This window comes from Nannocystis sp. RBIL2 (genome assembly GCF_026626745.1).
Lineage (GTDB): Bacteria > Myxococcota_A > Polyangia > Nannocystales > Nannocystaceae > Nannocystis.
Genome location: NZ_JAPNJW010000001.1, coordinates 4456936 through 4514606, shown reverse-complemented (window position 1 = coordinate 4514606; position 57671 = coordinate 4456936). Strand labels below are relative to the sequence as shown.

General features: G+C 71.1%; 50 protein-coding genes and 1 tRNA gene (2 of these 51 only partly in view). 25 read left to right on the top strand and 26 right to left on the bottom strand.

The features are described 5' to 3' along the window. Positions 1-348, bottom strand: the 5' portion of a protein-coding gene (locus tag OV090_RS17750) for a GTP cyclohydrolase I (protein ID WP_267704884.1). The gene continues 240 nt to the left of window position 1, outside the view; the window shows 348 of its 588 coding nt (coding positions 1-348); the start codon lies at positions 346-348; the stop codon falls past the left edge of the window. 47 nt (positions 349-395) lie between these two features. Then, a complete protein-coding gene (locus tag OV090_RS17745) occupies positions 396-845 on the bottom strand; it encodes a MerR family transcriptional regulator (RefSeq protein WP_267704883.1) in 450 nt (149 codons plus the stop codon). Positions 846-975: 130 nt separating this feature from the next. Here OV090_RS17745 and OV090_RS17740 point away from each other — a divergent pair, with 130 nt between their 5' ends. The 7 genes from OV090_RS17740 (at position 976) to OV090_RS17710 (ending at position 10570) form a co-directional block, all read left to right on the top strand. Beyond that, on the top strand, positions 976-1749 hold the full coding sequence (locus OV090_RS17740; RefSeq protein ID WP_267704882.1) for an SDR family oxidoreductase: 774 nt from the start codon (positions 976-978) through the stop codon (positions 1747-1749). 173 nt (positions 1750-1922) lie between these two features. After that, positions 1923-2129 carry a 30S ribosomal protein S21 gene (gene rpsU, locus OV090_RS17735; RefSeq protein ID WP_346660392.1) on the top strand — a complete coding sequence of 69 codons (207 nt, stop codon included), beginning with the start codon at positions 1923-1925 and terminating at the stop codon, positions 2127-2129. Between the two features lie 72 nt (positions 2130-2201). Further along, positions 2202-2708 carry a hypothetical protein gene (locus OV090_RS17730; protein WP_267704880.1) on the top strand — a complete coding sequence of 169 codons (507 nt, stop codon included), beginning with the start codon at positions 2202-2204 and terminating at the stop codon, positions 2706-2708. Positions 2709-2711: 3 nt separating this feature from the next. Beyond that, the gene (locus OV090_RS17725; protein WP_267704879.1) at positions 2712-3677 is read left to right on the top strand and encodes an endonuclease/exonuclease/phosphatase family protein; all 966 of its coding nucleotides are present in this window, start codon (positions 2712-2714) and stop codon (positions 3675-3677) included. A 399-nt stretch (positions 3678-4076) separates the two neighbouring features. Then, positions 4077-5342, top strand: coding sequence for a hypothetical protein (locus tag OV090_RS17720; RefSeq protein WP_267704878.1), 1266 nt, complete (start codon positions 4077-4079; stop codon positions 5340-5342). A gap of 101 nt (positions 5343-5443) precedes the next feature. Next, the gene (locus OV090_RS17715; protein WP_267704877.1) at positions 5444-6742 is read left to right on the top strand and encodes a cellulase family glycosylhydrolase; all 1299 of its coding nucleotides are present in this window, start codon (positions 5444-5446) and stop codon (positions 6740-6742) included. Between the two features lie 153 nt (positions 6743-6895). Beyond that, positions 6896-10570, top strand: coding sequence for an AgmX/PglI C-terminal domain-containing protein (locus OV090_RS17710; protein WP_267704876.1), 3675 nt, complete (start codon positions 6896-6898; stop codon positions 10568-10570). Positions 10571-10647: 77 nt separating this feature from the next. Here the strand turns inward: OV090_RS17710 and OV090_RS17705 are convergent, their stop codons facing one another. The 4 genes from OV090_RS17705 to lexA all read right to left on the bottom strand — a co-directional run bounded on the left by OV090_RS17705 (position 10648) and on the right by lexA (position 15689). Continuing rightward, positions 10648-12150, bottom strand: coding sequence for an AMP-binding protein (locus OV090_RS17705; RefSeq protein ID WP_267704875.1), 1503 nt, complete (start codon positions 12148-12150; stop codon positions 10648-10650). Continuing rightward, complete coding sequence (locus OV090_RS17700) at positions 12054-12482, bottom strand: AMP-binding protein (RefSeq protein ID WP_267704874.1); 429 nt, start codon at positions 12480-12482, stop codon at positions 12054-12056. Before OV090_RS17700 ends, OV090_RS17705 begins: the two co-directional genes overlap by 97 nt. 293 nt (positions 12483-12775) lie before the next feature. Further along, the gene (locus OV090_RS50730; RefSeq protein ID WP_267704873.1) at positions 12776-14836 is read right to left on the bottom strand and encodes a TonB family protein; all 2061 of its coding nucleotides are present in this window, start codon (positions 14834-14836) and stop codon (positions 12776-12778) included. 214 nt (positions 14837-15050) lie between these two features. Then, positions 15051-15689 carry a transcriptional repressor LexA gene (gene lexA / locus OV090_RS17690; protein ID WP_267704872.1) on the bottom strand — a complete coding sequence of 213 codons (639 nt, stop codon included), beginning with the start codon at positions 15687-15689 and terminating at the stop codon, positions 15051-15053. A 356-nt stretch (positions 15690-16045) separates the two neighbouring features. Between lexA and OV090_RS17685 the strand changes: the two genes are divergently transcribed. The 3 genes from OV090_RS17685 to OV090_RS17675 all read left to right on the top strand — a co-directional run bounded on the left by OV090_RS17685 (position 16046) and on the right by OV090_RS17675 (position 17625). Beyond that, entirely contained in the window at positions 16046-16366 is a 321-nt protein-coding gene (locus OV090_RS17685; protein ID WP_267704871.1) for a hypothetical protein, read from the top strand. 73 nt (positions 16367-16439) lie between these two features. Continuing rightward, positions 16440-17390 carry a ribulose phosphate epimerase gene (locus OV090_RS17680; protein ID WP_267704870.1) on the top strand — a complete coding sequence of 317 codons (951 nt, stop codon included), beginning with the start codon at positions 16440-16442 and terminating at the stop codon, positions 17388-17390. Positions 17391-17478: 88 nt separating this feature from the next. After that, positions 17479-17625 carry a hypothetical protein gene (locus OV090_RS17675; protein WP_170135709.1) on the top strand — a complete coding sequence of 49 codons (147 nt, stop codon included), beginning with the start codon at positions 17479-17481 and terminating at the stop codon, positions 17623-17625. A 9-nt stretch (positions 17626-17634) separates the two neighbouring features. Here the strand turns inward: OV090_RS17675 and OV090_RS17670 are convergent, their stop codons facing one another. Continuing rightward, complete coding sequence (locus OV090_RS17670; RefSeq protein WP_267704869.1) at positions 17635-18120, bottom strand: hypothetical protein; 486 nt, start codon at positions 18118-18120, stop codon at positions 17635-17637. Positions 18121-18636: 516 nt separating this feature from the next. Between OV090_RS17670 and OV090_RS17665 the strand changes: the two genes are divergently transcribed. Together OV090_RS17665 and OV090_RS17660 are read left to right on the top strand one after the other, a co-directional pair. Further along, complete coding sequence (locus tag OV090_RS17665; RefSeq protein WP_267704868.1) at positions 18637-19725, top strand: TIGR04552 family protein; 1089 nt, start codon at positions 18637-18639, stop codon at positions 19723-19725. A gap of 86 nt (positions 19726-19811) precedes the next feature. Further along, positions 19812-20717, top strand: coding sequence for an endonuclease/exonuclease/phosphatase family protein (locus OV090_RS17660; protein WP_267704867.1), 906 nt, complete (start codon positions 19812-19814; stop codon positions 20715-20717). Positions 20718-20787: 70 nt separating this feature from the next. Here the strand turns inward: OV090_RS17660 and OV090_RS17655 are convergent, their stop codons facing one another. The 6 genes from OV090_RS17655 to OV090_RS17630 all read right to left on the bottom strand — a co-directional run bounded on the left by OV090_RS17655 (position 20788) and on the right by OV090_RS17630 (position 25611). Then, positions 20788-21204 (bottom strand): hypothetical protein, encoded by a 417-nt coding sequence (locus OV090_RS17655; protein WP_267704866.1) that lies wholly within the window; start codon positions 21202-21204, stop codon positions 20788-20790. Positions 21205-21251: 47 nt separating this feature from the next. Continuing rightward, a complete protein-coding gene (locus OV090_RS17650) occupies positions 21252-23402 on the bottom strand; it encodes a diguanylate cyclase (protein WP_267704865.1) in 2151 nt (716 codons plus the stop codon). After that, a complete protein-coding gene (locus OV090_RS17645) occupies positions 23399-23740 on the bottom strand; it encodes a septum formation initiator family protein (protein WP_267704864.1) in 342 nt (113 codons plus the stop codon). Before OV090_RS17645 ends, OV090_RS17650 begins: the two co-directional genes overlap by 4 nt. Positions 23741-23813: 73 nt before the next feature. Continuing rightward, on the bottom strand, positions 23814-24449 hold the full coding sequence (locus OV090_RS17640; RefSeq protein WP_267704863.1) for a hypothetical protein: 636 nt from the start codon (positions 24447-24449) through the stop codon (positions 23814-23816). A gap of 53 nt (positions 24450-24502) precedes the next feature. Continuing rightward, complete coding sequence (locus OV090_RS17635; protein WP_267704862.1) at positions 24503-24919, bottom strand: biopolymer transporter ExbD; 417 nt, start codon at positions 24917-24919, stop codon at positions 24503-24505. Beyond that, the gene (locus tag OV090_RS17630) at positions 24916-25611 is read right to left on the bottom strand and encodes a MotA/TolQ/ExbB proton channel family protein (RefSeq protein ID WP_267704861.1); all 696 of its coding nucleotides are present in this window, start codon (positions 25609-25611) and stop codon (positions 24916-24918) included. Before OV090_RS17630 ends, OV090_RS17635 begins: the two co-directional genes overlap by 4 nt. A gap of 254 nt (positions 25612-25865) precedes the next feature. On the opposite strand from OV090_RS17630, the gene OV090_RS17625 reads away from it, so the two are divergent. From OV090_RS17625 to OV090_RS17595, 7 genes are all read left to right on the top strand, one after another. Further along, a tRNA-Ala gene (locus OV090_RS17625) sits at positions 25866-25938 on the top strand. Positions 25939-26240: 302 nt separating this feature from the next. Next, complete coding sequence (locus OV090_RS17620) at positions 26241-27242, top strand: beta-ketoacyl-ACP synthase III (protein ID WP_267704860.1); 1002 nt, start codon at positions 26241-26243, stop codon at positions 27240-27242. Positions 27243-27263: 21 nt separating this feature from the next. Continuing rightward, positions 27264-27695: a GNAT family N-acetyltransferase gene (locus OV090_RS17615; RefSeq protein WP_267704859.1), complete on the top strand. Its 432-nt coding sequence runs from the start codon at positions 27264-27266 to the stop codon at positions 27693-27695. Between the two features lie 198 nt (positions 27696-27893). Next, positions 27894-29105 (top strand): DUF4388 domain-containing protein, encoded by a 1212-nt coding sequence (locus OV090_RS17610; RefSeq protein ID WP_267704858.1) that lies wholly within the window; start codon positions 27894-27896, stop codon positions 29103-29105. Between the two features lie 2 nt (positions 29106-29107). Then, positions 29108-30457 carry an APC family permease gene (locus OV090_RS17605; protein ID WP_267704857.1) on the top strand — a complete coding sequence of 450 codons (1350 nt, stop codon included), beginning with the start codon at positions 29108-29110 and terminating at the stop codon, positions 30455-30457. A gap of 31 nt (positions 30458-30488) precedes the next feature. After that, positions 30489-31922, top strand: a complete 1434-nt coding sequence (locus tag OV090_RS17600) for a rhodanese-like domain-containing protein (protein WP_267704856.1) — start codon at positions 30489-30491, stop codon at positions 31920-31922. Between the two features lie 57 nt (positions 31923-31979). Further along, positions 31980-33281, top strand: coding sequence for a hypothetical protein (locus OV090_RS17595; RefSeq protein WP_267704855.1), 1302 nt, complete (start codon positions 31980-31982; stop codon positions 33279-33281). Positions 33282-33559: 278 nt separating this feature from the next. Here the strand turns inward: OV090_RS17595 and OV090_RS17590 are convergent, their stop codons facing one another. After that, positions 33560-34750, bottom strand: coding sequence for a hypothetical protein (locus OV090_RS17590; RefSeq protein ID WP_267704854.1), 1191 nt, complete (start codon positions 34748-34750; stop codon positions 33560-33562). A 152-nt stretch (positions 34751-34902) separates the two neighbouring features. On the opposite strand from OV090_RS17590, the gene OV090_RS17585 reads away from it, so the two are divergent. The 3 genes from OV090_RS17585 (at position 34903) to OV090_RS17575 (ending at position 39617) form a co-directional block, all read left to right on the top strand. Beyond that, positions 34903-35220, top strand: coding sequence for a DUF2325 domain-containing protein (locus OV090_RS17585; RefSeq protein ID WP_224195288.1), 318 nt, complete (start codon positions 34903-34905; stop codon positions 35218-35220). A gap of 273 nt (positions 35221-35493) precedes the next feature. Next, a complete protein-coding gene (locus OV090_RS17580; RefSeq protein WP_267704853.1) occupies positions 35494-37710 on the top strand; it encodes an MYXO-CTERM sorting domain-containing protein in 2217 nt (738 codons plus the stop codon). 512 nt (positions 37711-38222) lie between these two features. Further along, entirely contained in the window at positions 38223-39617 is a 1395-nt protein-coding gene (locus tag OV090_RS17575) for an alkaline phosphatase family protein (RefSeq protein WP_267704852.1), read from the top strand. Between the two features lie 53 nt (positions 39618-39670). Here OV090_RS17575 and OV090_RS17570 read toward each other — a convergent pair whose 3' ends face one another. The 3 genes from OV090_RS17570 to OV090_RS17560 all read right to left on the bottom strand — a co-directional run bounded on the left by OV090_RS17570 (position 39671) and on the right by OV090_RS17560 (position 44479). Beyond that, positions 39671-40690 (bottom strand): hypothetical protein, encoded by a 1020-nt coding sequence (locus OV090_RS17570; RefSeq protein WP_267704851.1) that lies wholly within the window; start codon positions 40688-40690, stop codon positions 39671-39673. Positions 40691-40893: 203 nt separating this feature from the next. Next, the gene (locus tag OV090_RS17565) at positions 40894-41913 is read right to left on the bottom strand and encodes a hypothetical protein (protein ID WP_267704850.1); all 1020 of its coding nucleotides are present in this window, start codon (positions 41911-41913) and stop codon (positions 40894-40896) included. A gap of 85 nt (positions 41914-41998) precedes the next feature. Next, the gene (locus OV090_RS17560) at positions 41999-44479 is read right to left on the bottom strand and encodes a VCBS repeat-containing protein (RefSeq protein ID WP_267704849.1); all 2481 of its coding nucleotides are present in this window, start codon (positions 44477-44479) and stop codon (positions 41999-42001) included. Between the two features lie 190 nt (positions 44480-44669). Between OV090_RS17560 and OV090_RS17555 the strand changes: the two genes are divergently transcribed. After that, positions 44670-45884 (top strand): MFS transporter, encoded by a 1215-nt coding sequence (locus tag OV090_RS17555; RefSeq protein ID WP_267704848.1) that lies wholly within the window; start codon positions 44670-44672, stop codon positions 45882-45884. A gap of 125 nt (positions 45885-46009) precedes the next feature. Here the strand turns inward: OV090_RS17555 and OV090_RS17550 are convergent, their stop codons facing one another. Next, on the bottom strand, positions 46010-46888 hold the full coding sequence (locus OV090_RS17550; protein ID WP_267704847.1) for a fasciclin domain-containing protein: 879 nt from the start codon (positions 46886-46888) through the stop codon (positions 46010-46012). A 74-nt stretch (positions 46889-46962) separates the two neighbouring features. Next, a complete protein-coding gene (locus OV090_RS17545) occupies positions 46963-47877 on the bottom strand; it encodes a MerR family transcriptional regulator (RefSeq protein ID WP_267704846.1) in 915 nt (304 codons plus the stop codon). 132 nt (positions 47878-48009) lie between these two features. Between OV090_RS17545 and OV090_RS17540 the strand changes: the two genes are divergently transcribed. Further along, positions 48010-48465 (top strand): DUF2141 domain-containing protein, encoded by a 456-nt coding sequence (locus tag OV090_RS17540; protein WP_267704845.1) that lies wholly within the window; start codon positions 48010-48012, stop codon positions 48463-48465. 128 nt (positions 48466-48593) lie between these two features. On the opposite strand, the gene OV090_RS17535 is transcribed toward OV090_RS17540, so the two are convergent. Together OV090_RS17535 and OV090_RS17530 are read right to left on the bottom strand one after the other, a co-directional pair. Continuing rightward, positions 48594-49787: a hypothetical protein gene (locus tag OV090_RS17535; protein ID WP_267704844.1), complete on the bottom strand. Its 1194-nt coding sequence runs from the start codon at positions 49785-49787 to the stop codon at positions 48594-48596. Then, positions 49784-50692: a serine/threonine-protein kinase gene (locus OV090_RS17530; protein ID WP_267704843.1), complete on the bottom strand. Its 909-nt coding sequence runs from the start codon at positions 50690-50692 to the stop codon at positions 49784-49786. Before OV090_RS17530 ends, OV090_RS17535 begins: the two co-directional genes overlap by 4 nt. A 279-nt stretch (positions 50693-50971) precedes the next feature. Between OV090_RS17530 and OV090_RS17525 the strand changes: the two genes are divergently transcribed. After that, a complete protein-coding gene (locus OV090_RS17525) occupies positions 50972-51358 on the top strand; it encodes a hypothetical protein (RefSeq protein ID WP_267704842.1) in 387 nt (128 codons plus the stop codon). A gap of 126 nt (positions 51359-51484) precedes the next feature. Here the strand turns inward: OV090_RS17525 and OV090_RS17520 are convergent, their stop codons facing one another. The 5 genes from OV090_RS17520 to OV090_RS17500 form a co-directional block, all read right to left on the bottom strand. Further along, positions 51485-52033: a cupin domain-containing protein gene (locus OV090_RS17520; protein ID WP_267704841.1), complete on the bottom strand. Its 549-nt coding sequence runs from the start codon at positions 52031-52033 to the stop codon at positions 51485-51487. 92 nt (positions 52034-52125) lie between these two features. Next, the gene (locus OV090_RS17515) at positions 52126-52728 is read right to left on the bottom strand and encodes a sigma-70 family RNA polymerase sigma factor (RefSeq protein ID WP_267704840.1); all 603 of its coding nucleotides are present in this window, start codon (positions 52726-52728) and stop codon (positions 52126-52128) included. A gap of 71 nt (positions 52729-52799) precedes the next feature. Continuing rightward, positions 52800-54641, bottom strand: coding sequence for a Mur ligase family protein (locus OV090_RS17510; protein ID WP_267704839.1), 1842 nt, complete (start codon positions 54639-54641; stop codon positions 52800-52802). A gap of 21 nt (positions 54642-54662) precedes the next feature. Further along, a complete protein-coding gene (cphA, locus tag OV090_RS17505) occupies positions 54663-57524 on the bottom strand; it encodes a cyanophycin synthetase (RefSeq protein WP_267704838.1) in 2862 nt (953 codons plus the stop codon). 67 nt (positions 57525-57591) lie between these two features. Then, positions 57592-57671: the final stretch of a cyanophycinase gene (locus tag OV090_RS17500; protein WP_276600643.1), read on the bottom strand. The gene runs 793 nt beyond the window's last position; only the last 80 of its 873 coding nucleotides appear in the window; the start codon falls outside the window, past its right edge; it ends in the stop codon at positions 57592-57594.

Genomic DNA, 57671 nt, shown 5'->3' with positions numbered 1-57671 from the left:
GCCGAAGCCCGCGAGCTTGGTGGCGGGGAGATAGGCGACGGTCGCCGTGCCGGTGTAGGGCAGCAAGTGGTGCGGGCAGAGGCCGTGGAAGGGGAGGCCGCGCACCACGACGAGCGCTGATTCACCCTCGCCCACGACCGGGTCGCCGAGGATCTTGGCCGGATCCATGTCGAAGCCGGACAGGAACTCCTGCGACCAGACGCGAGCGACGCGGCTCGGCGTGCTCGTGAAGTCCTTGTGCTGGCGGTCGAGCCCGCAGGCGTCGAGGAGCGATCCGATCGCCTGCTCGAGCGCCATCTGGCGGTCGCTCACGGCGGGCTGTGGTTCAGCGCGCTTGGGAGAGGACATGTCGCCTCGATATACCCCGGTCCGCGCGGCCCGGGCAGGTGCGCTAGCTAGCCTTCGCCGCGCCAGGTCAGTCGGAACCCGCGCGGCAGCTCGGTCGGCTCCGGCAGCCGGGTGCAGCCGAGGCAGCAGGCGCGGTCCGAGGCCGCCTGGGTGCAGTCGCGGCACACCGCGAGCGCCTGGCGAGTCCCCTCGAGGTCGCTGCGCAGTCGCGTGAGCACATCGAGCTTGCGCTCGAGCTCGTCGAGGCGCGCGCCCAGGGTCCGCTCGAGCTGCTGGCATGCGTCGCGGTCGTTGGCGGCGGCGCTCCGGACCGCCAGCAGCTCGGCGATCTCCTCCAGCGACCACCCGGCCTCCCGCAGGGCGACGATGAAGTTGAGACGGTCGAGCTCGGTGGGCGAAAACGCGCGGTGGCCCCCGCGCGTCCGCGTGGCTCGCAGCAACCCCTCACGCTCATAAAACCGCACCGTTCGCGGTGTGCAGCCGCTTCCGGCCAGCATGTCCTTCAAACTGAGCGTCCGTTCCGTCCCCGACATGCGGAAAACGTACGCGTGACCTATCGTAACAGTCAATATTACGAGAGGGTTTGTCGGTGGCGCCGGCGCGTGAGATCGGTAGTCTCTGCTCGCCATGGAGCACTCCGAGCAGGCGGCGCCGATTGCGCTGGTCACGGGCGGGGCCGTGCGGGTCGGGCGGGCCATCATCACCCGGCTCGCCGACGCGGGCTATCGCGTTTGGTTGCACTATCACCGCAGCGAGGCCGCGGCGACCGAGCTGGCCGCGGCGCTGGGGGAGCGGTGCGTCGGCCCGATCCAGGCCGATCTCGCAACGGAGCCGGCGCGAGCGGCCCTGGCCGCGCGGGTGCTCGACCCACAGGGACCGGCCGGTGGCCGGCTGGACCTGCTGGTCAACAGCGCGGCGAGCTTCGAGCGGGGCGAGTTCACGGGGCGCAGCGACGACGATCTCCGGCGCGTGCTCGAGGTGAACCTGGTGGCGCCGCTGTCGCTGGTGCGGGCGCTGACGCCGGCGCTCGTCACGGCGCGGGGGGCGGTGGTCAACATCCTCGACGTCGCGGGGCTGCAGCCCTGGCGGGGCTACCTCGACCACTGCACCGCCAAGGCCGGGCTGCTGATGGCCACCAAGGCGCTGGCGGTCGAGCTGGCGCCGGCGGTGCGGGTCAACGGCGTCGCCCCCGGCACCGTCGCCTGGCCTGAAGAAGATCCGCGGTTCGCCGAGGGGTCGGAGATCCGCGCGCGGATCGTGCGCGCGATTCCGCTCCGGCGGATCGGCACCCCGGAAGACGTGGCCGAGACGGTGCTTTTCCTGGCCCGCAGCGCCTTTGTCAGCGGGCAGGTCATCGCCGTCGACGGCGGGCGGTCGGCCGCTGGCGGGGTCGCCGGGTGAACCCGCGGCCAGGCGGGCCGCTTGACCGCCGCCGCGGGATCTCCTATCCATTGCGGCCTTCAACCATGGCCCGCCAAACCGACGAAGAGTTCTCCGACTACAACCAGCGCCGCGAGCCGCTCCCGAACCCCGCCACCACCGTGAACGATCATCGGCCGGTGACGGGCCGCCCGCTGGAGGTCAAGGTCGACGAGCGCGGCGTCGAGAGGGCGATCCGCAAGCTCCGCCGCCTGATGGCCAGCGAGGGCGTGCTCCGCGAGATCAAGCGCCGCCGCCACTACGAGAAGCCGAGCGTCAAGATGAAGCGCAAGCTCCGTGAGGCCGAGCGCCGCCGGAAGCGTCGCCAGCGCAAGCGGCCGATGATGCGCGGCGAGGGCTAGCAGTCCTTTCGGACAGGTCCCATGCGGCTGCGTCTGGTCGCCGCCCGGCGCGATGACGGTGTCCCCAGGGACATGTCCGAACATGCATGTACCGCCCCCGGTCTGATCGCTCTGCGCTGCGTGTTCGGCGTCGGCGATCCGCACGGGGGCGCGGTGTTCTGCCCGGTCTACACCGTGGCGCTGCCGGTCGGTCAGCCCGGGGCGCTCGACGATGACGACATCCACGAGTTCGCGGCCGCCGACCTGCTCGCCGATCTCCAGCGCCGGGCCACGCGCCGCGGCTGGTCGATGCGCGTCGAGGTCGAGGTCGAGCAGACCGCCGCCGACGCGGCCGGCTGCGACCTCTACGCCCAGGGCCCGGAGGAGGCGACGGCGCTGCAGCTGCTGGCGCAGGCGGACACGCCGGGCGGCGGCAGGCGCCTGACCTTTGGGACAGGTCTCGCCCACGCGCCCGAGGCGGTGGTGCGGCTGGCCGGTCGCTACGTCGTGCAGCACGCCGCCAGCCCGCCGACCGCGCTCATGCCGGCGCTGGCCTGTGCCTTCGAGCTCGGCTTCACCGAGTACGAGTTCGAGGCCTGAGGCGTGGCGCGGCGACGGAGAGGGCCGCCGCGCTGGTTCGGCCTCGTGCTGGTGCTCGCGCTGGTGCTGGCGTGGTCGCTCGCGGGCGAGACCTTGCGACGCTGGTGGGGGCTGCCCGGGGAGGGCGCCGCGCCGGGTAAGTCCGCGGGTCGGCTGCGGGTCGCCACCTGGAACCTGCGCAACTTCCCCGACGAGGGGCATGACCTCGCGCGCCTGGCCGCTCGTTTGCCGGAGCTCGCCGCGGACGTGATCGCGGTGCAGGAGATCCACGACGCCGCCCGGCTGAAGCAGGCGATGCCGGGCTGGGAGCTGGTGCTGTCGACGACCGGCGGGCGCAACGATCAGCGGCTCGGCTTCCTCTACGACCCGGCGGTGTTCGAGATGATCGGCGCGCCGCGAGAGCACGAGCGGCTGACGATGGGCGGTCAGGTGCGACCCGGTCTTTCGGGCTACTTGCGCGCCCGCGGCGGGGGACCCGACTTCCACGTGCTGGTGGTGCATCTCAAGGCGCGCGACGAGGGCTACGCGCTGCGCCGCTCGCAGTGGGAGCTGCTGGCAGAGATCGTCGAGGAGATCGCGCGTGATGACGACGATGTCATGGTCCTCGGCGATTTCAACGCCACCGGACCGACCCGGGGCCGACCCGACGAAGAGCTGACGGCCCTCGATGCGCGGCTCGGCGCGGTGGGTCTGCAGCGAGTGGTCAACGGCTCAGGCTGCTCGGCCTACTGGGATGGGGGCCGGCGCGACGCCTGGCAGGTTCCCTCGCTCCTCGATCTGGTGTGGGTCCGCGGGTTCCTCGCCGCCGAGGTCGAGAAGGTACACGCCGAACCACTCCTACACTGCGCGCGTCATGCCTGCCGGCCGTTTCGCTCGACCCCGACCTATCCGGAGCGCGACTACGCCGACGTGAGCGACCACTGCCCGGTCATCGTCGACTTCGAGCGTGCCTCCGACGACGACCCCTGACATAAGAAGTTGGGTCTGCGTCGGTTTCGCGCGCGGTCGTTGCTGGCGCATGGCGAGGAGCATGGTAAACCCCGCCCGCCCGGCTGAAGATTTGCGCGGTCGCGCTGTCCAAGGGCACCATCGGCTTCCATGTCTGGTCCTGTCTTCGCGATCGAACCTTGCAAAGCTAACCTCCCTCCCCCGGGTGGTTCGTTTGCGGTTCGTGACGAGCCCGGCGCAGTGCCTTCGTTGCTGCGCCCGGGCTCGTTCCCTTTTAAAAGGGCTTTGCAGGGTCATTCGGTCATGGGACCATCTCGACCGTCTGACGCGGCTGTGTCTGCATCCGCGCCCATGCGGCGAGAATTCCGTGGGAACCACCGACGAGTTCATCGCAGAGCTTGGTAAGGAGCAATGAAGATCATGATCACGAATCGAATGGGATCCTTTGGGTTGATCGCCGGCGGCCTCATCGCCGGTCTGTCGCTCACCGCCACGCAGGGCTGCGACGAGGTCGGTAACCTCGCAGAGCAGTGCGGGCTCACCTGCGACAGCGAGGCGTTCATCAACGGTAAGTTCAACGTCTCCGGCATCGCCGAGATCGACGCGTTCTTCAGCGCGACGCTCGATGTCTCCGGGGCGATCAACGCCACTGCCGCCGACATTCAGGCCGAGGTTGCCGCGCTCTACGGGCTCGTCGGCGCCGAGGTCGGCGGTGACTTCAAGGCTGCGCTCCAGGCCAAGCTTCAGGCGTACATCGACGTCGAGGCCGGTCTGCAGATCAAGGCCGAGCCGGCGCGCTGCGAGGCGAAGCTCGACATCGCCGCCAAGGCGGCCGCCGAGTGCGACGTCAACGCGAAGCCGGGCTCGATCGAGGCCAAGTGCGAGGGTAGCTGCGCGATCGATGCCAGCGCCCAGGCCGACTGCCACGCGGCCGGCGGCCTGACCTGCGAGGGTCAGGCGCCCAACCTGAACTGCGAAGGCACCTGCAAGGGCGCTTGCGAGTTCACCGCTGCGGCGACCTGCGACGGCACCTGCAGCGGCCGTTGCGACGGCCAGGACTTCGAGGGTCGCTGCGAGGGCGATTGCGAGGGCACCTGCGATCTCGGCGCTGGCGGCAAGTGCGAGGGCAAGTGCACCGGCTCGTGCGAGTACACCCCGCCGAGCGGCTCGTGCGATGCGTCGGCCGAGGCCCGGTGCTCCGCGTCGGCCGAGGCGAACGTCGAGTGCAAGGGCAGCTGCACCGGCAAGGCGACCCCGCCCGAGGTGTCGGCCGAGTGCAAGGCGACCGTCGAGGCCAAGGCCGAGGCGAGCGTCCAGTGCTACCCGCCGTCGTTGACCATCGACTACGTGTTCAACGCCGAGGCCGGCGGCAGCGCCGACCTGCGCGCCGAGTTCAAGGGCTTCCTCAACAACTTCAAGATCCGCTACGCGGCCCTCCTGGCCGCCGTGGCGCGCGCCGAGGGCCTGATCGAGGTCAGCGGCACGCTCGGCGACGCCGGCGTCGCCGCGATCAACTCGGCCGCGGGCACGCTCAAGGCCTCGGGCGACCTCAAGGCGTCGATCGGCGCTGCTTGTGCGATCGGCCTGCTGCCGGACGCCGCCAAGCTGCTCACCGACGCGGCGGGCAAGCTCGGCGGGCAGCTCCAGGCTGCCGGCTCGATCAGCGCCGCGGTCGCGACGAACTGATCACACGCTGCATTCGCAGCACGCGAGGGCTGTCCGGCGTCGCCGGGCGGCCCTCGGCCATTTTCGGGCTCGGTGCGTCGCGCGACGTTATTGTGGTTGGGATGCATCGCCAGGTCCTGGTCCTCGGATTGCTCGGGCTCGCGTGTCAGCTGGACGACGGGTTCGAGACCACGATCGACAGCTTCGTGGACACGACCTCGTCGATGACGACGACGACCACGTGGAGCACGACGACCACGTGGGACACGACGATCACGCCGACGACCGGCGTGGGGACGAGCACCAGCAGCACCGGCACGACGAGTTCGACGGGCACCACGAACGACCCCTCGACCAGCTCGAGCAGCGGGACCACCGGTGGGCAGGACGTGCCGCCCGGCAGCACGATCCCCGTCGGCGGCGGTGACTACTTCCTGCTCGGCGCCAACTATCCGTGGCTCAACTACGGCGGGGACTTCGGCGCCAACAGCTGGGGCACCTACGGCGTGCACACCAAGCAGGCCGAGGTCGGGGCGCACTTCGACGCGATGCAGGGGGACGGGCTCCGCGTCGCGCGATGGTTCGTGTTCACCGACGGCCGCGCGGGCATCTCGTTCGCCGGCGATGGCACGCCGACCGGTCTCGGAGAACATGTCCTGGGGGACATGCAGGAGGCCGTGGCGATCGCACGGGCGCGCGGCATCTACCTCGTTCCGGTGCTGCTCGACTTCCACTGGATGTTCTGGTCGCAGCAGAACAACGGAGTGCAGACGGGCGGGCGCAGCGGTACTTTGAAAGATCCGGCCAAGCGGGCGGCGCTGGTCGACGCGGTAATCGTGCCGCTGTTGCAGGCGTTCGCCGACGAGCCGGCGATCCTGGCGTGGGAGATCATGAACGAGCCGGAGTGGTCGATCTCCGACCTGCCGGCCGCGTCACCCGACGGCGGCGCCGATGCCGTCCCGCTGGCGGACTTCTACGCGTTCGCGGCCGAGGTCGCCGACGCGGTGCACGCCCACACGTCCGCGTACGTGACGCTGGGGTCGGCGTCGCTCAAGTGGTATCGCGTGTGGACGCCCGAGTTCGCGGCGGCGCACGGGCTGCCGCCGCTGGGGCTCGATTTTTATCAGACGCACTACTACCCGTGGATGGACGGGCAGATGTGGAACGGAGACCCGGAGCTGGGGACGGTGCAGTTCTCGCCGACGGTGCAGAAGTACGCCGACCTCGGGCTCGACCGGCCGATGGTGGTGGGCGAGTTCATCGCCTCCGACCAGGCGGCCGCGCGGCTCGACGTCCTGCTCGCCAACGGCTACGCGGGCGCGTGGCCGTGGAGCGTGACGAGCGATTACTCCCTCGACGGCGCAGGGATGAAGATGTGGGCCGACGCCCACGCGGCGCTCGTCGGCTTGCCGCCGCTCTGACACGGGGCAGTCGCCCGGCGCACATGTACCCGCGTTCGCGCGGGGCGGGGCGTTTGCGGCGGAACCTCCCCGAGGCGAGGTTGTCTGAGGCCCCGTATGTCACGCCTCGACCGCCGTGCTCGCGCGACCGCGCCCTCGTTGAAAGCAAAGGACATGTTGTTTGGGACATGTCGCAATGGACTGGCAGTGAGGTGCGGCGCGGCGGCGGCGCTGGCCTCGCTGACGATGGCCTGTACGGCCAATCCGGGCAAGGTGGAGGCGACGGCGACGACGATGGCGTTGCCGAGCAAGGGCGTGAAGCTCACCGACGACGGAGCGACGCGGCGGGCGCCGGTGTCGCTGACCGCGTCGGACGGGACCGGGCTCAAGCTGGTGAGTTTGAAGGCCCGCGGCGTGGTCGAGGAGCCGCTGGCGTTCACCGAGCTGCACCTCGTGTTCGAGAACCCGAACGACCGCCAGATCGAGGGTCGCTTCGAGATCGACATGCCGCCCGGCGCGGCGATCTCCCGCTTTGCGATGAAGATCCACGACCGCTGGCAGGAGGGCGAGGTCGTCGAGCGGCAGGCGGCGCGCGTCGCCTACGAGGACTTCCTGCACAAGCGGCAGGACCCGGCGCTGCTCGAGAACAAGGCCGGCAACTCGTTCAGCGCGCGGGTGTTCCCGATCGGCCCGCGGGAGCGCAAGGAGCTGATCGTCTCGTACTCGCAGGAGCTGCCGAGCTCGGCCGAGCCGTACCGCCTGATGCTGCGTGGCCTGCCCGAGCTCGACGAGCTCGACGCCAGCGTGATCCTGCGCGAGCCCGGCGACACTGCGGCGCCGACCAGCCTGGGCGGCGCGGCGGTCAAGACCAGCGTCATCGAGATCAAGAAGCAGAAGTACCTGCCGGAGCGCGACCTCGAGGTCCGTTCGGACCGTCCGGCGGCGGTGATGGGCCTGCGCCACGACAACCTGGTGGTCGCGCGCGTGGCCCCCGTCGGCGACATGCCGGCGGTGCCGATCGGCGCGCTCACGGTGCTGTTCGACACCAGCGCGTCGCGGGCCCTCGGCTTCGACCGCCAGCTGCGTCGGCTCGCGGATGTCCTGAAGAGCATGCGCGAAGAGACAGGCGGTGATTTCTCGCTGCGCGTGGTGTGCTTCGATCAGGCGACCGAGGAGGTCTACGACGGGCCGGCCAGCGGCTTCGGGCAGGCGCAGCTCGAGCGGATCGCGTCGCGGCGGGCGCTCGGGGCCTCCGATCTGGCCGGGGCGCTGACGTCGCTGGCGGCGGACGCGGGCGGGTCGCGGCGGCTGCTGGTGTTCTCCGACGGCATCACGACCGCGGGCTCGGCCGAGCATGCGGCCTTGCGCGACGCCAGCAAGGCGCTCGCGGCCGCCGGGTTCGAGCGCGCCGACGCGATCGTGGACGGCGGGATCCAGGACACCGCGAGCCTCAAGGCGCTGACCACCGCCGACTTCCCGAGCGACGGCGTGGTGATGGACGCTCGCCTCCCGCTCGAGACGATCGCGCACAAGCTCGGCAGCGCGACGCTGCCGGCGATGAAGGTGACGGTGCCCGGGGCCGCGTGGGTGTGGCCGGACACGATCGAGGGCGCGCAGCCGGGCGACGAGATGCTGGTCTACGCCGACCTGCCGGCCGATGCGGCGATGCGGGTGGTGATCGAGGGGCAGGACCGGATCGAGGCCGAGGTGCCGACGACGGCCGTCGAGCGGCCGCTGCTCGAGCGGGCGTGGGTGCGCGCGCAGGTCGAGCGGCTGCAGGCGCAGCGCTCGAGCCTGGCGGAGACCGACACAGCGGCGCGGGCGGGGCTGCAGAAGACGATCGTCGAGCTGTCGACCAAGTATCGCGTGCTCAGCGACTTCACTGCGTTGCTGGTGCTCGAGTCGGAGTGGGACTACCAGCGCTTCAACATCGACCGCAACGCGCTGGCCGACATCTTGACGGTGGGCGCCACCGGGGTCGAGCTGTACAACCGCAAGTCGGCGCCGCTGCCGACGCAGAAGCCCGATCCGGGCACTCTGGTGCGTCGGGAGGAGCGGGAGGAGTTCAAGGCGCCGGCCGAGCCGCAGCGCGACGCGATCCCGATGATGGCGCGTAACTTCGACCCGGAGATGGCGCAGCGGCAGGCGGGGATCCTCGGGGTCATGTCCCAAGAGTCAGGTCACTTCCTGGCCAGCCCGTACGGTGGGGCGTTCGCGGTCGGCAACGACGACGCCGACGTGTGGGGCGGATTGACTGGCACGGAGATCGGCGAGGCGTACGGGGTTGGCGGGCTCGGGTTGGTCGGCACCGGTCGTGGCGGCGGTGGCACCGGCGAGGGCACGATCGGCCTCGGCAACACGGGGCTCATCGGTCGCGGCGGTGGCGGCGGCTCGGGCTCCGGCTACGGCCGCGGCGCGGGGGCGGGCTTCGGCGGCCGCGGGACGCGAGTGCCGACGGTGCGCCAGGCCAAGGCCGAGGTGCAGGGGGCGCTCGACAAGGACATCATCCGCCGGATCGTGCGCGCCCACATCAACGAGATCCGCTACTGCTACAACCAGGCGCTGGCGCGCGATCCGGGGGCCAAGGGGCGCGTGGCGATCCAGTTCGTCATCGGCGGCACGGGCAAGGTGCCGACCGCGGTGGTGTCCGAGAGCACGATGCGAGACGCAGGCGTCGGCAGCTGCATGGCTCAGGCGGTGCGGCGCTGGACCTTCCCCAAGCCGCAGGGCGGCGGCTCGGTGACCGTGACGTACCCGTTCGTGCTCGAGCCCGGCGGCGGGGTGCCGGCCGACTACACGCCGCCGCCGCCGCCGACGCCCGAAGAGCTGGCGCGGCAGCGGGCCGAGGAAGAGGCGTTGCAGGCCCGCATGCGCGAGCAGGACGCGCAGCGGCTGGCCGAGCAAACGGAGGCCGAGCGCACCGCCAACAGCCCGTACACCGGCAAGTTCTTCGATGTCGCCGAGAAGCTGCGCACCAAGGACGCGCGCGGGGCCGTCGCGCTGGCGCTGGAGTGGCACGAGCAGGACCCGGGCGACGTGCTGGCGCTGATCGCCCTCGGCGAAGCGGCCGAGACCGCCGGCGACATGCTCACTGCGGCGCGCGCCTACGGCTCTATCATCGACCTGTTCCCGTCACGCGCGGACCTGCGGCGCTACGTCGGCGCGCGCCTCGAGCGGCTCGGCGAGGCGGGCTCCACTCTGGCGGTCGACACCTTCGCCAAGGCGGTCGAGTCGCGGCCCGATCACCCGTCGAGCCACCGCCTGTACGCCTACGCGCTGCTCAAGGCGGGCAAGCACAAGGAGGCGTTCGAGGCGCTCAAGGCCGGGGTGACGCGCACGTACCCGTGGGGCCGCTTCGCGGGGACCGACCAGATCTTGCGCGAGGACCTGGGCCTGGTCGCGGCGGCGTGGATCAAGGCCGAGCCGTCGGTGGCGTTCACCGTGCGGGCGACGCTCGACGGGCTGAACATCGCGCTGCCGAGCAAGCCGTCGACGCGGTTCGTGATCAACTGGGAGACGGACGCCAACGACGTCGACTTCCACGTCCACGACGGCCGCAAGGACCACGCGTTCTACGCGCAGAAGCGGCTGCCGAGCGGCGGTGAGCTGTACGCCGACGTGACGACCGGCTACGGGCCGGAGTGCTTCACGATCGAGGGCGAGGCGAAGGCGTTCCCGTACAAGCTCGAGGCGCACTACTTCAGCCGCGGGCCGATGGGCTACGGCATGGGCAAGCTGCAGATCGTCCAGCACGACGGCAAGGGTCAGCTGAAGTTCGAGGAGCGGCCGTTCGTGATCATGAAGGACCGCGCCTACGTCGACCTCGGCACGTTCGACAAGCCGCTGTGATTCTTCTGTGAAGAAAAAAGAACATGGCGCCGAGGGCATGTCCCCGGCGCCATGTCTTTTGGGCCATGCCCGATCGCTCAGTCCTTGCCGGCCGGGTACATCGCGTCGATCAGGGCCTTGTAGCGCTTGGAGACCTCCTTGCGCTTGACCTTGAAGGAGGCGGTGAGCATGCCGTTGTCGACCGTGAACTCCTCGGGGGCGATCTTGAAGTACTTGATCGACTCGAACGAGGCCAGGCTCTGGTTGACCTCGTCGAGGTAGCCCTGGACCTCCTTGTGGACCGCGTCGCTGGTGATGTCGGCGGCGTTGCCGGTGCGCTGCGCCCAGGCGGTCAGCTTCTCCTTGTCGACGGTGACGAGGACGACGCAGTACTTGCGACCGTCGCCGATGACCACCGCCTCGCTGAGGATCGGCTTGGTCTTGAGCAGGGCCTCGATCTTCTGCGGGGCGACGTACTTGCCGCCGCTGGTCTTGATGAGGTCCTTCTTGCGGTCGGTGATCCGCAGGTGCATGTCCTCGTCGAACTCGCCGATGTCGCCGGTGTGGAACCAGCCATCGCTGTCCCACGCCTCGGCGGTCGCGTCGGGCCGGTTGAGGTAGCCGGACACGACGTTGGCGCCCTTGGCGAGGATCTCGCCGTCCTCGGCGAGGCGCAGCGAGACGCCCTTGATGGCCGGACCGACGGTGCCGATCTTCCAGTTGTTCGGGCGGTTGGTGGTGAGGCCCGGGCAGGTCTCGGTGAGGCCGTAGGCCTCGCACACGTTGAGGCCGAGGGCGATGAAGAACTCGCCGACCTCCTTGGGCAGCGGCGCCGAGCCGGACAGCAGCACGTGCATGCGGTCCATGCCGAGCTTGGCCTTGAGCTTGGAGAACACCAGCTTCTCGGCCAGCGCGGCCTTGACGCTGAGCGCCAGCGGCAGCGGCTTGTTCTTCTGGCGGTACGGGATGGTCGCCTTGCCGACCCCGAGCGCCCAGTGGAAGATCTTCTGCCGCAGCGGCGGGCTCGCGGCCACCGTGGTCATGATCTTGCCGTAGACGCGCTCGTACACCCGCGGGGCCGCCGGCAGGAAGCCGGGGCGCGACAGGCCGAGGTCCTCGGCGACGGTGGCGATCGACGACAGGACGATCTTGCAGCGGAAGAAGGCGCCGCCGAACTCGACCAGGCGGCCGAACGAGTGCGCCAGCGGCAGGAACAGGAACGCGCCGCCGACCCGCGCCTTCTCGCTGAACATGCCGACCTCCTCGACGTTCTCGAGCATGCTCAGCATGTTGTCGTGAGTCTGGATGACGCCCTTCGGCGGGCCGGTGGTGCCGGAGGTGTACGTGTACGTGGCGACGTCCGAGCGCTGGATCGTCTGCAGCCGCTTGTCGCGCTCGCCCTTCGTCTCGGCCAGCGCGGCGCGGCCGCGGGCCTCGACGTCGGCCAGGCTCTCCCAGTCGGACCCCGGGGCGATGCCGGTCGGGTCGATGACGATGAAGCGCTTCAGCTTGACGGCGTCGGCCGGGTAGTCGACCTCGAAGAAGTTGAAGCCGCGCTGGGCCGCGCGCACCTTGTCGAGCATCTCCTTGTTCTCGACCACCAGCAGCTCGGCCTGGTGTCGGCGTGGATGTAGCCGATCTCGGGCGGCAGCAGGCTGACGTAGATCGGCACAGTGCGGTAGCCCAGCGACAGCAGCGCCCAGTCGGCGAGGATCCACTCGAGCCGGGTGTTGGCCATGATCGTGACGCAGGTGCCGGGCGCGGGCGCGTGGCCGCCCTTCACGAGCCCGGAGGCGATCGCCTCGACGCGATCGGCGGCCTCACCGAACGCCACGTCGACGTATGCACCGCCCTGACGGACGCGATAACCGGGACTCTGGCCCTCGGAGCGGGCGCGGTCGAAGAACATCTGAGCGAGGTGTGTGTCAGCCATGATCGAGGCGCTCCAACGTGGCACCTCTTGTAGCGAAGGCTCGCACGCCTGTCCAGGCGCCTCTCCGATGGAGTTTTCCTCGGCTCGCGGGGCGTGGACGCGCGGGTGCCTCGTTCGCGGGCCAAGCCGGCGTAGCCGCGCAAACGACGTTCATGGGACGGATGGTCCTGTCTGAAGGGACATGTCCCCAGGGGCGGGCGAGCGACGGGTGCACGCACGCTCGAGCCCGCCTCGCAAAGCGCGCGGCGAGCGGCCGCTCGCGGCACGCACGATGACCCGCGGCTGCGCGGAGGTCAGCGAGCCACGCCGACGACGCGCCAGTCGCCGAAGCGTCGCTCGAGGATCAGGATGAAGGGCTCGCCGCGGACCTTGCTGACGGCGTAGTTGCGGCCGAGGCCCTCCTGCACGCCGGCGGGGACGCTGCCGAAGCGCTTGCGCAGGCCCGAGGCGGTGAACACCTCGGCGGTCCCCGGCGCGCCGCTGCCGGCCTCGTCGAGCATGGCCTGGAGGACACCTTGCAGCTCCTCGCGCGTGCGCGCGACGACCTGGTCGCCGATGACGAACGGCAGGCTGGCGCGAGCGGCCAGCTTGGCGGCGTCGCGGGCGGCGAACACCTTGAGCCAGGCGTTGGCGGCGTGCCCGGCCTCGGCGTCGGGCTGGTCGCCGCTGCCCTGCTCGGGCGGCGTGCCGTGGTTGTGACCGTCGCCCTCGCCGTGCTCGTGGTTGTGCCCGCCGCCGGGCGCGGACGGGCCCTCGGGGCCGGACGGCCCGGGCGCGGCGGGGCCCATCTGGCGCGCGAGCCGACGCGACGCTCCCGCCTCCGACTCCGAGCTGGCCGGACGGACAGCTCGGTTCGGATCGGGGCGCTCGCCCTGGCCGACGTTGTCGAGGATGAACGGCTCGGCGCCGAAGGTGCCGCAGGCCCGCTCGTCGCGGTGGAACGCCCAGTGGATGTAGACCTTGCCGTTGCCGCTCAAGATCTCGCGCGGCGGCTGCGGGTAGGGCCCGGCGTTGCGCACGACCTCGCGCGCGGCCCCGTCGAACTGCATGTTGCCCGAGTAACGGACGGTCCGCAGCTTGTCGAGCGAGCCGTCGCTGTTGAGCACGATCTCGACGCGCGTCCACAGGTCGGGCTTGTTGAGCGCGTTGCCGCGGCCCATCGTGTCGAGCTGCTCGAGGAAGCCGAACGCCCACTTGTCGTGGATCGTCCGGTGCATCGTGGCGATGAACTGGGCGAACGGGTGCTTGCGCGAGCGCAGCGCGGTCTGGTTGCCGGGCCGCACCTCGGGGACCATGTTCTCGAGCGGCGATTGATAGAGCTCGCGCGCCTCCTCCCAGATGCCCTTCTTCTTCGACTGGCGCTGGGAGATCAGGTCCTTCTTCTCGGCGATGTCGCGCCCGAACAGCGCGTTCATCTCGTTGGACGACAACCTGAACCGAAGGACAGGTGACTTGGTGTCGGACGAGCCGGCCTGTTGCTTGTTGCGCTGCATGACCGCGGCGGCGGCCTTCTGGTCGGGCGCGAGCTCGCCGGACGAGGCGGCGTCGGCGACCGCCTCGTGCTTGAGCATCTCGGGCGAGTGCTCGCGCGGGGCCAGCTCGCGCATCGACAGCATGCTCTTGGCCTTGGGGTCGTTCTGCTCGGGGATCTTGGTCTCCGGGCTCTGCTGGACCTTCGGGGCCTCCTGCGCCAGCTGGCTCTTCTGCTCGCGCGTCTCGGCGATCTTGTCCTCGGCCGCCATGCCCTTGGTGGGGTCCTCGCTCGGCTCCTGCTGCGAGGCCTTGGCCTGCTCGGCGTCCTTCTGCAGGTTGGTGATCTCGGCCCGGGTCTCCTCGGTGACGTCGCGGTTGACGTTGGAGAGGTAGTGCGCGTCGTCGGGGGACTCCTTCTCGTCCTTCTCCTCGAGCTGCTCGACCATCTTGAGCTGCAGCAGCTCGAAGTCGATCTTCTCCTTCGGCTGCTCCTCCTCGGGCGGCTTCTCCTCTTCCTTCTTCTTCTCCTCGGGCTTCGGCTCCTCGACCGGCAGCGGCTCGGGCGGCTTCTCGAGCTCCTTCTCTTTCTTCTTCTTCTCGCGCTCTTTCTTCGGCTCCGGCAGCTCGGGGTCGTCGAGCTCCGCCAGCGGATCGATCGGATCCTTGTCGTCGACCAGCGCGACGACCACCTCGGTCTCGCACTTGCCGTCGACGATCGTGTGCAAGAGGCCGTCGTAGAGCTTGGCCTCGTCGCCCGACAGCGCCTTCTCGAGCAGGTCGACGCCGCGCTCGTAGCCGTTGACGCACGCGGGCTTGCGGGCGACCGGGTGCGAGGCGACCCGGTCGTCGGAGCGGATGAGCACCAACAGGCTGGTGCTCACCGCGGCGACGTTGAGGCCCGCGGAGAACAGGAAGCAGGCGAGGAGCGCGAGTGGCCCGGCGTCTCGACGACGCCGAGTGCGGTCCCCAGGCGCGAGAGCGCCAGGTGTGGGCGGCCGCGGCACGGGCAACACTGTAGCGGAAATCTATCGTCAGGGCTCGCGGCCGCCGTTGCCTGCACTCACGGCGGCGACAGCGGCCGAGACCGCCAGCCAGCTAGTGGAGGCTGCGGTAGACGCCGATCACCTTGCCGACCAACTCGAAGGCGCGATGATCGCCGCGGTGGACGTAGATCGGCTGCATCGCCGCGTTGCCGGGCTGCAGGCGGATCTTGTCGCCCTCGGGGTAGTAACGCTTGCACGTCACTTCGCCCTCGATCATCGCCACGACGATCTCGCCCCGCTCCGCGTTGGCCTGGCGACGGACGAACACGTAATCGCCGTCGAAGATTCCATCCTCGATCATGCTCTCGCCGTAGACGACGAGGCCGAACACCTCGCGCGGCTGGTTGCCGTGGAGGAAGAACTGGTCGACGCTGATCCGGTTGGTGACGTTCTCGTCGGCCAGGATCGGCTGACCCGCGGCCACGCGCCCGAGGATCGGGATGTCCGTGGTGCGAAGGCGCGCGGCGCTCTCCGGCGCATCCACCGGCCGCAACGCGCGGCTCTTGAGCTCCTCACGGACCAGGTACCCCTTGCGCTCGAGCGCCTTGAGGTGGTCGTTGACCCCGTTGGTCGAGCGGATCCCCATGTGCTCGCCGATTTCGCGCAGCGTGGGCGGGTACCCGTTCGCGTCCAGGCAGGAGGAGATGAAGTCGAGCGCTTGCTGCTGGCGGTGGGTGAGCTGGGGTTTCACGGGGAGAGCCTCCTGCGGCGGCTGCGGAGATCACGCCTTCGGCACTGAACGGGTGTATACAACAAATTTGCTCAGGTCAAGCTATGCGGAACTGCGAAAGGCGCCGACATGCCCCAGGCGACAGAGCCCGCCAAAGCCTGAAATTTGCCCGATGAAGCGGCCCCGCAGACCCTTCCGGCATGGGTCCGGATCTCGACAGGCGGCAGGGGCGAAGGGACCGCCGCGATCCTTCGCGGCCGGCGATCGCGCCCGGCGAGGAGCGACGCGTCAACCAAGGCTGCCGACGGCTGCCGCAGCCGCGTTGGCGCCAGTGGCCCTCGATCCTCGCCGCGGCCGTGCTCGGTGTAGTGGCGGCCGTGGCGCTGCAAGGGCTGCAGGCCGACGCCTCCGTGGCCCCGCCGGCTCCCCTCGAGGTCATCACGGCCGCACCGCCGGTCATGCCGGTCAAGACGACGCCGATCTCGCTGAGCGAGGCGCAGGTCCTGCATGACGAGGCGGCGGCGCTGACGCCCGCCGGGGTCGCCCTCGACGAGACGGCCCATTCGACCTGGCTGCCGCGGATCGGGCACCTGGAGGCCGCAGTGGCCGATCCGGGGCTGGCGCCGGAGATCCGCGCGGAGCTCTCGGCGACCCTCGACGCGCTGGCGCAGGTCGGCCTCGGCGGAAGGCGGCCTTAGACCTCCGAACCTCCTGGGAGGTTTCGAGTGTTTGCTGCTTTCTGTGATAGCGTGAGTGCTGGGAGGTCCACTCATGAGATCGCTTCAGCTTTGGTTCGTGTCCGTCGCCGTGGTCGCTTTCGGCGCATGTGGCGACAAGTCCGGGATGATGACCGGCGCAACCGGCCAGACCGGCGATCCGCCCGACTCCGAGGGCGACGACACCGAAGAGCCCGAGGACACGACCGGCCCGGGAGCGAGCTCGACTACGGAGCAGACCGGCGGCACCGACCCCACGAGCGGACCGCTGGACCCGACGAGCACGTCCGCGGGCGGGACCTCCACCAGCGCGGGCTTCATCGTCCCGCCCGACGGCGGGATCAGCGGCCAGTGCGACCCGCGGGTGCAAGACTGTCCCGAAGGACAGAAGTGTACGGCGGTCGCGCCGGCCGAGGGCGAGCCGTGGGGCGTCAACACGTGCGTGGAGATCAAGGGCGACGGCGCGGTCGGCGACCCGTGCGACGTCGAGGACGGCAAGTACACCGGTATCGACAATTGCGGGGTCGGCAACATCTGCCTGCTGACCGACGACGAGGGCGCGGGCGGCGTGTGCGTCGAGTTCTGCGACACCAACGACGCGTGCCCCGACACGCCGACGGCCAACTGCGTGGTCTACAACGACGGCTCGCTGCCGATCTGCCTCGGCTCGTGCGACCCGCTGCTGCAAGACTGTCCCGAAGGACAGGGCTGCTACAACTCGGCCGGCGACCTGTTCGTGTGCTTCAAGGAGTCGGCGATGCCCGGCGAGGGCGGGCCCGGCGACGAGTGCCAGTACATCAATCAATGTCAGAAGGGCGGGTTCTGCGCGGCCACTGCCGCGGTCGCCAACTGCCCGCCGATGTCGGCCGGCTGCTGCACCCCGTTCTGCCCGGTCAGCGGCGGCAACGGGCCGTGCCAGGCGGGCGAGGAGTGCACGCCGTTCTTCGAGATGGGAATGGCTCCGCCCTCGTATGAGGATGTCGGGGTTTGCGTGATCCCCGCCTGATGCATGGCCTAGCGCCCGGAGCGCCTGGAGACGAGGACGCAGGGACCCGCGTCAGGTCGACCGGGTCCTTGCTGCTACGCTGCCGGACATGCGGCTCCTCGTGAATGCCATCATCACCGGCTTCGGGCTCAAGCTCGGGGCCGACATCTACAAGGCGGTCAAGAAGAAGCTCGGGCTCCCCGACGACGACGGCGACAACAAGGTCGTGCCGGTCGACCCGGCGGCGCAGAGCTGAGGCTACCGCTCATTCCTTGGGCGTCCGGGAGCCCGGCGGCGTCTGCGACGTCGGCGGGGTGCCGGACGCCTGCTGCGGCGACGACGGCTCCCGAGCAGGCGGCTCCCTGGCGGGCGGCTCCCTGGGGGGCGGCTGCTCCTTGGAGCGCGCCGTCGCCTTGTCGGCCTTGATCGCCGACTTGAGCTGGCCTTCGGGGTCGATGGAGAAGCGGATCTCCGCCTTCACGTCGATCACGAGGCCGGCGATGACCCGCTGCATCAGCTCGACGGTGTCCATGCCGTCGAGGAACTGCCGGACCTCGGCGCTGACCATCCGCACGACCTCGTTCTTGGTCGCCTGCGTCACCCCGGTCACGATCTCCTTGCCCTTGCCGATCGCGCCGTCGGGATCGAGCAGGCCGGCGAGGCCCTCGCCGATCTTGCGCCGGAAACTGCTCGAGGTGAACCCGAGGCGGTCGTCGCGGGGTGGCACATCGTCGTCCTCGGGGTCGCGCATGGCGTCACAGTAGCGCCCCCGCGCACGCGTGGCCATCCGTCCCGAGGTGCGCCCACGCGTGCCGGAAGGGGCCTTCCGCGGGCCGCGCCAGGCTTCTGGCGCCCGAACCGCCGGCGGGGGACTTTCCAACGGCCGCGGGAATGTGTTATCTGCCATCCGGCGTTCTGGCCCCAGAAGACGGGGGCCCGGCGCCTTCAGGCCGCAGGACCCCGAAATCGCCAGAATTCCCGGTCTGAACCTCCCCCCGCTCCAGCTTGATTTATGGGCCCGGCGCCCGGATCTCCTTGCCTTGCGATTCTTGGATTGAGCCTCGAGAGATTGTCCTACATCTCCCACTTTTTCCGACCTCGCCCGATTCCGTGATAAGTCCCGAGCACACGACTGCAAGGACTGGAGCAACAAGGTTCATGACCGCTTACCTCGGAAACATCTGTGCTGCCCTCGTCACGATCGGCCTGCTCGTCGGTACCCTCCGCTTCTCTCGGCACGTAAGCGGCTAAGCTGGGCTGCGGCGCGATGGCCAGGCCTCCGCAGCGCTCCGATCAATTCGGCGCCTTCTTGGCCTCGCAAGCGCTGTGGCGCGAGGCCGCGCAGGGCGGCGAGCACGCCGAACTGTCGCTGCAGGACATCAACGAGATCCAGCTGCTGCTGCGCGGGCAGTCGGTCATCGACTGGCACCGCCTGGCCCTGACCTCCGAGGAAGACGTGCGCCGCCTGCTGGCGCTCAACGGGCTCGACCTCGGCGACCCGCGCGACGAGGCCCGCCTCGCCGACCTCCGCCAGCAAGCCGTCCGCTACATCAGCGACGTGCTCAAGCTGCGCCTCGACGACACCATCGCCGACAAGGTGCCGTGGGTGCAGCTGCCGCAGATCGCCTCGAGCAAGGCCAGCGCGCAGCAGCGCCAGGCCTGCACGCTGCTCAAGGTGATGCACATCCTGAATCACCTCGAGGCGCGCGAGATGCGGGCGTCGCTGGCGATCTCCGACTCGGAGATCTTCTCGCTCGTCGAGGAGAGCGTGACCCGCATGTTCGACGAGCTGCGCACCGCGGGGGTGCCGGTGGTCGAGTTCTCGTGGTCGCGCAAGTCGAAGGAGTCGCAGCTGACCAAGCTGCTGCTCAAGAAAGAGACCAACGCGGCGCGCGTGTTCGACCGCCTGCGCTTCCGCCTGATCGTCCGCAACCCCGACGACCTGGTGCCGACGCTGCGGATCATGCTGCACCGCTGCATCCCGTTCAACTACGTGGTGCCCGACCAGACGGTCAACTCGCTGATCGACCTCAACAGCCTGAAGGTCCTCGGCGCCGACGCGAACTTCGACACCGACGCGGGCCACCGTGCTCAGCCGACGTCCAACGAGTTCTCCGGCAAGAGCTTCCACGTACTCAACTTCGTCGCCGACCTGCCGGTCCGCGTCGACGCGCTGCTGCCCCACGACCACGACGAGCGCCGCGGCCGCGTGGTGTTCGTGCTCGCCGAGTTCCAGGTGATGGACAAGCGCACCGCCGAAGCCAACGAGCAAGGCGAGAGCTCCCACGCGGAGTACAAGCGCCGGCAACACCAGCACGTCCGCATGCGCCTGCTCCGCGAGCCGCGAGACGGCTGAAGCGAGCGTGGCGCCCGGGCCGCGCCCAAAGGCGCGATCTCGTCGTCTTGTAGGCCCCGGTGGCGGCGTCTACCGTCGACGCTGCAATGCAAGATCGCCGTCGTCGTCCCCGTCGTCGTCGCGTGTGGCTGTGGGTGCTGTTGGTGGCGATCGCGCTGTTGCTGTGGTGCCGCCGCGAGGCGCCGCTGGTGCTCGGGACATTTAATATTCAGACGTTCCCGGGCGAGGAGACCGACCCCGAGGCGGTCGCGGCGGCGATCGCCGAGCTCGACGCAGACGCGTTCGCGGTGCAGGAGATCCGCGATCCCGGGAAGTTCTACGCGACGCTGGACCGCGCGAGCGCGCTGGCCGGCCGGCGCTACGCGGCGGTGCTGACCGACTCGTGTCGACACAACAGCAAGGGGCGGCTGAGCGTCGGGGTCGTATATGACACGGCGCGGCTGGAGTTGAAGACGCACCGCTCGCTCAGCAAGGGCGAGGTCTGCCCCACGGGGCAGGCGCCGGCGCTGCTGGCTTCGTTGCAGACGAGCGCGGGGCGGACGTTGACGCTGGTGTCGGTGCACTTCGACTCGGGCGGCGCGGAGCGGCGGTTCGAGCGGCGCAAGCAGCAGTGGCAGTGGTTGACGTCGATCTTGCCGGCGCTGCGCGAGGAGTTCGGGGATGTGGTGGTCGCCGGTGATTTCAACACGACGGGGTACCTCGTGGAGAACCACTCCGAGCGCCGCTTCATCGACGAGATGGTCGAACGCCACGCGCTGCAGCTGCCGACCGGGGCGCTCGGGTGCTCGGAGTACTGGCAGCCGAAGAAGGCGGTGGCGCGCTGGGAGGCGAGCCTGCTCGATCACTTCCTCGGCTCGAAGGAGCTGTCCTTCGGGACACCCGAAGTGCTGGGCATGTGCGCGGCGCTAGGGTGCGAGGTGCAGACGTCGGAGCCGCCGAAGTTGCGCTCGGTGTCGGACCACTGCCCGGTGCGCGTCGAACTGCGCGATTAAGACGGTCGCTTCGCTCGGGCGAGTCGTGGCTCGGCTCGCGTCGCAACGCTCGACGCTCAAATCTCGCGGCTCACCACTGCACGGCGTCGCAGGTCGGGTCGAGCTTGGGGGCTTCGGCTTGCGGGAGGTTGACCTCGAGCGTCTGGTCGCCGCTGCGGATCGTGTAGTTGCCGGGCTCGAGGCCGCCGACGATGCAGGCGACGGACAGGGTCAGGCAGGTGTCGCAGGGGCCGCTGCGCTGGGTGTAGACGCCGCCGGCGTGGAGGTTGATCGTGCTGCCCTGGCGGTCGACCTCGCAGTTGGCATTAAAATCCTTGGGACAGGCCATGCAGTCGTCGAGGACCACCACGACCTCGAGCTCGTCGCCGGCGGCGAACGAGGCGAGGGCGGGGGCGTCGACGCAGATCTCGCCTTCGCTGTAGTTGTGCTGCTCGGCGCAGGCCGGGGCGAACACCAGGAGGAGGGGGACGAGCCGGGCGTATCGCATGGGATCAGTATGGCAGATCGGTGGCGAGTCGGCGGGCGCGCGGGCGCTCAGGGCAGCTGGCTGGCCCGAGTGACGCAGTTCCGGCCGTTGTGCTTGCAGTGGTAGAGGGCTTGGTCGGCGCGCTCGATGAGCTCGGCGGTGGCGTGGCCGTCGGTGGGGTACTCGGCGACGCCCATGGAGATCGTGACCGCGAACGGGCCATGGTCGCTGGTCATGGTCTGGGCGGCGACCTCCTCGCGCAGCTTGTTGGCGAAGATGGCCGCGCCCTCGGCGTCGGTGTCGGGCAGGACCAGCACGAACTCCTCGCCGCCGTAGCGGGCGACGATGTCGACCTTGCGCGCGCGGCCGGCGAACACCGCCGCCACCCGCTTGAGCACGGCGTCGCCGATCGGGTGGCCGTAGGTGTCGTTGACCTTCTTGAAGTGGTCGATGTCGGTGAGGATCAGGGAGAAGTTGCGACCTGTCCGTTCGGCCAGGGCGTGGATCTGCGCCAGGCGCTCCTGGAAGGCGCGGTGGTTGGTGAGGCCGGTGAGGCCGTCGGTGGTGGCGCGCTCCTCCATGGCCCGGTACATGCGCGCGTTCTGCAGGCCGACGCTGAGCTGGTGCGAGAGGACGCGGAGGATCTCGCGGGTCGCCCGCGGGAACTGGCGCTCGCGCGCGGCCGCGAGGGTGAGGGTGCCGAGGACTTTCTCGCCGTGCAGCAGCGGCAGGACCAGCACGCTCTGGGCCGGGCGCAGGCGGGTGTGGACGTCGAACACGACGGTCTCGGGCTCGACGCGCTCGTCGGCGGCCGGCATGAAGTGGCGGTTCTTGGTCGCCATGGCGACGAGGCCGGAGCCGTGCTCGAACACGCGGTCGCGCAGCGACTCGGCGATGCTGCGCCAGCCGGCGCCGTGGTTCGGGTCGCGGTCGCCGGGGACGTCGACTGCGAGCACCCGGTGGGCCTCGGCGTGCTCGTCGTAGGTCGAGATCGCGGCGAGGTCGTACGGGGCGATCGCGCGGATCGCCTCGAAGCTCTTGCCGTACAGCGCCTCGAGCCCGAGCGCGCCGCTCAGCAGCTCGCTCGCGCGGTACAGCTGCTCGTGCTCGTAGCGGCTGCGCATCGCGGTGATGAAGGCCCGCTCGTGGTCGACGGTCCGCAGCACGTGCTGCGCCGCGGCGGTCAGCTTGTCCTGCTCGGCGGCGGTGAACGGCATGGCGTCGACGCGGTCGGCGCACAGGATCCCGAGCAGCCGCTCGCCGCGGACCAGCGGCACGGCGCACAGGTCGGTGACCGCGACCGGCGCGCCGTAGTACGGCGGAAGATGCTTTTCGGACATGTTCTTGAGGACAAGCGTCCTCGGGTTGCGCAGCAGCCCAGCCAGCACGCCGGGGTTCGCCAGCTCGGGCGCGCCGACCAGCGCGGTCGAGGCCGAGGCGGCGCGCTTGAGCACGAGCTCCTCCTCGGACATCCACAGCAGGGCGCAGGTGTGCAGCTCGAGGTCGCCGCGGATGAGCTCGAGGCTGAACGCGACCTGCTCGTGGATCGCGTGCACCGCCGACTGGGTCAGCTGCGCCTCCTCGGCGTCCCGGCTCTTGCGCGGGGCGGCGGCGGCGACCAACCGGAAGTCGCGGGCCTCCTGGCGGATGTGCGTCAGCTCGTCGGCCAGCCGCTGGGCGTGCTCACCCCGCAGGCGCCGGACCAGGGCGCCGAGGATCAGCAGGTTGCCGGCGGCGAAGAAGGCGATGTAGCTGAGGTGGAAGGCGATCCTGGCCCCGGAGTCATGTCCCGAAGACCAGCCGACGGCGACCTCGAGCAGGGCGATCGAGGCCAACCACACGCCGGCGATCCAGCGCGCGCGGTGGAGCAGCAGCAGGAACGAGGCGAGGGCGTAGACCAGCGGGTGCGCCGGGCTGGCGAGGCCGCCGGTGACCGCGATCAGCAGGTAGGTGCCGGTGATGATGAGCAGGCCGAGCTCGAGCTCGTGGGTCTGCGAGTAGGTGGCGGCGTTCGGCCGCAGCTCGCGGGCCAGCGCGCGCACGAGGGTGGCGGCGAACACCATCAGCGAGGCGGCCAGCGCCGGGCTGCCCTCGTCGAAGGCGGTCGGCGTGGCGGCGCCCACGGCCAGCACCAGCCAGGTGGCGAGCAGGACGAGGAGGCTCCAGCGCTCGCGGGCGCGGAGGCGGAGGCCGTGGAGGGTGCGGGCGAGCGTGGTCATGGCTTGGTCTTGTCGTCGCGGCGGATCTCGAACACCACTTCACCGGGCCGGATCAGGTTGAGGTCCTCGCGGGCGATCCGCGCGACCTCTTCGGGGTCGCGCTTGAGAGCGGCGATCTCGGCGCGCAGGGCCTCGATCTCGCCCTGCAGCCGCTCGTTGCCGCGGCGCAGCGCGGCGTGCTCCTTCTCCACGCGCGCGAGGTCCTCCGCGCTCCCGCCGGTGGCGACGTGCTGCGGCAGGTAGGCGATCGCGAACGCGAGCAGCGCGGCGAGCAAGATCCGGTTGACCCATTGCATGGGGAACTGGCCGACCTTGGCCGGGGTGATCGATCGGGGCAAAAATTCGGCGAGAGCGGCCGGCCGAGTGCGCGATGCTGCGCACCCGTGCAGTGCGGACAGACGACCGACCGCGTCACTCGCGGCGTCGCCGTCGCAGCGCCAGAGCGAGGAGCGCGAGGACGGCGGGCGGGCGACCCTCACTCGCGGTGAGGTCGCAGCTCGAGAAGGTGGCGTGGGTGAGGCGGTACTCGAGCTCGAGCGGCGCGTCGGGCCGCTCGATGGTCACGCGGAGGCGATCGCGGTGCGGCGTCAACTCGACGACGCCCGGCACGTCGCGCGGCCACAGGTCGGTCCATACCGCCCCTTTGTGCTCGTCGTAGTCGGGGTCGGGGTCGGGCGCGTAGCGGCCCGGCACTGCCGGTTCGCGGTACACGAGGATGGCGCAGATCGGTCGGGCGAGCCGACGTTGCCGCCGAAGGTAGCGCTCGGTGCGAGACGGCAGCGGCGAGGTGACTTCGACCAGCTTCAGCCAGCCGATGTCTTCGACCATCATGTGTCGGTACGGCGTGCTGGTCGCTCGCACTCGTGCGGGCAAGTGATCGAGCGCGAGCGTGCGGCCGTTCTTGCGAGCGGCGACGAGCTCGAAGTCGAGGCGCTCGGCGATGAACTGCGGCGGCTTGCAGGCTGACGCTGGATCGGGGCGGAGCAGCAGCCATGCGCTGGCGAGCAGAGCGAGGCATGAGCTGCTGCGGCGCGACGGAGCCGTCACTCGCAGAGAATTTCTCAGACCTGCTCGCCGAGTTCAACTCGGGGCGGGCGCGCTCAGTGGCGGTGCAGGATGCCGAGCTTCTCGATGCCGCACAGCTTGGCGACGTCCATCGCCTGCACCACCTTCTCGTGGCGGGTGTTCTGGTCGGCCTTGATGTTGACCGTCGACACCTTGTTGTCCTTGGCGGCGTTGCACAGGCGCATCTGCAGCTCGCGGTCGTCGACGACGACGCGGTCGACCTCGAAGCGGCCGTCCTCGCTGATCTCGACGACCATGGCCTTGGCCTCGCTGGCGGGCTCGTTGCTCGAGGCCTTGGGCAGCTTGACCTTGAAGGCGCTGTCGGTGTTGAAGGTCGCGGTCAGCAGGAAGAAGATGAGCAGCTGGAAGGTGACGTCGATGAGCGGCGTCAGGTCGACCAGGTTGCCGCCGCTGCCGGGGCGCTTGCGACCGTTCTTGCCGCGGAAGTTCACGGCGTGACCTCGGCGGCGACCGGCTTGGGCTCGGAGACGGCGGGCGCCGGGCGAGCCTTGGCGGCGCGGCGACCGTCCTCGAGCAGGTTGACGATCGCCATCGCGTCCTCCTCCATCTCGAGCACCAGCTTGTTGGTGCGGTCGAGCAGCACGCGGTAGAGGAGGAGCATCGGGATCGCCACGGTGAGGCCGTAGGCGGTGGTGATGAGGGCCTGCCAGATGCCCTGGGCGAAGGTGTCAGGGCCGACCGCGCCGGAGGCGTAGGCCTCGACGAAGTTGCGGAACACCTGGATCATGCCGACGACGGTGCCCAAGAGGCCGAGCAGCGGCGAGATGGTGGCGACGGTGCCGACGATCTCGACGTTGCGGTCCATGTGGGCGATCTCGCGGGCGCCCACCTCCTCGACGGCCTCCTTGATGTCGGCCCGGCTGGTGCTGTGCTCGAACGCGCGGAGCGCGGAGGCGATGATCAGGGCGATCGACGACGCGTTCTCCTCGCACAGGAGCAGCGCCTCGTTGACCTTGCCCTTGGCGACGAGCGCGCGGATGCGGTCGACGAAGGCCCGGGGCAGCACCTTCGACCGCTGGGTCGACCACAGCCGCTCGAAGAAGATGCCGACCCCCACGATCGAGGCGACCAAGATGGCCCACATCAGGGGCCCGCCCTGTTCGAAGAGTTCCTTGAGATCCATCGTGGTTCGTTCGCCCGGTCGGAGGGCCTCGGCGGCAGGCCCGTGAGTGTTGCCGGATGCCGGCCTGGGCGCAGGCCCGGCCGGGGAGCGGAAGGATGAAAAGAAAGGTCCGCCGGGAGCGGATTGAAGCGGTGTACTCTCTGCCAGGGGCCTGTCGCAACCTGTCGGTGCCGCCGCCATGGGAGTGCGCTCACGCGATGGGGCTTGACGAGCCGGGGGCTTCGCTGTTAGACACTCCGCCCACCAAACGACCTGGGGGCGTAGCTCAGCTGGGAGAGCGTCGCGCTGGCAGCGCGAAGGTCAGGGGTTCGATCCCCCTCGCCTCCACCCCGCGGGAACCCAAACCCGCACCACACGAGACCGAGCCGGCACACCGCCTGCTCGGTCTCGGTCTTTGGGTCCTCGCTCAAGGGTCGCGACTGTCGCCCTCGACAGCCGCGGTCCCTCGCGCTCGGGGGACCTTCGCGTCCGCGCTCGGAGGACCCTCGCAGCCGCGACCCGGACCTTCGCGGCCGCGCTCGCGCCCTGCGTGCGCTGAGCCTGCGAACAACGCTGCGCCCGGCCTGCAGAGGCGGTGCGCAAGGGCTTTCAGCTTGAACGCCGCGGCCTGGATGGCACCATGCCGGGCGATGACGAAGCGCGCCGCTATTCTGGGTTCGGGCCACTACGTGCCGACGCGGGTCGTGACGAATGACGACCTGTCGAAGTTGATGCCGACCAGCGACGAGTGGATCCACCAGCGCACGGGGATCCGCGAGCGCCGCTTCATCGAGCGCACCGGCATCGGCGCCAGCGATCTGGCGCTGCCCGCGGCCAAGATGGCGCTCGAGCAGGCGGGCCGCGAGGTGAAGGACATCGACGCGGTGATCTTCGCCACCCTGAGCCCCGACGTGAACTTCCCCGGCTCGGGCTGCTTCCTCGCCCACAAGCTCGGCATCCCCGGCGTGCCCGCGCTCGACGTGCGCAACCAGTGCTCGGGCTTCTTGTACAGCCTGTCGGTCGCCGACGCGTGGGTCCGCGCCGGCGTGTACAAGAACGTGCTCATCGCCGGCGCCGAGGTCCACTCGACCGGGATGGAGTTCAACGAGCGCGGCCGCGACGTCGCGGTGCTGTTCGGCGACGGCGCCGGCTGCGTGCTGGTCGGCGAGGCCACCCGCGACGGCCAGGGCATCCACAACGTCGAGCTCCACGCCGACGGCGTCGGCGCCCAGGAGCTGTGGGTCGAGGCCCCGGCCAGCATGTACATCCCGCGGCTGACGCCGGAGATGTTCGACGAGGGCCGCCACTTCCCGCGCATGAACGGCAAGCAGGTGTTCCGCTGGGCCACCGAGAAGATGCCCGAGGTGGCCCACTCGGTGGTCCGCGGCGCCGGCCTGACGATGGCCGACATCGACATGTTCGTGCCGCACCAGGCCAACATGCGCATCAACCAAATGGTCGCCGCCAAGCTCGGGATCCCCGACGACCGCGTCGTCCACAACATCGAGCGCTACGGCAACACCACCGCCGCGACCATCCCGATCGGCATCAGCGAGTCATGGCGCGAGGGCAAGATCGGCCCCGGCTCCCGCGTGCTGATGGCCGCCTTCGGCGCCGGCTTCACCTGGGCCGGCTCCGTGGCTGTCTTCTAGGACATGTCGGAGAGGACAGCCATGACGCGAGAGATCAGGCCGCTGGCGGCGGACGAGGCGGAGCTCCTGGAGCGGGTCGCCGACGACGTGTTCGACGACCCGATCGTGCCGGCGCGCGCGCGCGAGTTCCTGGCCGACCCGCACCACCACCTCGTGGTCGCGATCGAGGGCGACGTCGTGGTCGGCATGGTCTCCGCGGTCGACTACCTCCACCCCGACAAGGCCGACCCGGAGCTATGGATCAACGAGGTCGGCGTGGCCTCGTCGCACCGCGGGCAGGGGCTCGGCCAGGCGCTGCTGGAGGCGACGCTGGCGCTGGGCCGCGAGCTCGGCTGCCGCGTGGCGTGGGTGGCGACCGAGCGCTCGAACACCCCGGCGATGCGACTGTACGCGGCCGCGGGCGGGGCGGAGGAGCCGCAGGACACGGTGCTGTTCACGTTCCGCCTCGACTGAGGCGTGCGCGGACCGGCGGCGGCGCGTGGAACGCTGTCTCCCTGGGTCATGCGCCGAGCGCAACGCGTTGCAGAGGTCCCGCGGCCGCTTGCGGGCAGATCGCGCGGGTGATACCAAGCATGCGGAGAACGCGGATTCGACTCCGCGCAGCGCATGCGCAAGCCGCAAGACGATTTGGTCTTCATCGATGAGCGAGGCGTGGCGCAGCCGCACGGCGATCACGCGGGCGCGCAGATGCGCGCCCGCGCGGGCGCGTACCGGCTGATGCCGACGCCGAACCACGTGGTGTTCATGCGCTTCACCGGCCAGGACGGCCGGCGCGACGAGGAGGACGGCGCGATCGTCCGCCTGGCCGGCGAGATCACCCAGCCCGGCACGATGTGCGACGTCATCGCGCTGATCGCCCAGGCCAACTGGCGCGGCGAGCTGACGGTCCGCGACGGCGAGCACGTCCGCAGCATCTTCATCGACTCCGGCAACGCGGTGTGCGCCACCAGCGACGTCGACGAGGAGCGGTTCGGCAAGATCATGTACCGCTTCGGCGCGATCGACGAGTTCCAGCTGCGCCACACGCTCGACAAGCAGAAGGAGAGCGCCCTGCGCTTCGGCGACATGGCGGTCGAGCTCGGGATCTCGACCCACTCGCAGGTCTATCAATACCTCGGCAAGCAGGCCGAGGAGATCGTCCTGGCGTCGATGCAGGTCAGCGACGGGATGTTCTGCTTCCTCGACGGCTTCGACGACGAGGCGGTCCCGTTCCACCACTCGCTCAACCTCAACAACCTGCTGATGGACGGGGTCACGCGCATGGACGAGATGCGCTACTTCCGGCAGCGGGTGCCGAGCGGCGACTACGTGCCCGACCGCGTCGAGGGCCGCACCGAGCCGCCCAAGGAGTTCCGCGCGATCTACGAGGCGATCGACGGCGTGCTCAGCGTGATCGAGCTCGGCCGCGTGCTCGGCCTCGGCGAGTTCCAGACCACCAAGCAGCTGTTCCAGCTGATCCAGTCGAAGCACGTGGCGATGCAGAAGCCGCGCATGCGCGGCGGGCCGCTCGAGGTGGTCGAGACCGCCAACGCGGTGCTGCAGCAGATCCACCAGGAGGCCGACTCCGGCGGCAAGGGCACGGTGCTGCGCAACAACCTGGCCAGCTTCGTCGACCCGACCTACGAGCAGCTGTTCTCGCGCGCCGGCCCTGCCGAGAAGGGCGCGTTCGAGGCCCAGCGCGTGGTCGACAACGCCAGGGCCCTGTTCGCCGGCGCCAACATCGAGCGCCAGCTCAAGGAGCTGCTGTACGACTACGTCAGCTTCGCGCTGTTCACCGCCGGCAGCCTGGTGCGCCGCTCGAAGGACCAGAGCCTGAGCAAGCAGGTCGAGCCGCTGATGAGCCGGCTGCGGCCGATCGGGTGACGGTGAGCCACGAGACCGGGACGGCGGCGCCGAACTCCCCGTCGGGGATGTTCCGCGGGCTCGGGCTCGTGGCCACCACCGCGCTCGTGGTCGGCAACATGATCGGCTCGGGGATCTACGTGATCCCGTCGAGCCTGGCCGAGACGGCAGGGCCGCTCGGGATGGTGGCGTGGGCGATCAACGCGGCCGGCTATCTGTGCCTCACCGCGGTGTTCGCCGACCTCGGCGGCGCGTACCCGGTGTCGGGCGGGCTGCAGGCGTTCGCGCGTCGGGCTTTCGGCGACCTCGTCGGCCTCGAGGTCGGGTTTCTGTACTGGCTGTGCGCGGTGATCGGCAACGCGGCGTTCCTCACCGCCTTCGTCGGCTACCTCGCGGTGCTGTGGCCGGCCGCCGGTGACCCGTGGACGGCCTTCGTCGTCAGCCAGGCGCTGCTGTGGGCGCTGACGTTGACGAACGCGATCGGGGTGCGCGCGGGCGGAGCGGTGCAGGTGATCACGGTGATCTGCAAGCTGGCGCCGCTGGTGATCCTCAGCGTGGCGCTGTGGCCGATGGCGTCGCTCGAGAACCTCGAGCCGTTCGCGCCGAAGGGCTGGGGCTCGCTGCTGCCGGCGGTGTCGCTGGTGTCGTGGCTGTTCGTCGGCATGGAGTCGGTCACGGTGCCGGCCGAGGAGATCGTCGGGGCCGGTCGCACGATCCGTAAATCGGTCTACATCGGCTTCCTCATGACCAGCGCGGTCTACCTGCTGGTCCTCGGCTCGCTCAGCCTGGCCGTGCCCGCCGAGCTGCTGGCGAAGAGCGCCAGCCCGCTCGCCGACGTCGCTGCGCACCACTTCGGGCCGACGGCGGCGACGCTGGTGACGGTCGGCGCGCTGGTGTCGGTGGCGGGGATCTTGAACGGCTGGGTCTTGGTCACGAGCCGCATGGCCCACGCGACCGCGCGCGACGGGCTCGGGCCGCGCGCGCTGGCGCGGCTGCACCCGCGCTTCGGCACGCCGACCCGCGCGCTGGTGCTCACGGCGGTGCTGTCGGGCGCGCTGGTCGGGCTCTACTTCAGTGGGTCGATGCTCGAGATCTACAACTTCATCGCCCTGCTCTCGACCGCGACCGCGCTGGTCGCCATCGGGGCGGCCTGCGCGGCCCAGCTGGTGCTGATGCGGCGCGAACCCGACCGCTTCACGCCGCAGCAGCGCCGCCGCGGGCGGTGGACCGCATCGGTGGGCCTGGCCGTGGTCGCCCTGATGATCGCCGGCTCGGGCGCGACGATCGTCGCCCTCACCGCGGGCTGCTTGCTGCTGCCGTTGCCGTATTATCTCCTGGCGCTGCGCCGGCGAGCCGATGCGCCTGCGCCTTGAGACAGGACCTTACGAGCATGTGTGGAGAGACATGTTGAAACGGACAGACCCGAAGGCGGTCACCTCGGAAGCGCTGCTGACGATGCCGATCCACGAGCGGCTGGTGAAGCTCAACTGGCTCGGACAGCTGTGGACCGCGCCCGACGGGACGCCGCTGTTGCCGGTCGAGTTCGTCGGTCGCCAAGGCCGCACGGTCCAGCTGGTCGACGTGCGCGAGGCCGAGGAGCTGACCGGTCCGCTCGGCTACGTGCCGGGCAGCGTGTGGCTGCCGCTGGCCCGCATCCACGAGGCCGCGAGCCGCTGGTCGGCCGGGACGCCGGTGGTGCTGGTGTCGCGCAACGGCGGGCCGCGTGCGGCTCAGGCGGCGCAGTCGCTCGAGTGCCTCGGCATGGAGTTCGTCGCGGTGATGGACGGCGGGATCTCGGCGTGGCGCAAGTTCGGGTTCGCGACGATGCGCGACGAGGCGATCTTTCGCCAGGCCGAGGTGCCGGCGCCGGCGCCGGTCGAGATCGAGACTGCGCCCGGGCCGCTGAGCCAGGCGCAGATCGAGGCCCACATCGGCGACGCGCAGCGGGTCCGGTGGGTCAAGATGGCGGCGCTGATGCTGCACAGCAAGACGTCGTGCGTCGACGGCCGTGACGACCACGCGGTGATCGGCACGCCCGGCGGCGACGCGGGCGAGTTCCTGCTGGCTCTGGCGGCGGTCGAGCGCGTGACCGGCCAGCCGGTCCCGCTCGAGCGGATCGCCGCGCTGCTCGAGGGCTACGTCGAGACGTTCGGCCACTTCTACATCCACTCCGACACCATCGCCGGCAACAACCTGATCGCCGCGATGCGAGCCGACCCTGCGCTTTCGGACAGGTTGCCGCCGACCAGCTCGGGGCCGAAGGAGTGGCGCGCGTTCCTCAACGGCCCGCCCGAGGCGCTGCGGCCGCTGGTGCTCGAGCACATGATCACGCCCGGCAACCTCGGCTGCGGCCACCTGCGCCTGATGCTGCAGCACCCCGAGCGCTACCTGATCCGCCGCCCTTTGGTGGAAGCGTTCTTGCGCGCGCTGTTCTCGATGCGCTGGAACGGGATGGTCGAGCTCGACCTGGTGATCCTCGGCGGCGGCCACGAGGAGGGCGCGGTCGTCAACGTCCGCCTCGAGCAAGGCGTGTGGGCGTTCACCCGCGTGCCGCTGATCTCCCCGGCCTGCGGCACGGCAGGCGTGCAGATCTTCGTCAACCACCCGCAGGTGGCGGACTTCATGCGCGAGCAAGTGGCGCGCTACTTCACGACCCACCCGGAGCTGTTGCCGCTGGGCGAGGCGGAGTACGGGATCCTCCGCAAGGACATCCGCCGGCTGGCGGAGATCCAGCAAGCAGCAACGCTGTCGGTGCTGGCGAAGGGGCTGCCGGTGTTCGACGTGGTGTTCCGCAACGCGCGCGAGTTCACGGTCAAGGCTGCCGGCGTGGTCGGCTAGCGCTGGGTCCGATCGCGGTCCCTGGGCCCGGCTCGGGCCCCGCGGCACGCTGGAGGCATGCGATGGACGAACTTCGCCCCGGTGCTGCTGCTGGCGTGCGCGTGCGGACCGGGGACGCCTCAGGACGGCGAGACCGACGGCTCGTCGTCGTCGAGCTCGACGTCCGGCGGTCCCTCGACGTCGGGCGCGCCGATGACGACGGACGAGCCGACGACGGCGGAGCCGGTGCCGACGACCGACGGGCCGGATGACGAGACCTGTCCGAACAGCGAGCCGACGTTGACGCCGCTGTGGTCGGAGCTCATCGAGCAGGAGGAAGGCGTGGAGCGGTTCGTCGCCGGAGGGCCACTGATCCTGAGCGACGGCCGGATCGCAGTGCCGGCGAACACGCGGCTCCCGGACTCGACCTTCGGCGTCAGCGTGGCGTGGGTCTCACCCGACGGGGTGCCGCTCGGGTGGAAGACGGGCGAGCTGCAGACGCTGGAACACCTCGATATGACGGGGGCGGCGGTGGCGGCCGACGACACGGTGATCGTGAGCGGCAGGGCCGAGGTCGGCGGGCAGCAGCTGCCGTTCATCGGCCGCTTCGACGCGGGCGAGCCGGAGCTGTCGCGGTCGGTGCTGAAGACGGCGGTGCTGGACGTGCCGAAAGCGCTGGCGCTGCACGCGGACGACACTGCGTTGCTGCTGGGTGTCTCGTCGCATCAGGACGGCACGTGGCTGGCGCGGGTGGACATCGACACCGGCGGGGCGCTGTGGGAGCTGCAGGTGCTGGGCTCGGGCGGTCTGGCGCCGCTGTCGCTGACGCTCGGGCCTGCGGAGGAGATCGTGGCGGCCGTGGGGATGTGGCCCAACAATGAGCAGGCGGTGATGCAGGTGGCGCGCGTCGACGCGGCAGGGACGCTGCTGTGGACGCGCGACCTGCTCGAGCCGGGCGCCCCCATGGGTAGCCTCAACGACCTGGTGGTGACGCCCGACGGGCAGGTGGTCGTGCTGCAGCGGTGGCTCGAGCCGGAGGAGAAGATCACTGCGATCAGTCTGGCGCTGGAGGACGGGGCGACGCTGTGGGAGACGGAGGTCGCGGTCGCAAACGCGGCGGGACCGCCGGAGATGATTCGCGCGCACGTCGACGCCGACGCGCTGCTGCTGCCGATCGGCCGCCAGACGGCCAAGGACGAGCCGCTGACGGTCGAGCTGCACCGCATGTCGTTCGCGGGGCAGGTCGTCCACATCGCGCCGCTGACGCTCGAGGGGCGCGAGAACGGGAGGCCGCGGGTGAAGGTCACGCGCGGACGGTGCGGCGAGCTGGTGGTGCTTCAAGAAGAGATCGTGCCCTGGCTGGGCTCGTTCGCGCCGTGAGGCTCGGAAGCGGGGTGTCCATGGGGACATGTCCCGAGGCGCATGTTCAGGGGAGCGCGCTCATGCCGGCGGCGGGCCGGGCCGTGCGCTCGTCCGCGTCGCCGGGATGAGGTTCATGGGATATGTTCTTGTGGACATGTCCAGGCGCGGGCCGAGCCGCGCCGTCATGCGCTCGCTGATGACGCCGGGCCGCGTCGAGCGGCGCTCACGGCAGTCGGCGCGGGTCGAGCCGCGCCGTCATGCGCTCATGGGTGACGCCAGGCCGCGCCGAGCGGCGCTCACGGCAGGCGGCGCGGGCCGAGGGCGCGGTGTTCGTCGCTGCCCCAGCAGGTGACGTTGCCGGTCGACTGCAGGGCGCACGAGTGGGCCGCGCCGAGGGCGAGGTCGACCGCGCCGGTGAGGCCGGGGACGGGCGTAGGGCGCGGGCGTGAGGCGGCGCCGCCGTCGACCTGTCCGTTGCGACCGGCGCCCCAGCACATGACCTTGTCGCCTTGTACTTTGGCGCAGGTGTGCGCGCCGCCGGCGGCGAGCTCGAGCGAACCGGTGAGGCCGGCGACGGCGACGGGGGTGCGCTGGGCGAAGGTGCCGCTGGTGCCGTCGCCGAGCTGGCCATCCTGGTTGTGACCCCAGCAGACCACGCCGCCGGCCTTGCGACGGGCGCAGTTGTGCTTGGCCCCGGCGACGAGGTCGACGGCGTCCGAGAGGCCGGGGACCGGCTTGGGGGTCGAGCGGCCGGCGTGCAGGCCGTCGCCGAGCTGGCCCTCGGTGTTGCGGCCCCAGCACAGGACGGTGCCGGCGTCGGTGCGGGCGCAGGTGTGGGCGTCGCCGGCCGCGAGCTGGACGACTCGGCTGGTCGAAGGGACAGCCACGGGCCGGGCCGAGCGGTCGGCCTGGGTGCCGAGCTGGCCGTTCTCGCCGAGGCCCCAGCAGACCGCGCCGCCGGTCTTGCGGCGGGCGCACGCGTGCGCTGCCCCGGCGACGACCTCGACCGCGTCGCCGAGGCCGGTGACCGCCACCGGGCTGGTGCTGCGAGCGCCTGGGCGCGCGCCGGCGCCGTCGCCGAGCTGGCCGTCCTCGTTGTTGCCCCAACACAGCACCTGGCCGCCCGGCTTGCGTGCGCACGTGAAGTTGCCGCCGGCTGATACTTCGGACATGCCCGAAAGACCAGGTACGAGCGCGGCCCGCGGGAGGTCGGCCCGGCCGCCGTCGCCGAGCTGACCGTCGCTGTTCTTGCCCCAACAGGCGATCGCGCCCGACTTGCGGCGGATACAGTTGTGCTCGCCGTGCGCGGAGATGGCGACGGTCGGGTCCGCTGGCGGAGGCGCCGGCTGCTGCGGCTGGGGGCGCGGCTGAGGCTGCGGCTGCGGGGTCGGCGGAGCCTGCGTGGGTGGGCGCGGCGGAGGCTTGTAGCCGCCATCGCACGCGGCGAAAGCGAGAGCGAGGAGCGCGGCGCGCGAGCGGAGACGCATGGGGCCGCAGGGTAGACCATCCCCGTGGCACCGCGTCGGCCGAGCGCGTGCCAAAATGACAAACGAAAATATTTGGGAATACGGCGTAGGGGTATCTGGGCCCGCATGCAGCCCAGATCGAGGTTGGCCCGGGCGTTGCACAACCAAGGGGCATGGCTACCAAGCAGGAGAAAAAAGAGGCGAGCGAGTCGACGGTCGTGGTCGTGGGTGGACACGGTGGGATGTCGAGCCGCTATCGCGAGGTCGCGCAGCGCTTCGGCTGCTCGCTCCGGCACTTCGAGCAGCGGATCCCCCCGGGCGTGCGCCACGGAGCCGGCAAGATCGCGCTCGTCGTAGTGATGGTCGGCATGGTTTCGCACGCGCTCCGCGACCAGATCAAAGACCTCGTCACCGACGACACCAAGGTGGTTTACCTGCGCACCGCGTCGGTCTCGGCGCTGCGAGCCGCGGTCGAGCAGAACGCTTCGTGAGCGTACCTGCGACCGGCGACGCGTGTCGCAAGGGGTCGCGGTGAAACACGGCGTCGACCGTTCGGGTCGATGGCAGAAGGCGCGTGGTGTCAGTTTTTTGAAGACGCGAGTGGTGTGCGGATCGTGCCAGTGGTGGCGACGACGGAATGGTGCATGCGCGGCGATCGGGCCAGCGGGCCGTGATCATCGCTGAAGCGGACGAGGTGAGGCGCGGGCGCGGGAGCGCCGGGTGGAATTGACGCGGGCGGCCGCTGCGGGCGAAGTGGCGAGGTCATGAAAAAGACCTCGCGGACGTGGAAGCGACTCGGCCTGCAACTCGGGATCCTCGCCGGGGCCGGCTTGGCGCTGGTGGGTGGCGTGGAGCCGTCGCGGGCGGCGCCGCTCTGTGTCGAGGAGGGTCAGTGCACCTTCACCAAGCCGGTCTTCCTGATCGCGCTCGATTACTCGACGGCGATGAACGAGATGTTCGACGCCGACGAGACGCGCTGGCAGCGGGCGGTCGCGGCGGTGCAGGCGATCGTCGACGGCGACAACGGCTACATCCAGGGCACCAGCATGCTGGCGCTGATGCGCTTCGGGCACGACCCCGACGCCGATCAGCCGGGCACCACGATCGCCGGCGACGCGAGCGGGCTGGTCGACGGGCAGAAGGTCGATGTCCCCTGGTACGACGTGATCGATCCGGACAAGACGTACTTCCACTGCAACGGCGAGGCGGTGAAGGCGGCCCTGTCAGCGGTGCCACCGCCGCTGGCGGGGGCGCCGGCGGGGATCGGGGCTTGGACGGGCGGGGCGATGGAGCGGGCGAAGGCGTTGTTCGCCGAGGTGAAGGCGGACCATCCGGAGGAGATCGGGCCGAAGGAGCGCCGGCCCGCGCTGATCGTGATCACGCAGGGCGTGTGGAGCGACCAGGAGAACACGCAGGTGCTGCAGCCGCCGGCGGCCGATCCGGCGCCTGTCGCTCTGGACATGTGGAACAACGCGGCGATCCCGACCTTCGTGCTGTCGGTCGGCGACGCCCTGGGCACGGCGGAGGCGAAGGGGCTCGCGCTCGCCGGCGGGACGGGGCAGGCGGTGACCGAGACGTCGCTGCTCGGTGATGCGCTGAAGGCGGAGCTGCAGAAGATCATCAATCAGATCGAGCCGCCGATCTGCGCTCCGGCGTGGCCGCGGATCATGTTCATCCTCGACGGCTCGTCGTCGATGCTCAACGTGATGGGCGACAGCGTCCATGGGGCGATGGGGCAGACGCGCTGGGACCTGCTGCGCACGGGGGGGATCGAGCAGGCGCTGGGGACCTCGACGCCGCTGCTGAATGGCTGGTCGTTCGCCACGTGGTCCGTCGTCGGCGCGGCGGTGTTCGGCGACGACGCGCCGGCCGAGCAGAAGCTCCTCGTCGACTACGCGCCTTGCCGTGCCGGCGTGTTCCACTGGGCGCTCGATCCGCAGACCTCGTGTGAGGCGCCCGGGTGCGTCGATCCGTGGGGTGGGCCGCCGATCGCGTGGACCTTCCAGACCGACGAGATCGAGTTCCCGGGGCCGACGACGACGGTTCAGAGCCATGTGCCGCGGTGCGACCTCGACGCGCAGAAGCCGGGCGCGTGCAGCGGTTCGGGGTCGTTCGTCCACCTCGGGCTCGAGCTCGTGCAAGGCCACCTCGCCGAGGCCAGGGCCAGCTGCATGGCCGTCGACGCGCCGGTCATCTGCGACGCGCAGACCAAGTTTTATAACGTGCTGATCATGGACGGCACGTATGATTCGGACGACGCGGCGGTCCAGGCCTCGCTCGAGCAGATGGTCAGCGACGGGGTGCGGACGTACGTCCTCGGGCTCGGCGAGCTGGCCGCGCTGCCGGAGGCGGTCGAGCAGCTGACGATGATGGCGGCGTGGGGCTCGGGCGGCGCGCTCGACTTCTTCCCCGCCGGAGACTCGCAGGTCGAGCTGCAGGCGGCGTTCGCGGCGATCTTCGAGCACATGTTCGAAGAGGCCCTGCAGACCCCGGTCGATCCGTGTTGCAGCGGGCTGAACTGCGGCGGGCTCGACGGCGGGGGGGAGACGAACGAGCCCGATCCGCTGCCGGACCCGAGCGACTCGGACGGCACCTCGTCGACCACCGGCGAGACCTCGAGCACGACCGAGGCGCCGGTGACGTCGACGACCTCGACGACGGACGCCTCGACCACCTCGGCGGGTCCGACCACCGACACGTCGACGAGCACGGCACCGACGACGGACACGCCGACGAGCGGCGCACCGACGACGGACGGGCCGACGACGGATGAGCCGACGACGGGCGGGCAGCCCGGCACGAGCGCTCCCGGCGAGAGCGGTGACGAGCCGACCGCGACCGACACCGACAGCGGAGCGCCCGGCGGCGACGCTCAGGAGGGCTGTGGATGCACCAGCGGGGCCGACGGCGAGGGCGTGCTGGCCTCTCTGGTGGGCGTGGGCCTGCTCGGGCTGGGGCGGCGGCGCCGACGAGCAGAATAAACTGTCCAGAGGGACAGGTTCGGCGCCGACTGGTTCAGGTGTCCGAAAAGACAGGGGCGGACGCGGCGGGCGAAGGCTGCTCCGCCGCGTGCGAGGTCCGATGCGTCGCGGCCTGTGCGCGAATCCATGTCCGAAGGGGCAGGTCGTGGCGGGCCGAGCGCGTGAGCCGAGCAAGGTCGTGCCCGGGGCCGGGGCGCTCGTCACGAGCGGAGAGATGTCCGAACGGACAGATGATGTTCGCCGCCTCGCCTGCCCGGTCGGTCGGCGCGGCGGAGCGGCAGGCGCCGAGGTTCGCCTCCCAGCGTGATCGAGCGGACATGTCGTAAGGGACATGCCGAGGCGCTGCCGCGAGCGGAGGCTGCGCCCGTGATCCGGGGGCCAGGCGCGAGCGCGGCGGGGATGCGACGAGAGCGGGCTCCGGCGCGGGGGCTCGCGCTCGCGCGGGCGCGTGCTACCCGGCTGGCCGCGCGCACCGGCCGTTCGGCGAGGGGCCCGCGAGCGAGGAGCCAGGCATGGCACGAAGAGCACGGATCGGAGCGCTGGTGTGTTTGGCGGCGTGCGTCGCCACGACGGGTGAGCAGACGGCGGGGACCGAGGCGGACTGGGACCGGCCGGTGAAGGCGCCGAGCGACGCGGACGCGGCCGAGGGGCGCAGCCGCTGCAAGTACGAGGTGGGCGCGCTGCCGGCGGAGACGCAGGGCGAGTCGTACCCGAGCGGGGAGCAGATCCCGATCGATCACATCGTCGTGCTGATGCAGGAGAACCGCTCGTTCGACCACTATTTTCAGATGCTGCCGGTGCGCGGGCAACCGGAGGCCGACGTGGCGCCGGCCCACTTCTCGAACCCCGGGCCCGACGGCGCGCCGGTCTCGATCTACCACCAGACGCAGCCCTGCTTCGGCAACACCAATCACTCGTGGGACGCGGTGCACGAGCAGATCGCCGGCGGCAAGATGGACGGGTTCGTCAGCACCAACGAGGGCAAGGGCGACGACGTGATCGACGCGACGCTCAAGGGCGAGCGCGCGCTGGGCTACTACGACGAGCCCGACCTGCCGTTTTACTACTGGCTGGCCAACGAGTTCGCGCTCGGCGACCGCTACTTCAGCTCGGTGCCGGGGCCGACGTGGCCCAACCGGATGTACCTCTACGCCGGCTCGTCGTACGGGCGCACCGTCAACGTCAACTTCAAGCCGGACGCGACGATCTTCGACCACCTGGTGACCCGCGGCGTCAGCTTCCGGGTGTACTTCAGCGACGCCGGCGGGCTCGGCGACTTTCTGACGGGGATGCTGCCCGAGCCGGCGACGCAGCGGCAGCCGATCGAGCGCTTCTTCGCCGACGCGGCGGCGGGCCAGCTGCCGGCGGTGTCGTTCGTCAACGCCACGTTCGACGCGCCGGAGTCGAAGGCGACGTGGGAGCACCCGCCGTCGGTGGCGCAGCTCGGGCAGCTGTTCGTGGCGCGGGTGGTCGACGCGCTGCTGAAGAGCCCGAGCTGGCCGCGCTCGGCGCTGTTCTTCGCCTACGACGAGCACGGCGGGCTGTTCGACCACGTGCCGCCGCCGGCCGCCTGCCCGCCCGACGCCCACCAGCCGGAGCTGCAGCCGCACGACCAGTCGGGCCGCTTCGACCACCTGGGCCCGCGCGTGCCGTTCATCGTCGTGTCACCGTACGCGAAGAAGCACTACGTCAGCCACGAGGTCTACGACCACACGTCGATCCTCCGCTTCATCGAGGCCCGCTTCGTCCTGCCGGCCCTGACCGCCCGCGACGCCAACGCCCTGGCGCCGTGGGACATGTTCGACTTCTCGGCCCCGTCGCACGCCGAGCCGCCGCAGGTCACGCTGCCGCAGGTCGACGCCGGCGCGGTGACCCGCTGCGCCGAGCTCTACCCGGAGAAGCCGTGATGGTGTCTCTCCGGACATGTCCATGAAGGCATGTCCGGAAAGACATTCTAGGCTCACGATCCGGTCTGGAAGCAGTAGAGCCGGGCCTCGGAGTTGCAGGAGACGAGGCCGTTGTCGGTCCACTCGTAGCCGGTCAGAGTGGGGTTGCCGACCCAGCCCATCCCGATCGGCACCATCCAGTCCTTGCACAGGATGTCGCCCTCGCCGAAGGTGCCGTCGGCCTTGGTGCCGGTCCACACCTTGTAGGTGGCGTCGACCGTCAGGCCGTTCTCGTCGATGTTGATCGGGAAGTCGATCGAGGCGTCGGTGAGGTCGGCGAAGTCGTTGGCGATCTTCTGCCCGTCCATGCGCAGGAACGGGAAGGACGAGCTCAGGCGGTCGCCGGCGCCGGCGCCGGCGACGCTCAGCCAGGCGATGAACTCGCGGCCCGCGAGGGCGCCGACGCCGGTGGCGTGTTGCATGCAAATCGCGTCGGCGCCGGCCAGGCCCTGCAGCTCCCCGGCGGAGTAGGGCGCGCTGGTGACGAACACGTAGCGCGCGCTGTACTTGCAGTCGCGGCCGCAGCCCTGGGTGAAGTCGCACTCCTCGCCGCACTCGGGGCAGACGAGGCTGTCGCCGCAGAGGGCCTTCTGGCAGGAGGAAGTGCAGGGCGCGTCGTCGCCGTTGGACGGGCCGTCGTCGCAGGTCTCCATGGCTCCGTAGATCAGGCCGTCGCCGCAGTAGGCGTTCTTGCAGGTGTCGAGGCAGGCGTCGCTGTTGTCGGCGTTGCCGTCGTCGCACTCCTCGTCGTCCTCCTCGAAGCCATTGCCGCAAGAGGGCGGCGGGGGCTCCGTGGTGGTGCTCGGCTCGGTGGTCGTGACAGGCTCGGTGGTCGGGTCGGTCTGCGACGGCAGCGTGGTCGGCGGGGTCGTGGTGCCGGTCGCCGTCGCCGCCGTCGTCGTCGTCGCGTCGGTCTCGCTGACGGGGCCGGGGTCGGCCTCGCCGGCCTCGCCGGTCGAGAGGACGCCGGTGGGGTTGAAGCACGCGGGGAGCAGGAGCAGCGCGACGCCGAGCCGCAGGGCAGGAGGCAGCACGCGCCGAGTCTAGGCACTCGCGGCGGGCCTGCCCAGAGCGACGTGGCTGGCGGCAAGCGCGGTTTTTCACGGGGCGCGCGGCGCTCGGCCGAGCTCGACGCCGAGGCGCGGGGAGCGGCGGCGGCCCGTTCGCAACTGTCTGAATCGACATGTCTTAAAAGACATGTCATTGCGGCGCGGCGCGGCGCGGCCGAGCCGGCGGGTCAACGCGAGGGTGGCGCGACCTGGACGCAGTAGAGGCGGGCGACCTCGTTGCAGCCGATCGTGCCGTCGTCGGTCCAGAGCACGCCGGTCTCGCTGAGGGTGCCCTTGCGGCCGGTACCCTCGCCGGACTGCCAGTCGCCGCACATCTCGGACGCGTTGGACTTGAGGCCGTCGGGCTGGGTGCCGGTCCACGCCACCAGGTCGGTCGTCACCATCAAGCTGTTCTCGTTGAGGTCGATGGGGACCATCATCGGCGTCGTGATGTCGAGGAAGTCCGCCGTGCCGACGGCGAGCGTCTGGCCGTCGATGCGCACGTAGGGGTCGTCCGTCACCCCGATCCGCGTCTTCGCGTCGACCCCGCTGCTGCTGAGCCAGGCGACGAACTGGCGACCGGTCAGCAGATCGATGCCGCCGGCCGCCTGCGCGCACCGCTCGTCGGCGCCCTGGAGGCCGCCGACCAGGCTGCCTTGAAAGAGGTCGCTGGTGACGAACACGTAGCGCTGCTTGAAGGTGCAGTCGTCGTCGCAGAGGCCGCCGTCGCACTCCTCGCCGCAGGCGGGGCACACCTTCTTGTCGCCGCAGGCGGCGGGGCGGCACTCGAGGGTGCAGGGGGCGTCTTCGGCGTTGTCGAGGCCGGCGTCGCAGAGCTCGAGCTTGGCGTGGACAAAGCCGTCGCCGCAGACGGCGATCGTGCAGCTGTCGAGGCAATCGTCGGTGTTGTCGTTGTTGCCGTCGTCGCACTCCTCGCCGCCGTCGACCTCGCCGTCGCCGCAGGAGGCCGGGGGGACCATGGTGCTGGTGACGGGCTCGACGGTGCTCACCGACTCGGTGGTCGGCTCGGTCATCGACGGCAGCGTCGTCGGCGGGGTGGTGTTGCCGGTCGAGGTCGATGTCGTCGTCGCGTCGGTCTCGCTGACGGGGCCGGGGTCGCTCGAGCCGGTCGAGGTGGCGCCGGTGGGGTTGAAGCAGCCGGGGAGCAGGAGCAGGGCGACGGCGAGCCGCGGGACGAAGGGCAGCACGCGCCGAGTCTAGGCGCTCGCCGCGGGCCTGCCCAGAGCGGCGCAGGCAAGCGGCGAGCGCGGTTTTTCACGGGCGGGGCGGCGCTCAGCCGACGGGGCTGCAGTCCTTGATCTGGATGGCGTCGCTGTTGTTGTTCTCGAAGCACTCGAGGGCGAACTCGCCGCCCTGGCCGTCGTCGTCGACGACCACGGTGACGGTGCCGTTGACGGTGTCGTCGATGGCGCACGAGACGTCGCGGCACTCCTCGACCGGCACCGGCTCCGAGGTGTAGGCGACGCACAGGACCATGCCGTCGGCCGGGTCGCCGAGGTAGAAGGTGGCGGGCAGGTTGGCGCCCACGGCCTTCTTGCCGCGGTTGCAGACTGTGCTCGTCAGGACCACCTTGCCGTCCTTGCCCATGCAGCTCTGGTCGCCCAGCTTGCCGGTGATGTCGGGCAGCGCGGCCGGCGGGGTGTCGCCCTGGCGGTTCTGGCGGTAGTTGTTGAGGTCGGGCTGGAGGAAGTTGGCCTGCCACTGCGAGGTGGCCGGGATGCCGCCGTCGTCGTCGACGTTGGTGACCGAGTAGGCGTGCTGGTTCCACAGCGGGCGCGACGAGGCCCAGCGGTCGAGCCTGTCCCGAAGGACACGCAGGCCGGTGAGGCCGACGCCCGGGGGGTGGACGGCGCGGCACACGTTGCCGGCGCCCGGGGTGCCCGCGAGCGGCTCGGTGCAGGCGTGGCCGCCGACGCACTGGGTGTCGTCGCTGCAGCGGCAGAAGCCGGCGTCGCAGATGAACGGCTCGCCGCACTCCTCGCCGGTCTCGCAGCGCAGGCCGCGGTGGATCGGGTCGATGTCGGGGCAGACGACGCTGCAGTTGTCGTTCGAGCCGACCAGGATCTCGGTGTTCTGGTCGTAGTCGGGGTCGCCGACCACGGGGTTCTCGTACCAGGTGCACGAGGTGCGGAAGGTCGAGTAGAGGACCTCGCCGGTGGCGCCGGCGTAGACGCGGAGGAAGCACTCGTCGGCGTAGACGGCCTCGGCGGCGCCGTCGCCCTCGAAGTCGAAGATCGACGAGCCGGTGTTCTGCGACGACAGGTCCTGCGACGCCTGCGACCAGCGGATCCACGGGGCGACGCAGCCGGGCGCCATGCCGTCCTTGCAGTCGAGGTCGTAGATGCTGAAGGCCTTGCCGCCGGCGCTGGCGATCTCGGGGAAGCCGTCGGCGTCGAAGTCGCCGATGGTCGGCGGGCCGCCGCTGCCGAGGTCGGTGGTAGCGGCGAAGATCAGCTGGCCCTCGAGGGTGTAGAGCTCGACCACGCCGCCGGTGACGCTGACGAGCTCGGCGCGGCCGTCGAGCGCGGTGCCGTTGAAGCTGGCGGGGTCGGGGCCGGGGGTGCCGAAGTCGGCGAAGCCGTAGTGCGCGCCGCCGTCAGGGTCGCCGGGCCAGGCCATGTCCCAGGTGTTGGTGCCGACGTTCCAGCGCCACACGCCGGCGCCGACCAGCTCGGCCGCGCCGTCCTGGTCGAGGTCGCCGATCACGGAGAAGCGGTTGGCGCCGGCGCCGGGCACGACCTGGCCGGGGTTGAGGCGGGTGCCGGTGGCGCCGTCGTAGACCTCGCTGCCGGTGATGACCTCGGCGACGCCGTCGTCGTCGAGGTCGTGCAGCGAGGGGCCGTCCCAGCGGGTGGTCATGCTGTAGTCGGTGCCGGTGGCGACCCACTTGGTGACGTACTTCTGGAGCGCGACGTCCCAGCCGAAGGCGATCGTGCCGGACACCGCGCGGTGGGTGACGATCTCGGCCAGGCCGTCGCCGTCAATGTCGCCGATGGCCGGCGGGCTGGCGGCGATGATGCGGTTGGCGGGGTCGTCGATCGACTCGATCAGCTCGCAGGTGGTGCCGTCGAGCACGCGGATGACGCCGTAGTAGTTGGGGTCGGAGCCCCAGCCGGCCGGCTCGCCGCCGTCGGTGTAGTTGTAGGTGACGATGACGATCTCGGCCTGCGGGAACTCGACGTTGCTGCCGTGCGGGAGGTCGAAGATCAGCGGGGTCGTGAGCACCGACTTGTGATTGGGGTACGGGTCGCCGTCGGGCGGGGCGGTCCACTCGCACTGCACCGCCGGCTCGAACAGGCCGATGGTGACGTCGCCGACGCACTCGTCGTTGCTCCACTGGTTCGGATCGAACCCGTACGGGATGCACACGGGCGGGCTCTCGCCGACCGGGAGGCAGCCGTCGGCGCAGCAGTAGGTGTCGCCGTTGCAGTCGTCGTCGGTCTGACACTCGCCTTCGCCCGGGGCACACTCGCCGCCGGCGCACACGAGGCCGGGCTTGCACTCCGCGCTGACGCCACAGGGCTCGCCCGCCTCGCCCGTGCCCTGGCCGCCGGTGGTGGTGCTCGTCGTCGGGTCGGTGGTGGTCGGCGCGGTGGTGCCGGTCGACGGGTCGGTGGTGCCAGTCGGCTCGGTGAGGTTCGGCGTGGTCGAGGTCGGGAGCGTGGCGGTGCCGTCGTCGGCCGGGCGCCCGTTGTCGCCGCAACCGGCGAGCGCGAGGACGAGCGTGCAAGGCAAGGCGTAGGCGCGTTTCATCGGAGGACCATCGCCCGGGCGCGCGCGAGCGTCAAGCGAACACGGGATGACCGAAGAGACATGTGAGCGGCCGCCGATGCGAAGTCGCGGACGCACCGTGATGCGCGCGTCGCGATGTGCGCCGACAAATGCGGGCGGCGAGCGAGGCGCGTGCGGCGGCGGCCCCGGTGCGCTATCGTCCGCGGGCCCGATGACGTCCGCCGGCAAGCTCGCGCTGCTCGCATCGCTCTACCTGGCGCAGGGGATGCCGTACGGGTTCTTCTCGCAGTTTTTGCCCGCGATGCTGCGCGAGCAAGGGGTGTCGCTCGAGGGCGTGGGCCTGGCGTCGCTGCTGGCGCTGCCGTGGGCGCTGAAGTTCGCGTGGGCGCCGCTGGTCGACCGCCACGGGCTCGATCGCTTCGGCCGTCGGCGCAGCTGGATCGTGCCGCTGCAGATCCTCACGGTCATCACGTTGCTGGCGCTGTCGCTGGTCGAGCCGACGGTCGACCTGCAGGCGATGGTGATCGGGGTGCTGGTGCTCAACTTCCTGGCGTCGACGCAGGACATCGCCACCGACGGGCTGGCGGTGACGATCCTCGCGCCCGCGGAGCGCGGGCTCGGCAACGGGGTGCAGGTCGCGGCCTATCGCCTGGGGATGATCCTGTGCGGCGGGGTGCTGCTGATCCTCTATCCGTGGCTCGGCTGGGCCCGCGTGTGCCAGTGCATGGCCGGGGCGATCGCGCTCACGACGCTGCCGATCGCGGCGTTCCGCGGCGAGCCGCGGCCAGAGCAGAGCGAGCGCCCGGGGCTGGCGGCGTTCACCGAGTTCTTCCACCGCCCAGGGGTCGGCTCGTGGCTGGCGGCGATCGCTGCGTTCAAGCTCGGCGAGGCGTTCGGGGTCTATATGCTGCGCCCGTTCTTCATCGACATCGGCCTCGGCCTGACCGACATCGGCTGGCTGACCGGGACGGCCGGGTTCCTCGCCAGCCTGGTCGGGGCGATGGTCGGCGGTGCGTTCGTCGCCATCTACGGCCGCTACCGTTGCCTGTTCGTGTTCGCGGCGGTGCAGGCGCTGGCGGTCGCGTCGTACGCGATCCCGGCCGCGGGGTGGCGCGACAGCTGGGTGCTGTACGCGCTGGTCACGTTCGAACACTTTTCCAGCGGGATGGCCACCGTCGCGCTGTTCACGATGATGATGGACGCGGCCCGCCCGCAGACCGCCGGCACGGACTACACGATCCAGGCCAGCGTGGTGGTGCTGGCCACCGGCCTCGGCTCGGCGCTGTCGGGCTTCTCGGCGGAAGAATTCGGCTACACGACGCACTTCCTGCTCGCGGCGGTGCTGTGCGCGATCGGGGTGCTGCCGGCGGTGCAGCACTACGGGCTGGTCCGCCGCGGCGAGACCGAGCTGGCGAACGTGCCATGAGTGTAGAATGGACATGTCCTGAGGGACATGTCCTCGGGCGAGGCCGCGGAGCGGCGCGATGACAGGTGCTTTCGGACATGTGCTTTTGGGCATGTCCGAAGGAGCATGTCGATCGAGGGGAGATGCTAGGGGGTCGGCGGCTCGGCGGCCTTGGCGGGGGCGGAGCCGGCAGGCTTGCTCGCGGGCTTGGTCGCGGGCTCGGCGGGCTTGGTCGTGGGCTCGCCGGGCTTGGTGGGCTTGGTCGCGGGCTCGGCGGGCTTGGTCGTGGGCTCGCCGGGCTTGGTGGGCTTGCTCGCGGGCTCGGTGGGCTTGCTCGCGGCGGGCGCGGGCTCGGTGGGGTTGCTCGCGGGCTTGCTCGCGGGGGCGGGCTTGACGGGCTTGGTCTTGCCGGGGGCGGGCAGGACGGCGTCGATCACGTGGAGGACGCCGTTGGTGGCCTGAATGTCGGCGCGGACCAGCGCGGGCAGGGGCGGCAAGGCGGCGCCGGCGAGGGTGGTGAGGACGGGCGGTGGGGTGTCGGGAGCGGGCTGCTCGGGGACGGCGGGATCGGCCGCGGGCGCGACCGCCGAGGGGTAGGCCTTGCTCGGCAGCGGCGGGCCGGCGACGACGTGGTGCTGCAGCAGGGCGGCGAGCTTCTTCTTGTTCTTGAGCAGGCGGTCGAGCTCGCCCTTGGGGAGGGCAGCGAAGGCCTTGTCGCTGGGGGCGAAGATCGTGAAGGGACCGGGGCCCTGCAAGGTCTCGCGCAGGCCGGCGACGTCGACGGCCGAGAGGAAGGTGGTGACGCCGCCGGCCTCGCTGGCAGTGGCGAGCAGGTCGAGCGTGGGCGCGGGCGGTGCCTCGGGCTCGGGCGGGGCCTCGGGCGCGGGCTCCGGGGCGATCTCGGCGGCCACCGCGGGGGGCTCGGGCGGCGGCGTGTCGACCGGCGGCGGGGCACTCTCACCGCTGCGAGTGCAGGCCAGCGCGAGGGCGACGAACAGGGCGGGGGCGAAGCGGCGAGGCGACATCGTCGAGCGGTTTTGACGCGCGCCGCCGGCGTTGTCAAAGGGAGATCCGAGCGTGTCTCGAAGGCCTCGAAGTATCAATCGCCGGTGGCGGACTCCAGCGGGCAGAGGTTTTGAATGAGCTCGTGGAGCTGCTCTCTGGTGGTCGGGGCGATGTGGCCGCCGCGGGCGAGGATGGGCTCGCGCATGGCCTCGGCTGCGATGCCGCCGACGATCCAGGGGGTCGAGCCGCAGGCCTCGGCGTAGCCGTCGAGGAGGACCTGCAGGCGGTCGGGGGCGGGGGTGACGGTCGCGGACAGGCCGACGATGTCGGGGTGCAGCTGGTCGATCATGTGGCGCATGGCCTCGGGCGGGGTGCGGGCGCCGAGGACGATCGACTTGATGCTCCACGTGGCCAGGCGCAGGCCCACGCCGTAGAGCGGGCCGGTGTGCTCCTCGTCGGCGAAGCAGGCCAGGACGACCTGCCGGCGCGCGTGCTCGGGCTGCACGAGGCGCAGCAGGAAGCGCATGGTGTTGCCGAGGATCTCGGCGGCCAGGTGCTCCTGCGCGACGCTGACGCTGCCCTGGGCCCAGCGCTCGCCGATCTGCACCAGCGCCGGGCTGAACACGCGCTCGAACACGGTGACCGCGGGGCCGAGGAACAGGGAGCTCTTGACCGCGGCCTCGATGCGGTCGGGGTCGAAGTGGTCGACGGCCTCGAGGATCCGCTGCACGGCGAGCTCGTCGTTGTCGGCCTCGACGCGCGCGGCGACGGCGGTCTCGTCGTCGGTCGCCAGCACGGTGCGCGCGGCTTCGGACGGCGCCATGCCCGCCTCGCACAGCTCACGGACGCGGCGGATCCGCTCGACGTCGCGGTCGCTGTAGAGGCGGTAGGCTGACGACGAACGGCGGGGAGCAGGGAGGCCGTAGCGGCGCTCCCACGCGCGGAGTGTGGCCGCCGACACACCGGTCATCTCGGCCACCGACTGGATGCGATATCGTCCGGTACTCACAGCGTCGAAGGCGAAGAAGGTTCAGACCTTGCGGAAGGTTGCTCGCAACTCTTCGCAAAGTTTGTATACTGCGATCCAGGGCGCCCTGCAACCGCTTGCGGCGCCATCTCCTGCCTGCGATCGTGGTCCCTCATGCTGGCACAAAGCCTGAACACGTTCATCCTCGCGCTCACTGCCGGGCTCGCCGCCGCGGCGCCGGCCGACGCCGACGCCGACGCCGACGCCGAGCTGTCGATCCGCATGAGCGGGTTCCGCAATGACGACGGGCAGGTGCTGATAGCAGTGTTCCGCGGCGAGGCCGGCTTCCCCGGCGACCCGAGCAAGGCGTGGAAAACGGCGGTCGCCCGAGTGGCGCGAGGACAGGCGCGCGTCGACATGGCGGTGCCGGCCGGCGAGTACGCGTTCGCCATCGTCCACGACGAGAACGGCAACAACGCGATGGACACGACCTGGGTCGGGATCCCCAAGGAGGGATACGCGGCCTCGAACAACGCCAAGGGCCGACTCGGGCCGCCGAAGTACCGCGACGCGAAGTTCAGCGTCGGCGCCGACGGGGCGATCCAGCGGATCGTGATCCAGTACTTCTAGAAGAGAGATCCGGGCGGCGCGGGGGGCGGGCGCGAGCGAGGTTGATGGATGGTGGGCCGCGAGCCGAGCGGCGGCGAGAGCGGTGCTTGGGTAGTGCGCGCGCGAGGCTGGTTGATGGAAGTTGTGAGTCAGCGGCGTGCGTAGGCGTGGAGGGTCGGGGCGGCGCCCTCGCTGACGGTGTAGTAGCCGCGGTCGTCGGCGGCGAAGGTGAGGGCTTCGCCCTGGCGCTCGAGCACGAGCGGTAGGTCGCAGTCGGGGCTGCGGAAGGCCTCGGAGAGCGGGCGCGACGAGTCGCGGCGCCACACGCGGGCGGCGAGGTAGGTGCGCAGGGCGACCAGGGTGCCGTCGCGGCTGACTGCGCCGCCGGTGACGAGGCCGAGGACGCCGAGCTCGCCGGCGGCGGTCAGCTCGCCGGAGGTCAGCGGGGCCGCGGCGCAGAACACTGCCGAGCCGCCGCGGCTCTTGGTGACGATGCACATGTCCCCGCGGACAGGGTCGACGAGCAACGTCTCGGCGTTGTGGGCCTGGCCGCCCGGATAGGTGAAGACCAGCCGCTCGACGCCGGGCAGGCGGTGCTCGGCGGGCGCGGCGGCGAGGTCGACGGCCGGCTCGGCGACGCGGTAGACGACGACCTGGCGGCGCTTCCGCTGGTTGTCGCCGATGTCGCCGACGTAGAGGGCGTCGCCGCCGTCCTTGCCTGGCCCGATGGCCATGTCCTCCCAGTCATGGACCTCGGCGCCGTCGAGCCGCCAGCGACCGAGGTCGCGCGCGCCGTCGAGGGCGAAGGCGTAGACCAGCGGGCCGCCGGCGTCGGAGTCGTTGTGGGTCCACAGCACGCCGGGGTTGCGCCGACTCGCCGCCAGGCCCGAGGCCTCGACGATCTCCGGCGGGGTGAGGGCGCCGGGGCTGGGGGTGGCGGCGAACTCCGGGCACTCGGCGGCGACGTCCGTGACCGGGGCGGGGGCAGGTGCGGGCGCGCCGGGGCTGTCGGAAGGGACAGGGCTCGAAGTACATGCCCCGAGGGACAGGATCGCGGCGAAGAGCGGGCGGAGAGCCGGAGGGGCAGGCCTCGCGCTCGCGGGTTCGGCGGAGAGCGCGAGGATGATCCGAGGGACAGGTCCTCGGGGGCATGTGCTCGCGGAGGCAGACGTCGCGGGCAGCGGGCGGATGGTCGGAGGGACAGGTCCGCATGCGCTCGCGGAGGCAGACGTCGCGGGACGTGGGCGGATGTCCGTGCGGACAGGTCCCGCGGGACATGCTCTTGAGAACATGTGCTTGGGGGCAGAGCGAGCGGGGCGGCCGGGGGCGGCCGGCAGGCTCATGTCTGCGGTCCCGAGGTGCGGTTCAAGGTGCGGAGGATCTCCTCGATGCGGACCACGAACTCGTTGGCGCTCTGCGGGCGCATGGCCGGGTCCGTGGCGAGGCAGTCGTCGACCAGCTCCGACAGGCGGCGCGGCATGCCGGGCAGCTTGCTGGCGAGCGTGGGCGCGGGGCGGGCCACCTTGGCCTTCATCAGCGCCTGCGGGTTGCCGGAGAAGGGGGTCTCGCCGACGAGGGCCTCGAACAGCATCACGCCCATGGCGTAGATGTCGAACAGCGGGCTCGCGGGCTTGCCCATCACCTGCTCGGGGGCCATGTACTCGGGCGTGGCGACGAAGGCGCCGGGGTTCTGTTTGCGCGCCTCGGCCTCGGCCCAGGCGGCGATGCCGAAGTCGAGCACCTGCACGGCCTCGCCGTCGCCGTCGGGCAGCGGCACGAGCATGACGTTCTCGGCCTTGAGGTCGCGGTGGACCTGGCCGGCGTTGTGGGCGGCGCGCACGGCCCGGGCGACGTCGCGGAGGATCCGCGCGGCCCGCAGGACCGGCAGGTAGCGCCGCTCGGCGACGGCCTCGAACAGGCTGCTGCCGACCAGCAGCTCGGTGACGAGGAACAGCCGGCCGTCGGCCAGGCGGCCGCCGTCGAACACCTGCGCGATGTTGGGGTGCGAGGTGTCGCTGGCGGCGCGGGCCATGCGGCGGAAGCGGTCGACGTCCTCATCGCCGCGCACGAGGCTCTTCCACTGCGGGCTGAGCACGCGCACGGCGCAGCGGCTGCCCATCTGGATGTGCTCGCCGCGGTACAGCTCGCCGAAGTTGGCGGGGCCGATGAACTCGAGCACGCGGAAGTAGGTCGCGACGAGGGTGCCCGCTTCGAGGGTGTCCTCTTCGTCCTGCGCCAGGCTCTGCACCGGGCTCCAGGCTACCACGGGGCTCGGCGCGGGCGGGAAAACTCCGCGCAGGAGGGGGCGGGGCGGGCGCCGCGGACGGGTAACCCCTACCTTGGGACAGGTCGAGCCCGCCGGGCCGGGGACACCGCGAAGCGGCGGACTTCCGGGCCTGTGCGGTCCGGCGTTTGTTCACGCGGGCCGCCGCCGCGATCACGGCGATCGGCCCGCCGCGCCGCGGCCGACACCTGTCTCACGCGCGCGACGGAAGATGCGGGATGCGCTCGTGGCACACTGGCGGCGATGCACGAGCTGGCCCCGGAGGACGAGATCTATGCCCGGATCGGCGAGGAGGGCTTTGCGCGGCTGGTGGCGGCCTTTTACCGCCGTGTGACCGACGACGACATCCTGGGGCCGATGTACCCGCGCCACGACATGGTCGGCGCCGAGGCCCGCCTGCGCGACTTCCTGGTCGGTCGATTCGGCGGCCCGCAGCGCTACATCGCGCAACGGGGGCATCCGCGGCTGCGGGCCAGGCACATGCCGTTCAAGCTCGATCTGCGCGCCCGCGATCGCTGGGTCGCGCTGATGGAGGCCGCCCTCGTCGAGGCCCGGCTCGAGCCGGGGGCTGCGGCGACGCTGCGGGGGTTCTTCGCCGACACCGCGACGTTCCTGATGAACAGCGGGTAGCCGCGGGTGCGTCCGCGTGGGGCCGTGGCGCGGCGGGTCGGCGACGCCTCGGACATGGCTTTGAGGACATGGCCTCGGGGGCATGTCGATCCGGACATGCCCTGAGGGCCAGCAGCCCCAGGTGCCTCAAGGCCGCGGGGGCAGGCCGGGGAACTCGACGCCGAACACGACGACGGCGTAGAGGAGGTCCTGGTCGGGCAGGGCGGTGAGGCTGTGGGCGCTGCCGGCCGCGCGGAAGCTGCCGGCGCCGGCGCGGACGACGGTGCCGTCGTCCTCGACGAAGCCGCCCTGCAGCACCAGCACGTGCTCGTCGCCGAGGTGGTTGTGGTGCGGGAACTGGGCGCCGGCGGCGACGCGGACGAAGCCGACGTCGGCCCCGGCGGTGGCCGGGCCGCCCTCGAGGTGGAACAGCTCGACGTTCGGCAGCACGTGCTCCCACACGTCGGCGCGGGCGAGGCTGACGAGCAGCTCGCCGACCCGCTCGTGGGCGAGGTCGAGGAGGCGGGCCAGGCGGGCGACGAACGGGCTGAAGCGGCGCTCGGGCGCGGCGACGGCGGCGAGCAGGCGAGCGCGCGCGTCGGCGGAGGCGCGGGCGGGCCGCAGGGCCAGCGAGAGGGCGGTGAAGGCCTCGACCACGGCGGCTTCGGCCATGTCATCGCCTGCCCAAAGGGGCATGTCCTTCAGGACATCCTCCTGCAGGCCATCCCCCTGCAGGCCGGCAGGGCCGCCCGGGCGCCGGTCCGGCGGGTCTTCGCGGTCGCGGCCGGTCATCGGTCCCCCCTGTCTTCAGCATGTAGGGCGGCGCGCAGCTTGGCGAGGCCGGCGGCGGTCCGCGACTTGACGGTGCCGACCGGAACGGCGAGCCGCTCGGCGATCTCGGTGGCCGACAGGCCCTCGAAGTAAGCCAGCTCGAGCACCTGGCGCTGGGCCGCCGGCAGCTCGAGCAGTGCGCGGCGCACGCGGTCGTGGTCGAGGCTCTGGCCCGGCTCGTCGCCGCCGGCCATACCGAGGTCGTCGAGGTCGCGCTCGTCGAGGGTCTCGACGCGGAAGCGACCGGCCCGGCGGCAGCGGTCGAGGGCCCGGCTGCGCAGCCGGACCAGCAGCCACGTGCGCACGCTGCCGCGCTCGGGGTCGTAGTCGGCGCACTTCTGCCAGACCTCCATGAGCACGTCGTGCACGAGGTCCTCGGCCTCGCGGCGGTTGCCGAGGATCCGGATCGCAGTGGCCAGGAGCAGGCCGACGTAGCGGTCGTGCAGGTCGCCGAGCGAGTCGGTGTCGCCGCACGCCATGGCGGCGAGGAGCTCGACGTCGCTGCGCTCGCTTCGCGGGCCCGGAGGGCCGGAGGGCGAGCTTGGGCCCAGCCGTGACACGGGTGCTGGACTATATGCTCGGGCGTATGCGTGCGCGTCAAGCATGGCGAGCGTGCGAGGTCGTCACGCTCTTACGTCGCTCCGGGGCGCCCGGATCGGTCCTCGTCGGCCTCGGGTGCGACGCCGCGAGCGCGCAGCTCGGCCCAGACCTCGTCGCGGTCGACGTGCACGAGGATCGCGATCACGTCGCCCGGTCGCGCCCACTCCAGGCCGCGACGGATCGCCGCGACCTCGCTCTCCACCCGCTCGCACGCGATCCCGAGCCCTTCGAAGCTGCGCTCCAGCAGCGCCGGGACCTCGCCCGGGGCCCGGCCGCGCAGGTAGTGCTCGAGGTCGCGGGTCAGCACGAGGTCGGGCCCGAGCGAGGCGACCGCGCGGGCGATGTCGCGGATGTCGTCGTCGCGGCGGTCGCCGGCGATGCCGAGGCTGACGAGCAAGCGCGCGCCGGCGCGGATCTGCGCCAGCAGCGGGGCGAGCCCGGCGATGCCCGCGGGGTTGTGGGCGAAGTCGAGGAACAGCTTGGCGTGGTCGAGCGCGACGAGCTGCGCCCGCCCGGGGTTGTCGACGAAGCTGCGCAGGCCGGCGGCGATGGCGGCGTCGGGCAGGCCGACCGCGGCGGCCAGGGCAGCGGCGGCCAGCGCGTTGGCGACGTTGTGCGTGGCGGCCCCGCCGAAGCAGAACGGCAGCTCGTCGATCGCCACCACCGCGACGTCGGGCTCGCCCCCGCGGCCGCGCGTGAGCTGGCCCGCGGCCGAGACGAACCACACCTCGCCGCCGGCCGCCCGGTGGCGCTGAAGCTGCGGGTGCTGCGGGTCGCGCGAGAACCACACGACCGGGGCCGGGAACGCGTCCGCGGGCAGGTCGAGCAGCGGGTTCGGCTGCGGGGTGGCCGAGGCGACGGGTGATGGCTGTCGGGGCATGTCCGATGGGACATGCTCTGGTGCCAAGGTCCCCGGGGACATGTCCGAAGGGCCAGGCACAGCGATCGGGGCGTCGGCGCCGAGGACGATGCGGCCGTGGGGGGCGACCACGCGGGTGACGACTGCCTTGACGCGGGCCATGGCGGCGAGGTCGTCGATGCCGTGCTCGCCGAGGTGGTCGGCGGAGACGTTGGTGATGCAGGCGGCGTCGCAGCGGTCGACCGCGAGGCCGCGGCGGAGGATCCCGCCGCGGGCGACCTCGAGCACGGCGAAGGTGACCCGCGGGTCGCGGAGGACGATCCGCGCCGCGCCGGGGCCGGTCCAGTCGCCGGTCTCGACCACCTGCTCGGCGACCGCGAGGCCGTCGGTGGAGGTGTTGCCGGGGACATGGCCCGCGGTGCGGGCGATCCGGGCCAGCAGGCGCGCGGTGGTGGTCTTGCCGTTGGTGCCGGTGACGAGGGCGACGGGGATCGGCCTCAAGCTGTCCCACGGGACATCCGCGGGCGCCGGCGCGAGGGCCCGCGGCCACACGCGCGAGCGGGCGCCCTCGCCGAGCGAGAGGTGGTCGTCGTCGAGCAGCAGCGGGACGCCGTGGGCCTCGGCGGCGGCTTGCAGGGCCGGGAGGACGGCCAGGCGCTCGCGCTCGCGGGCGGCGAGGAGGGTCGGCGCGAGCTCGTCGAGCTCGCGCGGCGGCTCGCCGACGAGGGTCCGCTGGGCGCACTCGACGGCCCACTCGGTGACGTCGACTGCGACGTACAGCGCGTCGGCCGGGGCCGGGAACACCAGCGCGGCCCCGCGATCGCCGAGCCACCGCCGCACCACCGTGGGCGCGTCCCAGCCGAGCAGGCGGGCCGCGCGGGCGACCGCGTCTTGCCAGGCTGCGACGGCCCGCGCGACGTCGTCGCCGGCCTCGAACTCGACCTCGGCGATCGCGCCCGGGCCGTCCAGGTCGAGGTTGACCCCGGTCAGCCGGCGGGCGTCGAGGAGGCGCATGCTGCTGTCCCTCGGGTCAGGTCAGTCCTCGATCCCGGCGTCGCGGGCGATGCGGACGCCGCGGGCGTCCTCGACCACGCCGGCCGGGGCAGGGTGCGCGTCGAGGGGGCGGTCGTCGTTGACCGGGCCGGTCAGGCCGGCGGGCTGGCCGGCGAGGTGGCCGGTGGGGTTGCTCGGCAGGCCGACGGCGAGCTGGCCGACGCTCGAGGTCGCGGCGGCGCGATTGGCCGGGGCGAACCGGTCCTCGCGGAAGCGGACGATCTGCTTCCAGCAGCGCGAGATGTTGTCGCCGAAGATCAGCAGCAGGTCGCCCTGATCGCAGGCGGCCAGCGCGGCCTCGATCGAGCGCTGCTCGTCGAGGATGATCTGGATCTTCTCCTCGGCGACGCCGGCCTGCAAGAGGCCGGTGCGCAGCAGGTCGGCGACCTCGCCGGAGGCGCGACCGCGCAGGCCGTCGTCCTGGCGGATGATGAACTGGTCGAACGCCGGCGCGGCGTGGCGGGCGATCTCGGCGATGTCGGCGTCGCGCCGGTCGCCGGGGGCCGCGAGCACGCAGACCCGCTTGCCCTTGACGTCGAGCCGCGACACCAGGCTGGCCATGGCGCGCACCGCCGCGGGGTTGTGGCCGTAGTCGAGGATGACCTTGAACGGCAGCTCCTCGAACACGTTGAGCCGGCCGGGCGCCTGGAAGTAGGTGCTGTCGAAGGTGCGCAGGCCCTGGCGGATGTTCTCGAGCTTGACGCCCATGGCGTAGGCGACGCAGGTGGCGAACATCGCGTTCTGCACGTTGTGCAGCGCCTTGCCCTCGAGGGTGGCGGGGATCAGGTGCGTCCACAGCAGCGGGATGTGCGAGCCGCGGTCGTAGACGGTGATCATGTCGCCGTTGATGCCCTCCTCGAGCACGACCGCGAGGCCGCCGGCGCGGATGTGCCGGCGCACGAGGTCGTGCTTCGGGCTCATCGTGACGTAGCCGATCCGCGAGGCCTGGGTGTAGTCGGCCATGCGCAGGCAGTGCTCGTCGTCGGCGTTGAGGACGGCGCAGTCGCGCGCGACCTCGACGACGATGCGCTTGAGCTCGGCGAGTTGGTCGAGGTTGTCGATGCCGCCGAGGCCGAGGTGGTCGGAGGTGACGTTGAGGACGGCGCCGACGTTGCAAGCGCGGTAGCCCATGCCGGCGCGCAGCAGGCCGCCGCGCGCGGTCTCGAGGACGGCGAGGTCGACGAGAGGATCGCGCAGGACCATCTGCGCGGCGACCGGGCCGGTCATGTCGCCGACCACGGTGCGCTCGCCGTCGATGTAGACGCCGTCGGTGGTGCACAGGCCGACGGTGGCGCCGGACATCTTGTGGATGTGGGCGATCATGCGGCAGACGGTGGTCTTGCCGTTGGTGCCGGTGACCGCGGCGATCGGGATCCGGCTCGGCGTGCCGGGCGGGAACAGCATCTCCATGACCGGGCCGGCGACGTCGCGCGGGGTGCCCTCGGTCGGGGCGACGTGCATGCGGAAGCCCGGCGCGGCGTTGACCTCGCAGATGCCGCCGCCGACCTCGCGGTAGCTGCGGGTGATGTCGGGGGTGATGAAGTCGATGCCGCAGATGTCGAGGCCGATCGCCTTGGCCGCCCGCACCGCCATCTCGCGGTTGTCGTGGTGGCACACGTCGGTGAGGTCGATCGCGGTGCCACCGGTGCTGAGGTTGCCGGTGCTGCGCAGGTACACCTCCTCGCCGGCCGCGGGCACGGTGTCGGCGGTGTAGCCCTTGAGCTCGAGCAGGCGGCGGGCCTGGTAGTCGAGCTCGATGCGGGTCAGCACCTTCTCGTGGCCGATGCCGCGCCGCGGGTCGCTGTTCACCAGCTCGATCAGCTGGGCGATGGTGCGCTCGCCGTCGCCGACGACGTGGCCCGGGACGCGCTTGGCGACGGCGATCAGCTCGCCGGCGACGACCAACATGCGGTGGTCGAAGCCGGGGATGTAGGTCTCGACGATGACGCTGTTGGAGTGCTCCTGCGCCTTTTCGAAGGCGGCCCGCACGGCGGCCTCGCTCTGCAGGTCGATCGAGACGCCGCGGCCGTGGTTGGCGTCGAGCGGCTTGACGACCACGGGGAAGCCGAGGCGACCCGCGGCCGCGACGGCGCGGTCGGCGTTGCGCACGAGGTGCTGGCGCGGGACCGGCAGGCCGAGGTCGCCGAGGATCTTGTTGGTCTCCTCCTTGTCGCTGGCGATCTCGACGGCGATGTGCCGCGTCTCGGAGGTGACGGTGGCGCGGATGCGCTTCTGGTAGCGGCCGTGGCCGAACTGGACCAGCGACTGGTCGTTGAGGCGGATCCACGGGATGTCGCGCCGCTCGGCCGCCCGCACCAGGGAGGCGGTCGACGGGCCGAACTGGCGCTTCTGGGCGAAGGCGATCAGGTCCTCGAGCCGCGACTTGAAGTCGAAGCCGTCGGGCACGCTCTTGCGGCCCTCGAAGCCGTCGGGCAGGAGCGAGTGCAGGAGGTCGAGCGCGAGGTCGCTGGCGGCCTCGCCGACGCGCTCCTCTTCGTACTCGTAGACGACGTAGTACTGGCCGGTGGCGCCGGTGCTGCGCGTCTTGCCGAAGCTGACCTTGGCCCCGGTGAGCACCTGGATCTCGATCGCCACGTGCTCGAGCACGTGGCCGAGCCAGGTGCCGCTGTCCTCGCGCAGGCGGCGGACGAACCCGCCCGCGTCGCCGTACGAGCAGGTGTGCTGTTGCAGGCTCGGCAGCGCCTCGAGCAGCCCGTCGACGAAGCCCGGGATCGTCGCGCTCGGCCACTGCTCGAGCTCGCCGAGGTCGAGGTTCATCCGGATGACCGGGAAGTGGGCGTAGAGGTTGGGACCGCGGTAGACGCGACGCTCGAGGATCTGCATGATGTCCCTTGGGGCAGGTTGTGACGGGGCGGAGGTCTCAGCGCCGCGAGGCGAAAAAGTGGATCGGTCAGTCGTCGTCGTCGGGCGGCGGCAGCGGCGGCACGGCCTCGCGGGTGACGAAGTTGTAGCGCGCGCCCTTGGTGAGGA

Coding starts and splice junctions, on each gene's coding strand:
- OV090_RS17745 (WP_267704883.1), bottom strand. CDS start 845: ATGCTGGCCGGAAGCGGCTGCACACCGCGAACGGTGCGGTTTTATGAG.
- OV090_RS17740 (WP_267704882.1), top strand. CDS start 976: ATGGAGCACTCCGAGCAGGCGGCGCCGATTGCGCTGGTCACGGGCGGG.
- OV090_RS17730 (WP_267704880.1), top strand. CDS start 2,202: ATGTCCGAACATGCATGTACCGCCCCCGGTCTGATCGCTCTGCGCTGC.
- OV090_RS17720 (WP_267704878.1), top strand. CDS start 4,077: ATGATCACGAATCGAATGGGATCCTTTGGGTTGATCGCCGGCGGCCTC.
- OV090_RS17715 (WP_267704877.1), top strand. CDS start 5,444: ATGCATCGCCAGGTCCTGGTCCTCGGATTGCTCGGGCTCGCGTGTCAG.
- OV090_RS17710 (WP_267704876.1), top strand. CDS start 6,896: ATGTTGTTTGGGACATGTCGCAATGGACTGGCAGTGAGGTGCGGCGCG.
- OV090_RS17700 (WP_267704874.1), bottom strand. CDS start 12,482: ATGGCTGACACACACCTCGCTCAGATGTTCTTCGACCGCGCCCGCTCC.
- OV090_RS17680 (WP_267704870.1), top strand. CDS start 16,440: ATGAGATCGCTTCAGCTTTGGTTCGTGTCCGTCGCCGTGGTCGCTTTC.
- OV090_RS17675 (WP_170135709.1), top strand. CDS start 17,479: ATGCGGCTCCTCGTGAATGCCATCATCACCGGCTTCGGGCTCAAGCTC.
- OV090_RS17670 (WP_267704869.1), bottom strand. CDS start 18,120: ATGCGCGACCCCGAGGACGACGATGTGCCACCCCGCGACGACCGCCTC.
- OV090_RS17665 (WP_267704868.1), top strand. CDS start 18,637: ATGGCCAGGCCTCCGCAGCGCTCCGATCAATTCGGCGCCTTCTTGGCC.
- OV090_RS17660 (WP_267704867.1), top strand. CDS start 19,812: ATGCAAGATCGCCGTCGTCGTCCCCGTCGTCGTCGCGTGTGGCTGTGG.
- OV090_RS17655 (WP_267704866.1), bottom strand. CDS start 21,204: ATGCGATACGCCCGGCTCGTCCCCCTCCTCCTGGTGTTCGCCCCGGCC.
- OV090_RS17650 (WP_267704865.1), bottom strand. CDS start 23,402: ATGACCACGCTCGCCCGCACCCTCCACGGCCTCCGCCTCCGCGCCCGC.
- OV090_RS17630 (WP_267704861.1), bottom strand. CDS start 25,611: ATGGATCTCAAGGAACTCTTCGAACAGGGCGGGCCCCTGATGTGGGCC.
- OV090_RS17620 (WP_267704860.1), top strand. CDS start 26,241: ATGACGAAGCGCGCCGCTATTCTGGGTTCGGGCCACTACGTGCCGACG.
- OV090_RS17615 (WP_267704859.1), top strand. CDS start 27,264: ATGACGCGAGAGATCAGGCCGCTGGCGGCGGACGAGGCGGAGCTCCTG.
- OV090_RS17600 (WP_267704856.1), top strand. CDS start 30,489: ATGTTGAAACGGACAGACCCGAAGGCGGTCACCTCGGAAGCGCTGCTG.
- OV090_RS17595 (WP_267704855.1), top strand. CDS start 31,980: ATGCGATGGACGAACTTCGCCCCGGTGCTGCTGCTGGCGTGCGCGTGC.
- OV090_RS17590 (WP_267704854.1), bottom strand. CDS start 34,750: ATGCGTCTCCGCTCGCGCGCCGCGCTCCTCGCTCTCGCTTTCGCCGCG.
- OV090_RS17585 (WP_224195288.1), top strand. CDS start 34,903: ATGGCTACCAAGCAGGAGAAAAAAGAGGCGAGCGAGTCGACGGTCGTG.
- OV090_RS17580 (WP_267704853.1), top strand. CDS start 35,494: ATGAAAAAGACCTCGCGGACGTGGAAGCGACTCGGCCTGCAACTCGGG.
- OV090_RS17575 (WP_267704852.1), top strand. CDS start 38,223: ATGGCACGAAGAGCACGGATCGGAGCGCTGGTGTGTTTGGCGGCGTGC.
- OV090_RS17560 (WP_267704849.1), bottom strand. CDS start 44,479: ATGAAACGCGCCTACGCCTTGCCTTGCACGCTCGTCCTCGCGCTCGCC.
- OV090_RS17555 (WP_267704848.1), top strand. CDS start 44,670: ATGACGTCCGCCGGCAAGCTCGCGCTGCTCGCATCGCTCTACCTGGCG.
- OV090_RS17550 (WP_267704847.1), bottom strand. CDS start 46,888: ATGTCGCCTCGCCGCTTCGCCCCCGCCCTGTTCGTCGCCCTCGCGCTG.
- OV090_RS17540 (WP_267704845.1), top strand. CDS start 48,010: ATGCTGGCACAAAGCCTGAACACGTTCATCCTCGCGCTCACTGCCGGG.
- OV090_RS17535 (WP_267704844.1), bottom strand. CDS start 49,787: ATGAGCCTGCCGGCCGCCCCCGGCCGCCCCGCTCGCTCTGCCCCCAAG.
- OV090_RS17525 (WP_267704842.1), top strand. CDS start 50,972: ATGCACGAGCTGGCCCCGGAGGACGAGATCTATGCCCGGATCGGCGAG.
- OV090_RS17520 (WP_267704841.1), bottom strand. CDS start 52,033: ATGCCCCTTTGGGCAGGCGATGACATGGCCGAAGCCGCCGTGGTCGAG.
- OV090_RS17510 (WP_267704839.1), bottom strand. CDS start 54,641: ATGCGCCTCCTCGACGCCCGCCGGCTGACCGGGGTCAACCTCGACCTG.
- cphA (WP_267704838.1), bottom strand. CDS start 57,524: ATGCAGATCCTCGAGCGTCGCGTCTACCGCGGTCCCAACCTCTACGCC.